This window comes from Streptomyces sp. NPDC045022, assembly GCF_056432605.1.
On the sequence record NZ_JBWKIR010000020.1, the window covers coordinates 57485 to 102495 of the forward strand.

The following is a 45011-nucleotide window of genomic DNA, read 5'->3' on the forward strand; positions in this document are numbered from 1 at the left end:
GAGCTGCACGATCCGCTCGACGCTCTCACCGGCCGCGAGCGCGTCCTTGGTGTGCATGTCGAGGCAGAACGCACAGTGGTTGACCTGCGAGGCGCGGATCTTCACCAGCTCGTACAGCTTCGGGTCCAGTCCCTGTTTGGCGGCGGTGTCCAGGCGGATCATCGCCTTGTAGACCTCGGGTGCGAGCTGTGCCCAGCTCAGCCTCGGGGCCTGCTCGGGTGCGTACTCGACGGTTTCCTGTGCAGTGCTCATGCCCTCGACCCTAGGAGCGAGGCAGCCCAGGAGTATGGTCCATTTCCATGGCGAGATCCTGGGCCACTTTGGGCGTCGACCTGCACCTCGAACCGACCGGCTCGGGCGGGCTGCGCCGGGGGCTGACCGACGCCCTGCGGGACGCCGTCCGCACCGGGCGCCTGGCCCCCGGCACCCGGCTGCCCTCCTCCCGTTCCCTCGCCGCCGACCTCGGCATCGCCCGCAACACCGTCGCCGAGGCGTACGCCGACCTGGTCGCGGAGGGCTGGCTCACCGCCCGGCAGGGCTCGGGCACCCGGGTGGCGGCGGGGGCACCCTCCGTGTCTTCCGGGCAGCGCGGGCGGGCGGCGGTCCCGCCGTCCGCTCCGCGTCCGGCGGTACCCCGCCGCCGGGAACCCGGCCGTCCCGCCCACAGCCTCGTCCCCGGCATTCCCGACCTCGCCGCCTTCCCGCGCACCGAGTGGCTCAAGGCCGCCCGCCGCGCCCTGGCCACCGCGCCCTTCGACGCCCTCGGCTACGGCGACGCGCGCGGCTCCCTCGAACTGCGCACCGCCCTCGCCGGCTACCTCGCCCGCGCCCGGGGCGTCCGCGCCGACCCGGAGACCATGGTGATCACCGCGGGCTTCTCGCACGGCCTGGGCATCCTCGGCAGGGTGCTGCGGGCGCGCGGGGTGCGGACGGTGGCCGTCGAGTCGTACGGCCTCGACGTGTACTGGCGGCTGCTGCGGGACGCCGGCCTCACGACGCCCGCGCTCCCGTACGACGCACTCGGCACCGACACGGGCGAGTTGGGCGGCGCGGGGGCGGTGCTGCTGACCCCGGCCCACCAGTTCCCCATGGGCGTGCCCCTGCACCCGGACCGGCGGGCCGCCGTCGTGGACTGGGCCCGGCGCACCGGCGGGCTGGTCCTGGAGGACGACTACGACGGCGAGTTCCGCTACGACCGCCAGCCCGTCGGCGCGCTCCAGGGCCTCGACCCCGACCGTGTCGTCTACTTCGGCACCGCCAGCAAGTCCCTCGCACCGGGACTGCGGCTGGGCTGGATGGTGCTGCCGCCGTCCCTGGTGGAGGAGGCGGTCGCGGCGAAGGGCCGCATCGACACCGTGGGTGTGATGGAACAGCTCACCCTCGCCGAGTTCCTCACCTCCGGCGCGTACGACCGGCACGTCCGCTCGGCCCGGCTGCGCTACCGGCGCCGCCGCGACGCCCTCGCCGCGGCCGTGGCCGACCACGCCCCCGAGGTACAGGTGACGGGGATCGCGGCCGGCCTGCACGCGGTGCTGCGCCTGCCGCCGGGCACGGAACAGTCGGTGGTCCAGGCCGCCGTCTGGCAGGGCCTGGCGCTGCACGGCCTGTCCTTTCACCGACACCCACAGGCCGACACCGAGCCACTGGACGCGCTGGTCGTGGGTTACGGAACCCCACCGGACAGTGCCTGGACGGGGGCACTGGAAGCGTTGTGCCGGGTGCTGCCGTAGGGGGGCGCCGGGGCCGGCACACCGCCACACGGCACACCCGACTCGACACACCGCCCCCGGCGCACCCGCGCCCGGCCCGCGGCGCATCCATGTCGCCAGGGTGCCCGCGGCGTCGTCAGGGTGCTCGTGTCTCTGTCAGCGGGCGCGTTTCCTCCTGGTCCGCCGGTGCCTCGCCGAACCTCGCCAGCAGCAGCGCCCCGGCCACTGCCACCACGAAGCCCAGCACCGCCAGCCAGGCCAGGCCCCCCCGGGTGCGGTCGCCGAGCCAGACCACGCCGACCGTCGCCGGGCCGATCGTCTCGCCGATCACCATCCCGGCCGTCGCCGTCGTCACGGAGCCGCGCTGCAGGGCCGAGGTGAGCAGCAGGAACGCGGCACCGCCACCGATGAGCAGCGCGTACGTCGCCGGATTGGCCAGCAGGCCGGCCGGCCGCAGCGAGTCGATCAGCCGTACCGCCACCTCCACCACCCCGAACCCGAGCCCCGCGCCGAGCCCCAGGAGCAGGGCACGGGTGCGGCCGGACAGGCGCCCGCCCACCGCGCCGAGCAGCAGCACGCCCACCGCGACCACCACCATCGCGTACTTCAGCCAGTCCGGCCCGCCACGGTCGCCCTCGGCGCCCGAGGCCAGCCCGAGCATCGCCAGACCCGCGCACACCACGCCCACGGCGGCCCACTCCAGCCCGCTCAGCCGTACGCGTAGCAGTCGCGCCGCCAGCACGGCCGTCACCGCGAGGCTCGCCGCCAGCGCCGCGCCCACCGCGTAGATCGGCACCGATCGCAGCGCCGCGATCTGCAGCAGGAAACCCAGCCCGTCCAACGCCAGCCCGGCGATGTACCGCCACTGCCGCAACGCCCGCAGCAACAGCGCCGCGTCCCCGCCGCCACCCCCGTCTGTGCTGGCCGCTCGCGTGGCCACCGCCTGCAACACCGTCGCGGTACCGAAGCAGACCGCCGCGCCGAGGGCGCACACCATTCCGAACAACACACAGTGACTCTAGGCGAACGGGAAAGCGCAGGGCCCCTGTACGGCCGTTCGCACCGGTCTCTAGGCTGATCCAACAGTGAACAGAATCGGTCGGTCCATACCCGGGGGAGACACGAAGACATGACCAGCCCACAGCCACAGCCACAGACGCGCAAGCGGCTCCGCTCCGGCACGGTCGTCCTCGGCGGCATGGGCCTGCTGGCCGCAGCCCTGACCGCCTGCTCCTCCGACCCGGACAAGCGCTGCGTGGACCGCGACAGTTACACCTACGGCAAGGGCTACAAGGTCGTCTCCGACAAGAACTGCAAGTCCACCAAGACCTCGTCGCACGGCAGCTGGTACTACGGCGGCAAGAAGAAGGGCTCCTGGGTGGGCGGCGGTTCCCTCACCAAGCCCGGCAAGGGCTCCGGTGGCTCCTCGGGCGGCAGCGGCGTCCACCGCGGCGGCTTCGGCGGCGGAAAGGGCGGCTCCGGCGGCTGACCGGACACTCTCACATGGAACGCCGTACGATCACCCCCCGCCCCTACTGGCAGCAGACCGTCGAGGAGCAGGGACTCATCTACCCGCTCATCCGGCACCCCGACGGCTCCCTGCGCCCCTACTGGGACGAGAGCGCCTACTACGTCTTCACCCTCGACGAGGTCGAGGCGCTGGAGGAGACCGTCGAGGAACTGCACCGCATGTGCCTCGCCGCGGCCGAGCACATCGTGGCCGAGGACCGCCTCGCCGATCTCGGCATCATCGACCCGCGCCTGGCCGCCGCGGTCACCGAGGCCTGGCACCGCCGTGCCGAACTCCCCTCCGTCTACGGCCGTTTCGACCTCCGCTACGACGGCACCGGCCCCGCCAAGCTGCTGGAGTACAACGCCGACACCCCGACCTCCCTGGTCGAGGCCGCCTCGCCCCAGTGGTTCTGGATGGCGGACCGCTTCCCCGGCGCCGACCAGTGGAACTCGCTGCACGAACGCCTGGTCGACGCCTGGCGCGCGCAGGCCGCCCTGCTGCCTCCCGGCAGCCCGCTGCACTTCGCGCACTCCTCGGCCGACGAACTCGGCGAGGACCTGATGACGGTCGCCTACCTCAAGGAGACCGCCGAGCAGGCCGGCCTCGACACCGACTGGCTCTCCATGGAGGAGATCGGCTGGGACACCCTCTCCGGCCGCTTCGTCGACAACCGGCTCCGCTTCATCCGCGGCATCTTCAAGCTCTACCCCTGGGAGTGGCTCACCACCGACGCCTTCGCCGGCCACGTCCTGGACACCCTCGACAACGGCGGCGGCACCGGCAGCACCCTGTGGATCGAACCCGCCTGGAAGATGCTGCTCAGCAACAAGGCCCTGCTGGCGATCCTCTGGGAGCTGTACCCCGGCCACCCCAACCTCCTGCCCGCCTACCTCGACGGCCCCCGCGAGCTGGCGAAGTCACCCGGCTACGTGGCCAAGCCCCTGCTCGGCCGCGAGGGCGAGGGCGTCACCGTGCACCCCCCCGGCGAGCCCGCGGCGATCCGCGACGAGCCCTGCTGCTACCAGCAGCTCGCCCCGCTGCCCGCCTTCGACGGCAACCACGTCGTCCTCGGCGCCTGGGTCGTCCGTGAGGAGTCGGCCGGCCTCGGCATCCGCGAGTCCGCGGGGCTGATCACCGACGAGTACGCCCGCTTCCTGCCCCACGTGATCCTCTGAGCACCCTCACCCTCTTCAGGCGTTCAGCACCGCCCGCAGCTGCTCCAGCCCCCAGTCCAGGTCCTGCTCACCGATCGTCAGCGGCGGCGAGAGGCGGACGGTGGACCCATGGGTGTCCTTCACCAGCACCCCCCGGTCCATCAGCCGCTGCGACACCTGGCGCCCGGTACCGACCGCCGCGGCGACGTCCACCCCGGCCCACAGCCCGCGCCCCCGCACCGCCGTCACCGCGCCCGTGCCGAGCAGCGTCCCCAGCTGCCGGTGCATCCGATCGCCCAGCTCGGCCGCCCGCGCCTGGTACTCGCCCGTCCGCAGCATCGCGATCACCTCCAGCGCCACCGCGCAGGCCAGCGGGTTACCGCCGAACGTCGACCCGTGCTCACCCGGCCGGAACACCCCGAGCACCTCCGCGCTCGACACCACCGCCGACACGGGCACGATCCCGCCGCCCAGCGCCTTGCCCAGCACATACACGTCCGGCACCACCCCCTCGTGCTCGCACGCGAAGGTCCGCCCGGTCCGGCCGAGGCCCGACTGGATCTCGTCGGCGACGAACAGCACGTTCCGCTCGCGGGTCAGCTCCCGCACGCCCGCCAGATAACCGGCCGGCGGCACGATCACCCCGGACTCGCCCTGGACCGGCTCCAGCAGCACCGCCACGGTGTTCTCCGTCAGCGCCGACCGCATCGCCGTCAGGTCCCCGTACGGCACGATCTGGAACCCCGGCGTGTACGGCCCGAAGTCCGCACGGGCCTCCGCATCGGTCGAGAAGCTGATCACGGTCGTCGTACGCCCGTGGAAGTTGCCGCCCGCGACCACGATCTTCGCCATCTCCGCGGGCACCCCCTTCACCCGGTACCCCCACTTCCGGGCCGTCTTCACCGCGCTCTCCACCGCCTCCGCCCCGGTGTTCGCCGGCAGCACCATCTCCATCCCGCACAGCTCGGCCAGCTCCGTGCAGAACGCCGCGAACCGGTCGTGATGGACGGCCCGGGACGTCAGCGTCACCCGCTCCAGCTGCGCCTTCGCCGCCGCGACCAGCCGCCGGTTGCCGTGCCCGAAGTTCAGCGCCGAATACCCGGCCAGCAGATCCAGATACCGGCGCCCCTCCACATCCGTCATCCACGCCCCCTCGGCCGTGGCCACGACGACCGGCAGCGGATCGTAGGTGGGCGCACCGTGCGCGTCGGCGGCGGCGATCAGATCCTCAGCAGCGGTCACGGCCTCTCCCGGATACGAAGTCACCTCCTTCTTACTCGCGCTCGCATGGTGGACGCGGGACCTGCGCCGACCGGCGCGCCCGGTAGGCTGACGAGCGGGCCGTGACTGGCGCGCTGGGATGGGACGGACCATCGGGGAGCGGCCCGAGCGGGAAAACAGTGCCGTGCGCCTGGGCCGAACGTGAACGCTGCCCGTACACCGTCCGGAGGTCCCCATGCCAGAGCAGCAGCACCTCTCCACCGAGTCCACCGCCTTCCGCGCCGCACTCGACGTCATCCGCGCCGTCGAGCCGCGCGTCGCCGACGCGATCGGTCAGGAGGTCACCGACCAGCGCGAGATGCTCAAGCTGATCGCCTCCGAGAACTACGCCTCCCCGGCCACCCTGCTGGCGATGGGCAACTGGTTCAGCGACAAGTACGCCGAGGGCACCATCGGCCGCCGCTTCTACGCCGGCTGCCGCAACGTCGACACCGTGGAGTCCCTGGCCGCCGAACACGCCCGCGAACTCTTCGGCGCCCGGCACGCCTACGTCCAGCCGCACTCCGGCATCGACGCCAACCTCGTCGCCTTCTGGTCCGTCCTCGCCGCCCGGGTCGAGGCCCCCTTCCTGGAGAAGACCGGCGTCCGCCAGGTCAACGACCTGACCGAGGCCGACTGGTCCGAACTGCGCCAGGCCTTCGGCAACCAGCGCATGCTCGGCATGTCCCTGGACGCCGGTGGCCACCTCACCCACGGCTTCCGCCCGAACATCTCCGGCAAGATGTTCGACCAGCGCTCCTACGGCACCGACCCGGCCACCGGCCTCATCGACTACGAGGCCCTGCGCGCCCAGGCCCGCGAGTTCAAGCCGCTGATCATCGTCGCCGGCTACTCGGCCTACCCCCGTCTGGTGAACTTCCGGATCATGCGCGAGATCGCCGACGAGGTCGGGGCGACCCTCATGGTCGACATGGCCCACTTCGCCGGTCTCGTCGCCGGCAAGGTCCTCACCGGCGACTTCGACCCGGTCCCGCACGCCCAGATCGTCACCACCACCACCCACAAGTCGCTGCGCGGCCCGCGCGGCGGCATGGTCCTGTGCGACGACTCCCTCAAGGACCAGGTCGACCGCGGCTGCCCGATGGTCCTCGGCGGCCCGCTGCCGCACGTCATGGCCGCCAAGGCCGTCGCCCTCGCCGAGGCCCGCCGGCCCGACTTCCAGGACTACGCCCAGCGCATCGTCGACAACTCCCGTGCCCTCGCCGAGGGCCTGATGCGGCGCGGCGCCACCCTGGTGACCGGCGGCACGGACAATCACCTCAACCTGATCGATGTCGCCACCTCCTACGGCCTCACCGGCCGTCAGGCCGAAGCGGCTCTCCTCGAGTCCGGCATCGTCACCAACCGCAACGCCATCCCCGCCGACCCCAACGGCGCCTGGTACACCTCCGGCATCCGCGTCGGCACGCCCGCCCTGACCACCCGTGGCCTCGGCACCGCCGAGATGGACGAGGTCGCCGGTCTCATCGACCGCGTCCTCACCGCCACCGAGCCGGGTACCACCGGCAAGGGCGCCCCCTCCAAGGCCCAGCACATCCTCGACCCCAAGATCGCGGACGAGATCTCCCGCCGGGCCACCGACCTCGTGGCCGGCTTCCCGCTCTACCCGGAGATCGACCTCGGCTGACCCGCTCCGGGGCTCACCGGCCGCTCATCGGCCGAGCAGCTCCCCGCGAGGCTCCTCCCGCGGCGGCCCGGCACTGCGCCGAGCCGCCGCGTGGCGTATCAGCGGTTCCTGCCTCTTCCCGGCCAGTTCCGGATCGGCCCCCGGCACCTGAGAGAATGGTGAGCATGGCCACTGATCGACCCCGCGTGCTCTCCGGTATCCAGCCCACCGCCGGCTCGTTCCACCTCGGCAACTACCTCGGCGCCGTCCGCCAGTGGGTGGCCCTGCAGGAGTCCCACGACGCGTTCTACATGGTCGTCGACCTGCACGCGATCACGATGCCGCAGGACCCGGCCCAGCTGCGTGCCAACACCCGGCTCGCCGCCGCCCAGCTGCTGGCCGCCGGCCTCGACCCGGACCGCTGCACCCTCTTCGTGCAGAGCCACGTCCCCGAGCACGCCCAGCTCGCCTGGGTCATGAACTGCCTCACCGGCTTCGGCGAGGCTTCCCGCATGACCCAGTTCAAGGACAAGTCCGCCAAGCAGGGCGCCGACCGGGCCTCGGTGGGACTGTTCACGTACCCGATCCTGCAGGTCGCCGACATCCTGCTGTACCAGGCCAACGAGGTGCCGGTCGGTGAGGACCAGCGCCAGCACATCGAGCTGACCCGCGACCTCGCCGAGCGGTTCAACGGCCGGTTCGGCCAGACCTTCACCGTCCCGAAGCCGTACATCCTCAAGGAGACGGCGAAGATCTACGACCTGCAGGACCCGTCGATCAAGATGAGCAAGTCGGCGTCCACGCCGAAGGGCCTCATCAACCTCCTCGACGAGCCCAGGACGACGGCGAAGAAGGTCAAGAGCGCGGTCACGGACACCGACACCGTGATCCGCTTCGACGCCGAGAGCAAGCCGGGCGTGAGCAACCTGCTCACGATCTACTCGACGCTCACCGGGGAGGGCATCGCCGACCTGGAGACGAAGTACGAGGGCAAGGGCTACGGCGCGCTCAAGACGGACCTCGCCGAGGTCATGGTCGAGTTCGTGACACCGTTCCGCGAGCGCACCCAGCAGTACCTGGACGACTCCGAGACCCTCGACTCGATCCTGGCCAAGGGCGCGGAGAAGGCCCGTGCGGTCGCCGCGGAGACGCTCGCGCAGGCGTACGACCGGGTGGGCTTCCTGCCCGCGAAGCACTGAGGCGTACGACCGCACACACGTCCGTGGGCGGAGCGCTGCACATCACTTCCGCTGCGCCTGCCCACAGGACAGTCGTGGCCGTACAGTCGATAGCCGGACGAGTGAGAACATCACAGACGCGATGACAGGAGACGACGTGCGGACCGTAACGATCGGCGTGTCGATCGCGGTCCCGGAGCCTCACGGCAGCCTGCTCCAGGAGCGGCGCGCGGGCTTCGGCGACGCCGCGGCTCACGGCATCCCCACGCACGTCACCCTGCTCCCGCCGACCGAGGTGGCGGCGGCCGATCTGCCGGCCGTCGAGGCGCACCTCACCGAGGTCGCCGCCGCCGGCCGGCCGTTCCCGCTGCGGCTGTGCGGCACGGGCACCTTCCGGCCCCTGTCACCGGTGGTCTACGTCCGGGTCGTCCAGGGCGCCGAGGACTGCGCCCGGCTGCAGCAGCGGGTGCGCGACGCCTCCGGGCCGGTGGCGCGCGAGCTGCAGTTCCCGTACCACCCGCACGTCACCGTCGCGCACGGCATCGACGACGCGGCGATGGACCGTGCCTTCGAGGAGCTGGCGGGCTTCGACGCGGAGTGGCCGTGCACCGGGTTCGCGCTCTACGAGCAGGGCGCGGACGGGGTGTGGCGCAAGCTGCGGGAGTACACGTTCGGGGGATACGTGGTCCCGCCGCAGGCGGGCCACACCGATGCCAAGCGCGGGACGATCGCCAGCCGGTAGTCCGCCGGCCGGTCTCGCGGCCGGTCCCGGGTGGCCCTTCCGTGGGCTCCGTCCCGACGTCCCGTCGAACTCCGTCAGAGCGGCAGCCTGCGGAACACCGACCGTGGGGCGTGCCGCAGTGCCGCCATCACCAGGCGCAGGGCGCCCGGTACCCACACCGTCTCCGCGCGGCGGCGCAGGCCCAGTTCGATCGCGGCGGCGACCGCCTCCGGGGTGGTGGCGAGCGGGGGCCGCGGCCGGCCGGCCGTCGTCCTCGTACGGACGAAGCCGGGGCGGACGACCATGACGTGCGCGCCGGTGCCGTGCAGGGCGTCGCCGAGGCCCTGCGCGAAGGCGTCGAGGCCGGCCTTGCTGGAGCCGTAGATGAAGTCGGCGCGGCGGGCGCGTTCGCCGGCGACGGAGGACAGGACCACCAGGGAGCCGTGGCCCTGGGTCTGCAGGGCTCCGGCCGCCACGAGTCCCGCGGACACGGCTCCCGTGTAGTTGGTCTGGGCGACCCGCACGGCGCGCAGCGGGTCGCGTTCGTCGTGGGCCTGGTCGCCGGGGATGCCGAAGGCGAGCAGCACCAGGTCGATGTCGCCCTCGGCGAAGACCTTGCCGAGGACCGTCTCGTGGGACTCGGGGTCGAGGGCGTCGAAGGTGACGGTGCGGGCGTCCGCGCCGAGCGCGCGCAGGTTCTCGGCGGCCTGTTCCAGGGCGGGGCAGGGGCGGCCCGCCAGCCACACCGTGCGGGTGCGGCGGGCGATCAGCCGGCGCGTGGTGGCCAGCGCGATCTCGGACGTGCCGCCGAGAACGAGCAGGGACTGGGGGAGGCCGAAGGCGTCCTTCACGTCAGCTCCTAGGGGGTCTGGAGACGGAGGCGGCGGGCGAGGTCCGAGACGAACACCCCGCGCGGGTCGAGCCGTGCGCGCAGGGCCCGGAAGTCGGCCACGCGCGGATACATGGCGGCGAGCAGGTCGGGGCGCAGCCGGGAGTCCTTGGCGAGGCAGACCCGCCCGCCGGCCGCGGCGACCTCCTCGTCGAGTTCGTCGAGGAACGCGGCGAGTCCGGGCAGCGCGGCCGGGATGTCCAGGGCGAGGGACCAGCCGGGCACGGGGAAGGAGAGCCAGCCGGGGCCGGCGTCCCCGAAGCGCTTGAGGACGGCCGGGAGGGACGGGAAGCGGCGTTCCGCGATGCGCCGCACGATGCGGTGCAGCGCGTCCTCCTGGTCGTGGCCGACGACGAACTGGTACTGCACGAAGCCGGCGCGCCCGTAGAGGCGGTTCCAGTGCGGGACGCCGTCGAGGGGGTGGAAGAAGGCGGACAGACGCTGGATCCTGCCGGTACGCGCGCGAGGCGCCGTGCGGTACCAGAGTTCGTTGACGACTCCGGCGGTGGTCCGGCCGAGCAGGCCGTCCGGGACGAGGGCCGGGGCGGACGGGAGGCGGCGGGGGTGGAAGGACGGCGGGTGCCGCCACGCGCGCGTGCCCTTGCCGAGGGCGTCGAGGGGGACGTGGTCGGCGCGGGTGAGGACGGCGCGGCCGGTCGCCGCGCCCCGGGCCAGCAGGTCGATCCGGGCGACCGAGTAGCGGTAGCGGTGGTCGCCGGCGGTCAGGCGGGCCATCAGGTCGTCGAGGTCGGCGGCCCGTTCGGTGTCGACCGTCAGGTACGCCGTCTCCACCGCGAGCAGCCGGAACGTGGCCGTCAGGATGATGCCGGTCAGGCCCATGCCGCCGGTGGTCGCCTCGAACAGCGGGGTGCCGGGGGTGACCGTACGGACCTCGCCGTCGGCGGTGAGCAGTTCCAGGGACAGCACATGGCGGGAGAAGGACCCGGAGACATGGTGGTTCCTGCCGTGGATGTCGGCGCCGATCGCCCCGCCGACGGTCACCTGGCGGGTGCCGGGGGCGACCGGCACGAACCAGCCGAGCGGGAGCAGGACGTCCATCAGCCGGTGCAGGGAGACGCCGGCGTCGCAGAGCACGAGGCCCTCGCTCGCGTCGACCACGTGGATGCGGTCGAGGCCCGTCATGTCGAGGACGGCGCCGCCGGCGTTCTGCGCCGCGTCCCCGTACGCCCGTCCGAGACCTCGGGGGACGGCGCCGCGTGCCCCGCAGCCGCGGACGGCCGCCGCGGCCTCCTCATAGCTGCGCGGGCGGATCAGACGGGCGGCGGTGGGGGCGGTGCGGCCCCAGCCGGTGACGGGAACGGTGTCTCCAGACATGCCGGTGACCGTATCGTCCCTATAGCGGTCATTAGTTCAAAACATCCCGTCACCTCCTGAAAACGGGTGATTAGTGGGATGTCCCCTGATAATGACGTCATTTCAGCGGTGTGGAGAGGGGCCGTGAGGGCAGGGACGGATCATGGACTGGCTGAAGAGACTGCCCGGCGTCGGGCCGATCGTCACCCGGCTGATGATCACGCACGCGTGGCGGTGCTACGAGCGGCTGGACCGGGTGAAGTGGACCCGGCTGGCCGCCGCCATGACGTTCGTCAGCTTCGTCGCGCTGTTCCCGCTCCTGACCGTGGCCGCCGCGATCACGGCCGCCACGCTGAGCCCCTCCAGCCAGAAGACCGTGGAGCACAAGATCGCCGAACAGTTCCCGGGCCTCTCCGAGCAGTTGGACATCAGCTCACTGGTGGACAACGCCGGCACCGTCGGTGTCATCGCGGGCGCCGTGCTGCTGTTCACGGGCATCGGCTGGGTCGGCCAGGTACGGGACTGCCTGCGCGCGGTGTGGGAACTGCCCGACCGCGAGGAGAACCCGGTCCTCACCAAGGCCAAGGACGCCGGGATCCTCCTCGGCCTCGGCGGCGCCCTGCTGGTCACGCTCGCCACCTCCACGCTCGCCTCGGCGGCCGTCGGCCGGCTGTCCCGGGCGATCGGCCTGGAGGAGCACAGCTGGGGCAGCCTGCTGCTGCGGATCACCGCGTTCGCCGTCGCCGCGCTCGCGGACTTCCTCGTCCTGCTCTACGTCCTGACCCTGCTGCCCGGGGTCGAGCCGCCGCGTCGCCGCCTGATCGTGGCGGCGCTGCTCGGCGCGATCGGCTTCGAACTGCTGAAGCTCCTGCTCAGCGGCTATATCCAGGGGATCGCCGCGAAGAGCGTGTACGGCGCGTTCGGTGTCCCCGTGGCGCTGCTGCTGTGGATCAACTTCACCGCGAAACTCGTGCTGTTCTGCGCCTCCTGGACGGCGACGCGGAGCAAGGAGGCCGAACTCAGTGACGCGCCCGACGGCGCATCAGATCCGGCAGCGGCCACCGGCGGTTGATCAGGAACACCCCGCCCGAGAGCAGCACCAGCAGTCCGCCCGCGATGGCCAGGGCGGTACCTACACCGGAACCGGAGTGGGTGGTGGCGCTCGCCACCGGCTTGGAGCCGGGCCCGCCGGTCCCCGAGGCCGCCTGCCCGGTCACGGCGCTGGGGCTCGGCCGCGCGGTGTTCGCCGCGGCGCTCCTCGGCGGCACCAGCTCGCCCACCGGGCTGACCTTGCCGGCCGCCTGGAAGCCCCAGTCGAACAGCTTCGCGGTCTCCTTGTAGACCTCGTTGTGCTCATGCTTCTCCGGGTTCATCACCGTGACCAGCAGCACCTTGCCGCCCCGCTCGGCGACCCCGGTGAAGGTGGCGCCCGCGTGGGTGGTGTTGCCGTTCTTCACGCCCGCGATGCCCTGGTAGACGGGCACGTCGGTGTCACCGCTCAGCAGCCGGTTGGTGTTCTGGATCTCGGCGGAGCCGAACTTCGCCCGCACCGTCGAGCAGTAGTCGCGGAAGTCCTTCTTCTGCAGCCCGGAACGGGCGAACAGCGTCAGGTCGTACGCCGACGACACCTGACCCGGCGCGTCATAGCCGTCCGGGGAGACCACGTGGGTGTCCAGGGCCTGCAGCTCGTCGGCGTGCGCCTGCATGTCCTCGACGGTCCGCTCGATGCCGCCGTTCATCTGGGACAGCACGTGCACGGCGTCGTTGCCCGAGCGCAGGAAGACCCCGAGCCACAGGTCGTGGACGGTGTAGGTGTGGCCCTCCTTTATCCCGACCACGCTGGAGCCGATGCCCATACCCGCGAGGTCCGACGGCACCACCCTGTGCTGGGTGCCGCTGGGGAACCGGGGCAGCACCGTGTCCGCGAACAGCATCTTCAGGGTGCTCGCCGGGGGCAGCCGCCAGTGCGCGTTGTGCGCGGCGAGCACCTCGCCGGACTCCGCGTCGGAGACGATCCACGAACGGGCGGTGAGGTCCTTGGGCAGCACGGGCACGCCGGGAGCGAGGTCGACCTGGGTGCCGGGCAGGCCCAGCCGGGCGCCGCCCACGGTGGACATCCGGGCCGGTGGCGTGGGCGTGGGACTGGTCGACGGGGTCGGCGCGGCGAGGGCGGCGGGCGCGGTGACGGACAGGGACAGCAGTGTGGCGGAGGTGACCAGCAATGATCGCCGGCCGGTCTTCTTGGGTGCGGGCACGATCGAGAACGTACCTGGAGCGAACCGCGAAGTCCCGCCACCCGCCCCACCCCCGACACGGAACCGGACGGCCGACGGCGATACTGGAGGCATGAAGCTCAGCCGCCCGGTCTCCTGGTTCCTGCTCGCCTTCGGGGTGTGGAGCTGGGTCATCTGGGTCACTTTCGTCAAGAACCTGGTCAAGGACAGCAGCGGGCTCGCCTTCGACGACGGTCACCCGACCGCGTACTTCTGGGTGCACCTGCTGCTGGCGGTCGTCTCCTTCGTATTGGGGACGGTCATCGGGGTCATCGGGTTGCGCGGACTGCGCGCACTGCGCCGGACGTCATAGCGGGGGACAGATCGGGTTGGTCATCGTCTTCGCACTCGTGGCCCTGGCCGTCCTGGCCGTCGTGGCGGCCCTGCACTGGTACGTGTGGCGGCGTCTGGTCCGCGACACCACACGCGGCCCCGGCCCGGCCCGTCGCGCCGGCACGGCGGTGTTCGTCGCCGGCCCGGTCCTGATGGTGGCCGCCCTGGTCGCGGAACGCACCGGCGCACCCTTCCGGCTTCAGCGGACCCTGGCCTGGCCCGGCTTCCTGTGGATGGCCCTCGCCCTGTACCTGCTGCTGGCGGTGGTGGCCGGCGAGGCGGTACGACCACTGCTGCGCCGCGCACTGGACCGCGGGCCCCGCCCGGCCCGGGCCCTCACCGCACCGGCACCCACCACACCCTCGTCCGGACCCACCGCACCCGCACCGGATCCCCCCGCGCCAGCCGCCGTCACACCTCGGGCACCGTCACCGGCACAGGCCCCGGCAACCGCCGCTTCGGCCCCCGAGCTTGAGGCGCCCGAGGCCCCGGCAGCCGCCCCTTCGGCCCCCGAGCCTCAGGCGCCCGAGGCCCCGGCAGCCGAGCCCCCGCCCCCCGGGCCCGGACCCACCCGCCGTCTCTTCGTCTCCCGGGTCGTCGCCGGGGCCGCCGCCACCGCCGCCGCCGCGACCGTCGGCTATGGCACCTACGGCGTCCTGCGCGGCCCGCGGGTGAAGCGGGTCACCGTGCCGCTGGCCAAACTCCCGCGGGCCGCGCACGGTTTCCGGATCGCGGTCGTCAGCGACATCCACCTCGGCCCGGTCCTCGGCCGGGACTTCGCGCAGCGGGTCGTCGACACCGTGAACGCGACCCAGCCGGACCTGATCGCGGTCGTCGGCGACCTGGTGGACGGCAGCGTCAAGGACCTCGGCCCGGCCGCCGCGCCCCTCGCCCGGCTCGACGCGCGGCACGGCGCCTACTTCGTCACCGGCAACCACGAGTACTTCTCCGGCGCCGAGCAGTGGGTCGAGGAGGTGCGCACCCTCGGCCTGCACCCGCTGGAGAACGCCCGCACGGCGCTGCCGTACTTCGACCTGGCCGGGGTGAACGACCTCCAGGGCGAGAGCGAGGGACAGGGCCCGGACTTCGGCAGGGCCCTCGCCGGCCGGGACCCGGCACGCGCGTGCGTGCTGCTCGCCCACCAGCCGGTGCAGATTCACGAGGCCGTCCGGCACGGCGTCGACCTCCAGCTCTCCGGTCACACCCACGGCGGCCAGCTCTGGCCCGGCAACCTCCTCGCGGCCGCCGCCAACCCGACCGTCGCCGGTCTCGACCGCTACGGCGACACACAGCTGTACGTCAGCCGGGGCGCGGGCGCCTGGGGTCCGCCCACGCGCGTGGGGGCGCCGTCGGACGTGACGGTGATCGAACTGGCCGCCACGCGCGCGTGACCGGAACCGCTCCCACGGCTGTGAAGACGCTGTGAAACCCCGGCGTAACCAACGCCTCGGTAAGTTCTTGCCCATCTGGTCAGAAAGCCCTTCCCCCGGGTGAAACACGTGTGATTAGGTGAGCCGCGCCGCTTAGGGGAGTGGCGACATCGTGCTGGCCAGGGGTAGGGCCTCAAGGGGCCTGGGGAGGGCACCACCATGCGATCTGTTCGCATGCGGATTCTCGTGACGCTGCTCGTGCTCGCCGTCGTGGGAATCGGCGGCTGGCAACTGCTGCCGTCGCAGGGGGACGAGAACAAGGCGATCACGGTCGGAACGACGGACGCCGTCACCGCACTCGACCCGGCCGGCGCCTACGACGCCGGCTCCTGGGCGCTGTTCAGCAATGTCTTCCAGTCGCTGCTGACCTTCGAGCCGGGCGGGGTCGAGCCGGTCCCGGACGCGGCGGAGAGCTGCGCGTTCGAGGGCGGCGGCCTGAAGACGTACCGGTGCACGCTGCGCGACGGCATCACCTTCCCGAGCGGGCGGGCGATGACCGCCGAGGACGTGAAGTTCTCCTTCGACCGGGTGAAGAGGATCAACTCCGATGTCGGCCCGGCCTCCCTGTTCGACACGCTCGGCTCGGTGACCGCCGACGGCGCGAGGACGGTCACCTTCCACCTGTCGTCCCCGGACGCCACCTTCCCGTCGAAGGTCGCCACCGGCGCCGGTTCGATCGTGGACAAGGACAAGTACCCGGCCGGCGCCCTGCGCACCGGCTCCGCGGTCGACGGCACCGGCCCGTACACGCTCACGTCGTACACCAAGGACGAGAAGGCCGGCCTTCAGCCGTACAAGAACTACAAGGGCTACCTCAGCGGCACCGGCCGCCCGGTCGAGCTGCGGTACTACACCGACTCCCAGAAGCTCGACGACGCCTGGAAGGCCCGGCAGGTCGACGTCGCCACCCGGACCCTGCCGCCGGACGTGCTCTCCCGGCTGAACCCGAGCGACCCCAGGATGCGGGTCACCGACTCCGACAGCGCCGAGACCCGCAACCTGTACCTCGACACCCGTGCCGCATCCCCGCTGCACGATGTGCGGGTGCGCCGGGCGATGGCCTGGCTGGTCAACCGCGAGGAGCTGGCCGCGAGGGTCTACGAGGGCACGGTCGACCCGCTGTACTCGCTGATCCCGACCGGTATCACCGGCCACACCACGTCGTTCTTCGACGGCTACCCGACGCAGAGCACCAAGAAGGCCCGCGAACTGCTCACCGAGGCCGGGGTGACCCTGCCGGTGCGGTTCACCTTCGGCTACGGCATCGGCCGCGGCGCGGGCGCCGAGGAGGCCGCGGTGCTGAAGAAGCAGCTGGAGGCGGGCGGCCTGTTCAAGGTGGACGTCAAGGGCTACGAGTGGACCGACTTCCAGAAGCGCTGGGCCGCCGGGAAGATGGACGCGTGGGCGGTCGGCTGGGTGGCCGACTACCCCGACCCGGACACCTTCGGCGCCGCGCTCGTCGGCACCGGCTCCACGATGAGCACCGGATACAGCAACAAGCTGGTCGACCACCTCATCCTGGACAGCCGGCAGTTCGCCGACCGCAGCCGGGCCGCGAACGACTTCCGCGACATCCAGGCCGACGTGGCCGAGGACGTGCCGCTGATCCCACTGTGGCAGCGCAAGGAGTACGTGGTCAGCATCGAGGACGTGGGCGGTGGCCAGTACCTCACGGACGGCACGGGCGTGTTCCGGCTGTGGCGGCTGGAGTGGATCTGATCTGTCGGTCTTTCGCTGCCCGGCCGGGATGATCTGCTCCACGTCGAGGGTGACCTTGGCACCCGGAAGTGATCACTGGCCCCGCTCGCGCCCCGGATCCGGCAGTGCCTTCGTCATTCCCGGCAGGAAGTCCGTGAACAGTTCGTGGATCTCCAGGACCAGCGGGCGCAGGACCCGGAACCGGGCCAGGGACACCCCGCGTGCGGTCAGCCGGGCCCCGCGCCGCGCCAGACGGTAGCTGCGCTCACGCCCTTCCGTGCGGTCGAAGACCCAGTAGAGGACCAGGCCCATCTGGGAGAGCCACAGCAACTCCGGCAGGACCTCGCGGAGTTCGGGGGCCACCTTGGACTTCGAGCCGGCCAGGACCTCCCGGTGCACGCTGATGGCCTGCTCGCGCGCGTGCTCGCTCTCCGGGGAGAAGGGGCTGAGCGGGCTGTCGGGGTCGGCGGCGTTCTTGAAGAACTGCACCGCGAACTCGTGGTACGGCCTGGCGATGTCCAGCCACGCGGTCAGCACTCCCGCGAGCCGCGCCTCCAGATCCGTCTCCCGGTCCAGGACCTCCCGGACCGCCTCCTGGTGCTCGGCGGCGATCCGGTCGTAGAAGCCCTGGATCAGGTGTTCCTTGCCCGCGAAGTAGTAGTAGGCGTTGCCCACGGAGACCCCGGCCTCCCTGGCGATGGCCCGCATGGTCGTCTTGTCGTACCCGCTCTCCTGGAACAACCGCATCGCGGTCTCCAGGATCAGCGCACGGGTCTGCTCGGACTTGCTGCTCTGGGGACCGGCCGTCTCGGGGCCGTCGTTCTTCGCGGGCACGGTACAAGAGCCTAACGAGTGGCGCAGGCGCCGTCGGAGCAGGAGGACGGCTGGTAGGTCCAGCCCGTGTCCGGGTGGTACGTCCACCCGTCCGCGCGCCGGTACGACTGCCCTCCCCACCGCCCGCTCCGCCGCCCCTGCCCGTGCGAGTCCCGCCATTTCGCCGCCGCCAGCACGGCACCCCGGGCCAGCCGGGCGCCGGCCGGGGTGGCGAGCCGGTGCGCGAGCGGGCGGTGCTCGCGCAGGGCCCACAGGACGACGATCCAGGCGTGGGCGCCCCGGTAGACCTGCCCGGAGTCGCCGACGACGGTGACCTCGTCGAGGGTGGCGGCGTGGTCGAGACCCGGGAAGCGGTCGCGCGCCTCGGCCGAGCCCGCCGGCACCGGTTCCAGCGGCACCAGCTGCGACTGCCGTGCGAGCCAGCCGCGCAGGTGGGCGCAGAGGGCGCACTCGGCGTCGTACAGGACGGTCAGCCCGCGGACCGGGGCGCTCGTGGCGTCCCGGCCCTCCCTGGTGGTCATGGTCGTCACGGTGGTCACGCGCCGGCCGTCGGGGCGACCCACTCCCGCGGGGTGACCGGGGGCAGCTGCTCCCGCTCCATGACCCCGCGCCGGCGGATCTTGCTGAGCACGTACACGTTGCCCAGGTGCATCACGCCGAGCACCAGCAGGACCACGCCCACCTTGGTCGACAGGGCCTCGAAGATGCCGCGGGTGTCCTCGATCGTCCCGTCGTCGCCCAGGTACAGCGCCACGAAGCCGAGGTTGACCAGGTAGAAGCCCACCACCAGGAGGTGGTTGACGGCGTCCGCGAGCTTCTCGTTGCCGCGCAGGACGTCGGCGAGGAAGATCCGGCCGTTGCGGCTGAGCGTGCGGGCCACCCAGACGGTCAGCGCGATGCTGACGGCCAGGTAGATGACGTAGGCGATGACGGTGCGGTCCATGCCCCACCCCTTCTTGAACGCGTTCAAAACGCTGACAGGGCTGACTGTAGACCCGTTTTTGAACGTGTTCAAGTCAAGGCGATCAGGCCCTCCGCCCCAGTGCCGGGCGCTTGGTGTAGTCCGTGAAGCCGACGATGTTCCCCCAGGGGTCGGCGATCTCCACGGTCCAGCCGGTGGCCACCGGGAACACCTCGTCCAGGGGCTCGACCCCCGCGGCGGCCAGCTCCCGCGCCGCCGCCCGGGCGTCCGGCACCTCCAGCCAGAGGCGCTGCGAGGGCCAGGGCGGCGGCCGGTGCCCCAGCGCCTCCTCGGCGCGTAGCAGGATGCCGGGTGTCTCCCCGCCGACCTTCAGCAGCGCGATCCCGGCCTCGTCGAACCGGAATCCCACGGTGAACCCGGCCCGCTCGTAGAACCCGACGGCCTCGGCGAGGTCGCCGACGGGGAACAGCACGTTGTCGAATCCGAGTAGTTCGTACGACTGGTCGTCTGACATACCGTCAGAATAGAGCGCACCCCCGCGGTATCCCGTGATTGCCGGAGGTGGCGCACCACACCGGGGGCCCCGCCCCCGGACGAGACCGGGAGGGCGGGGCCAGGATCGGCGGTGCAGGGCAGATTGCCGGCAAGGCCGGGCAGGGGCCGGCGGCAGGTGGCTTGGCGGGGGGCCGGGCGCCGGGACGCGGTGGCGGCTTGAGTCGGTCCGTGTGACGGCGAGGGCCCCGCCCCGGTGTGTGACCGGAAGACGGGGCCCGATGAGCCGTAGCCGTACGGCGATCAGTAGCGGCGCGTGATCAGTGCGCGCTTCACTTCCTGGATGGCCTTCGTGACCTCGATACCGCGCGGGCAGGCGTCCGTGCAGTTGAAGGTGGTGCGGCAGCGCCATACGCCGTCGCGGTCGTTGAGGATCTCCAGGCGCTGCTCCCCGGCCTCGTCACGCGAGTCGAAGATGAAGCGGTGGGCGTTCACGATCGCGGCCGGGCCGAAGTACTGGCCGTCGTTCCAGAACACCGGGCAGGAGGAGGTGCAGGCCGCGCAGAGGATGCACTTCGTCGTGTCGTCGAAGCGCTCGCGGTCCTCGGCGGACTGCAGTCGCTCGCGCGTCGGCTCGTTCGTGTCCTTGGTGATCAGGAACGGCATGACGTCCCGGTACGCCTGGAAGAACGGCTCCATGTCCACGATCAGGTCCTTCAGGACCGTGAGGCCCTTTATGGGCTCGACCGTGATCGGCTTCTCGGGGTTGATGTCCTTGATCAGCGTCTTGCAGGCAAGGCGGTTCTTGCCGTTGATCCGCATCGCGTCCGAGCCGCAGATGCCGTGCGCGCACGAGCGGCGGAAGGTGAGGGTGCCGTCGATGTCCCACTTGATCTTGTGGAGGCCGTCGAGGACGCGCTCCTTCGGGTCGATCTCCAGCTGGAAATCTTCCCAGACCGCCTCCGCCGAGACCTCCGGGTTGAACCGGCGGACCCGGAAGGTGACCGTGATGTAGGGGGAGTCGGCGAAGCCGGGCTCGGGCCGGCCGGCCGCGTCCGCCTTGTCCAGAACAGGGGTAGCCATCAGTACTTACGCTCCATCGGCTGGTAGCGGGTCTGGACGACCGGCTTGTAGTCGAGACGGACGGTTTCCGAGCCGTCGGCGCCGACCTCGCGGTACGCCATGGTGTGGCGCATGAAGTTGACGTCGTCGCGGTTCGGGTAGTCCTCGCGGTAGTGACCACCGCGGGACTCCTTGCGGGCCAGCGCCGAGACGGCCATGACCTCGGCCAGGTCGAGCAGGTTGCCCAGCTCGATCGCCTCCAGCAGGTCCGTGTTGAACCGCTTGCCCTTGTCCTGGATCGCCACGTTCTTGTAGCGCTCACGCAGCTCGGCGATCTTCTCGACGGCCGTCTTGATCGTCTGCTCGGTGCGGAACACCATGACGTTGGCGTCCATGGTCTCCTGCAGCTCGCGGCGCAGCGTGGCCACCCGCTCGTTGCCGGTGGAGTTGCGCAGCCGCTCGATCTGCTCGAGGACGAAGGACTCCGGGGCCTCCGGCAGCTCGACGTAGTCGGCCTTCGCCGAGTACTCGGCGGCGGCGATGCCCGCGCGGCGGCCGAAGACGTTGATGTCCAGCAGCGAGTTGGTGCCCAGGCGGTTGGCGCCGTGCACCGACACGCAGGCGACCTCACCGGCCGCGTACAGACCCGGGACGACGGTGGTGTTGTCCGCCAGGACCTCACCCTCGACGTTCGTCGGGATGCCACCCATCGCGTAGTGCGCGGTCGGCTGGATCGGGATCGGGTCCGTGTAGGGCTCGATGCCGAGGTACGTCCGCGCGAACTCGGTGATGTCCGGGAGCTTGGCGTCCAGCTGCTCCGGCGGCAGGTGGGTGAGGTCCAGGTAGACGTGGTCGCCCTCGGGACCGCAGCCGCGGCCCTCGCGGATCTCCGTGTAGATCGACCTCGACACCACGTCGCGCGACGCGAGGTCCTTCATCACCGGCGCGTACTTCTCCATGAAGCGCTCGCCGTCCTTGTTGCGGAGGATGCCGCCCTCACCACGGGCGCCCTCCGTCAGCAGGATGCCCATGCGCCAGATGCCGGTCGGGTGGAACTGGAAGAACTCCATGTCCTCCAGCGGGAGCCCGCGCCGGTAGACCGCCGCCTGACCGTCACCGGTCAGCGTGTGGGCGTTCGACGTCACCTTGAAGAACTTGCCGGTGCCGCCGGAGGCGTAGATCACGGCCTTCGCCTGGAAGATGTGGATCTCACCGGTGGCCAGCTCGTAGGCCACCACACCGGCCGACTTCTTGACGCCGTCGACCTCGGTGATCAGCTGGTCCAGGACGTAGAACTCGTTGAAGAACTCCACGCCCTCCTTGACGCAGTTCTGGTACAGCGTCTGGAGGATCATGTGGCCGGTGCGGTCGGCCGCGTAGCAGGAGCGGCGGACCGGGGCCTCGCCGTGGTTGCGGCTGTGACCGCCGAAGCGGCGCTGGTCGATGGTGCCGTCCGGCGTCCGGTTGAACGGCAGGCCCATCTTCTCCAGGTCGAGGACGGCGTCGATGGCCTCCTTCGCCAGGATCTCGGCGGCGTCCTGGTCGACCAGGTAGTCACCGCCCTTGACCGTGTCGAAGGTGTGCCACTCCCAGTTGTCCTCCTCCACGTTGGCCAGCGCGGCGGCCATGCCGCCCTGCGCGGCGCCCGTGTGGGAGCGGGTGGGGTAGAGCTTGGTCAGGACCGCGGTGCGGCTGCGCTTCGTCGACTCGATGGCCGCGCGCATGCCCGCGCCACCGGCGCCGACGATGACGGTGTCGTACTTGTGGATCTTCATGTTTCTCGCAGCCCCGTGCCTAGCGGATGTTCGGGTCGAAGGTGAAGATCACCAGCGTGCCCAGCAGGATGGTGAACACCGTGGCGGTGTAGAGCAGGCCCTTGAGCCACAGCCGGCTGTTCGGGCGCTCCGCGTAGTCGTTGATGATCGTCCGCAGTCCGTTGGCGCCGTGCAGCATCGCGAGCCACAGCATCAGCAGGTCCCAGACCTGCCAGAACGGGGACGCCCAGCGACCGGCCACGAAGGCGAAGCCGATCTTGGAGACGCCGCCGTCCAGCACCAGCTGGATCAGCAGGTGGCCGAGGACGAGGACGACCAGCACGATGCCGGACAGGCGCATGAACAGCCACGCCGCCAGCTCGAAGTTGCCCCGGGTCGACTTCGGGGACTTCTTGGTGCGCTTGCGGGGGGCCTCGATCAGCGGGGCCGGGTTGTCGACGGAGTAGACGGGGGCGCCCTCGACGGGGCCGACTCCGGACGCGGTGGTTTCAGTCGTGGACATGGGCCTCAGCTCCCGGTCAGAACACGAGCGGCGTGGCCGAGGACGGGGGTGATCGCGAAGGCCATCAGGATGAACCAGACCACCATCACTGCCCAGAACATCTGCTTCTGGTAGCGCGGGCCCTTCGACCAGAAGTCGACGGCGATGACGCGCAGACCGTTGAGCGCGTGGAAGAGGATGGCGGCGACGAGGCCGTACTCCAGCAGCGCGACGATCGGCGTCTTGTACGTGGCTACGACCTTGTCGTAGTCCTCGGGGGAGACACGCACGAGAGCGGTGTCCAGTACATGAACGAACAGGAAGAAGAAGATGAGGACGCCGGTGACTCGGTGAGCCACCCAGGACCACATTCCTTCCCGGCCGCGGTACAGCGTTCCAGCCGGCACGGAAGAACCCTCCGGGTGCGGGGATCAGGGCCGCGCCGGCTTCACTGTCGGTCGGGCCCGGCCGGGTACGGTCCACCGGCCCCCAGCATCGTAGCGAGGCTCCGCGCTGTGCCTTACGGGGGGCCTACCGGTGTGATCAAACTGGCACGCGGTTGGGCTAGCGGGGGCGGCCACCGGGGTGGGTGGTCGCGTCATTTGCCGGGTACGGGAGCATTTGTGCTGGTCGCGCAGTCTCCCACGGTCCTGAGGCAGGTGCCGAGCCTGCCCCGGGCGAGGCGCCGTAACTGCTCCGCCGCTGTCACCCGCTCCTCCTCCGGATCGTTTGTCAATCGTGACCGGATGGCTTCGAGAGTGCGGTCGAGCGCCTCGTCCGGGTGGACATCACCCAGATAGATGACGAACGCATGTCCGAATCGCGCCTCGTAGGCCGCGTGCGCCGCGCTCAGTGCCATGTGGGCCGCCGAGTACGTGTCCGCGGGCAGCTCGGGCAGCGCCTCGCCCGCCAGGGCCTCGGCCAGGTCGCCCGGGGCGAGGTCGTACGCCGCCTCGTCCGCCGCGGCGAGCAGGGCGTCCAGGTCGGGGTACGGGCGGTGGTCCGCGAGCCGGCGGGACCAGCGCAGGCTGTGCAGGCAGTGCAGCAGGAGGATGCGCGCCTCGTCGGCGGGGGCGGTGTTGAAGGCGTCGAGAGGCGTGGGGAGGTACGGGAGTCGGTGGGCGGGCAGCGTGGGTCCTCGCTCACATGTGGTGTGGCAGGGGATGCTGTGAAAGGTGTGTCGTCAGGTTATCGAGAGTGGTCACTGTGTGTCCGTGCGAGGCCTGATTTTCACTCGGACGGAAGAGTTTCGGATCGCCCTGGTGACCGGTGAACACCGGATCGGTCGTACGTTGGCAGGGTGAACCAGCACAGGCGCCGGGGACCGGCGCAGCAGGTGATACGGAAGCGGGCGGTGGTCGCCGCCGCCTTCGTCGGGACGGTCGCGCTCGGCACGGGTGTCGGCGTGTGGGCCGCCACGGACGGATCCGGCGGGAAACAGGAGGGGGGCACGCGGCAGTCCTCCGACCGGGTTTCCGGCGCCGTCTCCGGCGGGCCGGCCACGCCGTCGGCGAGTCCCTCGCCGAGCCGGACCTACCCGCTGTCGCAGGCGCCGCGCACGATACCCGCGGTGCGCTCCCACACCCCGGCGCGCGGTCCCGGCTGGAAGCCGCAGCGGGGCGAGCGGGTGGTGGTGAGCGATGCCCGGCTGGCCGACGAGGGCCGGCTCATAGCCGGGGAGCTGGGACTGGCCTACGCCGGCCGGAAGGACGACGCGCGGGCCGGTGACGTACGGCTCGCGCTCGGCGGCGGGGGCGGGAACCAGGAGTCGTACACGATGACCGTCCACGGCGGGCGGGTCGACATCAGCGGGCCGGGCGAGGCGGGGGTCTTCTACGGCACCCGCACCCTGAAGCAGGAGGTCCACGGCGGCGGTGCGGCCCCGGAGGGGGTCGTCCGGGACGCGCCCGCCAAGCCGGTACGCGGGTTCATGCTGGACATCGCGCGCAAGCCGTACAGCGAGTCCTGGATCGAGGACCGGATACGCGAGCTGGGGGATCTGAAGTTCAACGAACTGGGACTGCACTTCTCCGACGACCAGGCCTTCCGGATCGAGTCCAGCACCCATCCCGAGATCGTCGCCAAGGACCATCTGACCAAGGCGCAGGTCAAGAGGATCGTGGACCTGGCGAACAGCCGGCACGTCACCGTCGTCCCCGAGATCGACTCGCCGGGGCACCTGGGCGCCGTCATCGCCGCCCATCCCGACCTCCAGCTGCGCAACGCGAGCGGGGTCGCCACGAGGGGCGCCGTCGACATCTCCAAGGACGCCTCCGCGAAGATCGTCGACGATCTGCTGACCGAGTACGCCGGGCTCTTCACCGGCGACCGGTGGCACCTCGGCGGTGACGAGTACCAAGCGCTGACCGTGAAGGACCCGCAGGCGTCGTATCCGCAGCTGGCCACCGCCGCGCGGCAGGCCTACGGCTCCGGCGGCACCGTCGCCGACCTCGCCACCGGCTGGCTCAACGACCGCGCGGACACCGTCCGCGCCCACGGCAGGACCGCCGTCCGGGCGTGGAACGACGGCTTCTTCCGCGGCACCTCTGTGCAGCCCGCCAAGGACCTCCAGGCCGCCTACTGGACCGGCAAGGAGATCGGGGCCCGGCAGCCGGCGGAGTACCTGAGCGCGGGCCGCAAGGTGCTCAACTACAACGACGAGTTCCTCTACTACGTGCTCGGGCAGCCGCAGACCTTCGTGTATCCGACGGGACAGCGCATCTACGAGCAGTGGAACCCGCGGGTGCTGCGCGGCACGACCGCCGTGCCGGCGCGCTACGACGGGCAGATCCTCGGCGGGTCGTTCGCGGTGTGGGGCGACTTCCCCAACGCGCAGACCCAGGATCAGGTCGCCGCCGGGATACGGATGCCGCTGCGGGCCACCGTGCAGAAGCTGTGGGACCCGGGCAGGCCCGCGCTCTCCTGGACCGACTTCCGGCAGCTGGCGGACCGGCTGGGCTGACGGACGGTGGGCTGACGGACCGGCTGGGCTGGCGGCCCGGTGGACCGGCCGGGCCGAGGGGTCGCATCGGGACTCCGGCCGGACGATCGGCGGGTGCGTCCCGGTGCCGACCCGGACGCGGCACGAGGGAGCCCCTCGCCGGTCCCGTGCCGAACACCACACTTGGCTGGAAACCCACGGCTGTGACACTCCCGGGCCGTCGCACGCAGTAAGGGGAAGTGCGGGCTCCGTACCGGTCGGCGCCCTGGCGAGGGAGGCTTTCATGAGCCTGGTGGAACTGATCGCACAGGCCGACGAGCGCGGACTGGCCGCCAGTGCGTTGGCTTGTTTGGATCGGTGCCTGCCCCTGCTCGGCGGCGACGACGACGAACTGCTGCGCCCGCTGTGGGCCGGCCTCGCCGACGGCTCCGACTGGAGCGGCGGCCTGACCAAGGCCCGCGACGCGCTCGGCAGCACGCCGCCCGCCGCGGACGAGGCCGCCCGGCTCGCCCGCCGCATGCTGGACGCGGCCCCGGCCGAGCGCACCGTCGACGCGGTACGGCCCTGGGCCGACGCCTGCTCGGTGGCCTCCCTGCGCGTCCACCGGCTGCTCGACCCCGCCGCGGACGGCACCGCACACGACGACGGCCTCGACGCCGGGCGCGCGGGTGAAACCGAGGACCTGCCACCTCTCGTCGCCGCCGAGCTGCGCCGCCAGATCGCCGTCCTGGAACTCCTCGCCGGTCACGGCGCGCACGGTCTGCGCCGGGCCCTGGACGTCGCGGTCGAGGGGCGCCGGGTGCTGCGCGCGGTGGTCTCCCGCCGGGCCCGGGGCGCCGCGGAACCCGGGGCGTGAGGGAGCCCGGCTCCCGCCCCCGTGCGTGCGGAGCCCGGCGTGTCGAACCTCGTGGGTGAGGGAGCCCCGGCGCGTCGAAACGCCCTGGCCCGAGCGGGTCCTGTGGCTGTCGTGCGGTGGACGTGGGGCGGTCCTGCGACGGTTGGCGAAACGCCTCGGATCCCGGTGACGGATGCCTGTCCCGGCTCGCTCTTCCCTATGTGACAGCCCAGTACGTGACAGCACAGCAGGAGACCAGGCCGCACGCCGCGGCGAAACCCGTGCGGTGGGCGGCGGACGCGGTCGCGACCATGCGCGAGGGTGCGCGGGTACGGCTCGACTACTCGGCGCAGAGCCTGTGGCGGGTGGACCGGATGATCGACGAGATACGCCGGGAGGGGCCACCGCACGCGGCGGTGGAAAGCGTGCTGCGCGGCTTCGGCGCCTACGCCGGAGAGGTGATCGTCCGTGAGACCGGCGCCGAGTGGTGGGCGACCGGCGGCGAGCACTGGGTGCGCACCCCCGACGGCCGGCTGTGGGACCCCATCGATGAGGCCCGGCGCTGCTTCGACGGCCACGGCTCGCTGCGCCTGCTGTGCCGGGACGCGACCGCCGCGGGCTGAACGTCCGGCCGGGACCCTCCTGGGGAGGGCCCCGGCCGGAACGCGTCACGGCGCTACGGCGCCAGGGTCGTGCCCAGGGCCGCGTCCGTCGGCGTTCCGAGGGTCGACTTGCTGAACACCACCGTCTGGGCGTACCCGAGCCCGGAGCTGTTGCTCGGCAGGTACATCAGGATGCCGTCGCCGCCGTCCTCCCCGGCCACGCCGAAGGTCAGGTCGGCCCGCCCGTACCCGGACAGGTCGGTCAGCGACACCGACGAGCCGAACGTGTCACCGCTCTCGGTGGCGCCGGGCACCCCCGAGGTGTCCTGGGAGACCGCGACCGCGCCGGAGCCGGTGAGACCCGACGCACCGCCCTTGACGAGCAGCGCCGAACCGGCGTCGGAGCGGTTCACGCCGTCGCGGGTGATGTCCTCGCCGGGCAGGCCGGCCAGGACGTCGGGGAAGCCGTCGGCGTTGTAGTCGCCGGCGGAGACCGAGGCGCCCATGGCGTCGCCGTCCTCGGCGGCACCCGGCACTCCACTGGTGTCCTGGTGGACGGTCTTCATCCCGGTCGTGGTGAAGCCGGTGGAGGTGCCGAGCAGCATGGTCACCTGACCGCCCTTGTACGCGCCGGACTCCGCGCTGTACGGCTGGCCGACGACGAGGTCGTCGTAGCCGTCGGCGTTGAAGTCGGCGGAGGCGACGGAGCGGCCGCCCTTGACGCTGAGCACGCCCGCCTTGGTCAGCCCGTTCGCCGAGCCCGCGAACCGGACCAGGCGCGAGATGCCGCCCGTGTCACGGTAGTTGAGGACGACATCGGCGTAACCGTCCCGGTTGAAGTCGCCGCTCGCGGCGTCCAGGTAGGCGAGGGAGCCGGTGGCCGTGGTCAGGGTGCCCGAGGTGGTGGCGCCGCCGGTCAGCCGTACGTTCCAGTTGCCGCCCCCGCCGGTGCCGGCCGCGAACACGTCCGCCTTGCCGTCGCCGTTGAAGTCGCCGACCGCGACGGTGGAGCCGAGCTTGGCGCCGGTCGCCGTGACACTGCCCGACGTGTTGTACGAGAACCCGGTGTCGAGGGCCGGGCCGTACATGACCGTGACCGAGCCCCGGTCGGCGTGACCGCTGGTGTCGTCCTCGCCGGGAGAGCCGATCGCCAGGTCGGCGTATCCGTCGCCGTTGACGTCGCCCCAGGCGGTCGCGGTACCGAAACCGTCACCGGACTCGGAGGAGCCGGGCACGCCCGTGCTGTTCTGGGTGAGCGTGACCTTCTTGCCGGTGACCGGCCCGTCCACGCCACCCGGCACGACGGTCAGCGAGTTGGCCTTCGGGGTGCCGGCGACCAGGTCGGGCAGGCCGTCCCGGTCGCGGTCCGCGGTGGGCAGGGCGTGCGAGACGCCCGGCGTCCTGGCCAGCGTGGCGATGAGGGACAGCTTCTTGTAGAGGTTGTCGCCGGGGCAGGCGGTGGCGTTGGTGTCCCGGTGGCCGAAGACGCGGGGCAGGGTGATCTGCTGGTCCTTGTCGACCAGGTTGCCGTCCTGGCCCTTGGGACTGCCGGAGGTCAGCGTGACCTTGCCGGCCGGGTCGATGCCGTACATCCCGAACTTCCAGGCCACGATCCGCGCGATCGCGTCCAGGGCGGCCCGCGAGGGCTGCGCGCTCATGTAGTTGCCGATGTAGGAGATGCCGACCGTGTTCGTGTTGAACCCGATGTCGTGGGCGCCCACCACCGGCAGGTCCATCCCGCCGCTGCGGCCCTCGAAGATCTGCCCGCAGCGGTCGACCACGAAGTTGTAGCCGATGTCGAAGTAACCGCGGGAGAAGTGCTCCTGCTGGATGGTCCGCATCCGGGCCGCGGAGTCGGCGCACGACACCGTGTTGTCGCTGTCGACGCCGGTGTGGTGGACGACGGCCGCCTTGATCTCGGTGCCGTAGCTCGGCGTGCCGTCGTAGTCCGTGGAGGCGCCCCACTCGGCCTGCGTGATGATCGGCGGCTTGGCGACCGTGGAGGGGCGAGGTGCCGGGACCGTGCTGGTCGGGGAGGGGGAGGTGGACGCCGAGGCGGACGTCGAGTCCGTTGCGGAGGCGGATGCCGTGGCGGACGTCGGGTCCGTCGCGGAGGCGGATGCCGTGGCGGACGTCGGGTCCGTGGCCGTGGCCGTCGCCGAGTCGGTGGGTGACGGGCTGTCCGACGACGTGTCCGACGGGGACGGCGAGCCGGTCGCCGACGGTGTCGTCGTCTCCGCCGCGAACGCGGCCGGCTGCGTGCTGCCCGCCGGGTCGGTGCCGGGGTCGAGCAGCTTCACGTCCAGTCCGGCCGGCAGCCCCTCGGCCTGGGTGCCGTCCGCCCCGACCACGCGGACCGCGACGCCGTCCGCGTCACCCGTCCACACCGAGGCGGTGCCGCCCCGGGCGTGGGTGCGGGCCCGTGCGCCCTCGGCGCCGTCGGCGGAGAACGGATCGTCCGGCAGCTTCTGCCAGTCGGACCACTCGCCCGTCTCCCGCGAGCGGTAGCGGAGCTCCGGTGTGCCCTTGAGGTCGGCACGCTCGTCGTCCCAGGTGACCAGCGCGGCGGAGAACCGATTCGTCTCCCGCTTGGCCAGCCCTCGGTGCCCACCGCCCTGGTCGGTCAGCTTCAGCGTGTGCACGGACGGCTCGCGGCCCGCGCCCTTGCCGTCGTTGTGCGCACCCGGGTCCGCGACGGCATAGGTGACGGCTCCGGCGCCGCCCAGCACGACGGCTCCGAGTGTCAGCCACGCTCTTCGCTTCAAGCTGAGCGGTTTGTACGCATGGGTCCTGCGAGGACTCAAAATGTCCCACCCCTAGGAATCATCACGGTGACACCACCTGTCACACAGGCAGCACTTGTACAGCGCACGGATCTGCCCGGACGTCACCCGGTGGCGACCGCTGCCGGTGAGGGAAGCTCGGCCTGACAGGTGGCGCGCCCGAACCTGCCGTAGGCGGACGCGGTCTGGACGTGCCGCCCGCGCACGGCGAGCGAGCAGCTGGCCCGGCCGCCCTTCTCGCCGAGCGTGATCGAGACCAGCGGCGGCTTGCCGAGCGGCACGTCCACGGTCTTCTTCCACGGCAGTGCGACGGCCCGGTCGACGGTGGCGGTCCCGGCCTCGCTACGGCCCTGGTAGGCGATGTCGGCGGTGCCGTCGCCGGTCACCTCGTAGGTCACGGCGGCGGTCGGGACATGCGGCCTGCCGGGCTTGTCCTCCGTGTCGAGCACGCCGTACAGCACGAGTCCGCCGCAGGCGGCGACCAGCACCCCGGCGACGGTCAGGGAGCGCCAGTCCCTCGATTCCGAATTGGTCCTTGGCATGAGCGCGGGTTATAGCGCACACCAAAGGCTGCGGGCCAGCGGGCGGAAAAATCGGGCGAATTGCTGCCGGGAATCACCGGCTGCGACCTGGGCTGAGGTAAAGCGCCCCTTTTGCCTTGGCAATTGACAGACCATCACCGAACTGACTAGAAATCCGCCCGCCGCACAGGCCGGGCACAGCGGGAACAGGAGGTTTCCGGCCGGGAATACCCGGCCGGCTGTTCGGCGTGCCCGAAAAAGAAAGGGCACTGGACGTGAGAGTCCGATATAGGAGAATGATCTCCTGCCTTGTCGTGTCGGCGGTGGTGAGCACCGCGCTGCCGCAGCTCGCCTATGCCGCCTCCGATCCCGGTTCCGGATCGGGTGGTGGCCACGACAAGGGCATCGTCGACACCGTCAAGGGATGGTTCGGCGACGACGACCACGAGTTGGCCGAGCCGCCGTCGCACGACGAGCTGGAAGTCGCCGACCGCCAGAAGCTCCCCAGGGGCAAGCGGGCCCCGAGGAGCAGGCGGGTCAAGGAGCTGACGGGCAGGCGCACCTCGACCGCCCGGTTCTGGCAGCTCTCCGACGGCCGCGTGCAGGCCGAACTGTCCGGGGTGCCGACCTCGTACCGCTCGGGCTCCGGCAAGAAGGCGGCCTGGAAGCCGATCGACACGGCCGTCCACGCGACGGACGCGAAGGGCTTCGACTTCGCCAACACGACCAACGACGGCAGCAGCTGGTTCGGCTCGGACGCGGACCGTCTGGTGCGCTTCCGGTCGCCGGACGGCCGTACGGTCACCCTCGGCCTGGATGGCGCGCACGGCGGGCTGAAGCCGGCCGTGAAGGGCTCGACGGTCACCTACAGGGACGCCGTGCACGGCGCCGACCTGGAGTACGGCGTCGGACCCGGCCGGGTGAAGGAGAACATCACCCTCGCCGAACGCCCCCACGGCCCGCTGAGGTTCAGCTTCACCCTGGACACCGACGGCCTGGTGCCGAGGGCCCGCAAGGACGGCTCGGTCGCGCTGTACGGCGCACTGCCGAACACCCCGGTGATGATCATCCCCGCGCCGTTCATGACGGACGCGAAGAAGGCGGACGGATCCGTCTTCGGCAAGACCTACAGCACCGCGGTCACGCAGAAGCTCACGAAGGACGGCACGTCCTGGAAGCTGACGGTCACGCCGGACGCCAAGTGGCTGGCGTCGAAGGACCGCCAGTACCCGGTGGTGATCGACCCGACGATCACGATCGCGCCGTCGCCGTCGGACTCGCAGGACACGATGGTCCTGTCGGACCAGCCGACGACGAACTTCAACACCACCTGGAAGATGTCGGTGGGCCGTACCAACACCGGTACGGCGCGCTCGCTGATCAAGTTCCCGTTGAGCGAGATCCCGTCCGGCACGAAGATCGACTCGGCGCGTCTGGAGATGTACTTCGACCAGGCGCACACCACGGGCAACGCGGACGTGCCCGTCGAGGTGCACCGGGCCACCGGCACCTGGGACGAGGCGACCGCGAACTGGAACAACACCAGCGCGCTGGCCGGTGAGCTGTCCGGCACCAGCTACACGGTGGACGACGGCGACGCGGGCACCACGGCGGCCACCGGCAGCTGGCCCGTGTCCACCTCGTCGCTCGCCCAGTACGCGACCGGCGGCGACTACCGCTTCAACAAGGACACGGTCGCCGGGGACACCTACACCTGGCAGCCGAACATCAAGGACGCGGGCAGCTACAAGGTCGACGTCCACTACGTGGCCGCCGCCGACCGCGCCACCAACGCGCCCTACACGGTGACGTCCAAGACCGGCTCCGCCACCTACACGGTGAACCAGCAGTCCGGCACCAACGGCGTGTGGGCGGCCCTCGCCGGCGGCTCGCAGATCGACTTCGCGGCCGGTACGGCGGGCAAGGTCGTCCTCGGTGACGGCCCGGCCTCCGCGTCCACGGCGGTGATCGCGGACGCGGTCCGCTTCACCAACCCGGCGATGATCTACAAGAACGTCGGCGAGTACAGCCAGTGGCACAAGTTCCCGGTCACCGACACCGTGCAGCAGTGGCTGGACGGCACCTCGGTGAACAACGGGTTCGTCCTCAAGTCCGCGGACGAGTCGGCGTCCGGCCCGCTGGGCGGCCCGCGCTACGAGTCGGGTGACGGTGACTACGGCGGCGAGACCTCGACGATCCCGCGGCTGACGGTGACGTACGGCAAGGTCGGCACGACGCTGAACTCGCCGACGGTCGTCCACTCCACCGGCCCGGAGCTGAGCTGGAAGGCGTACTCCAACACCACCGGTGACCCGAACCTGGACATCGTCGAGTACCAGCTGCACCGCTCCACGCAGCAGGCGTTCACGCCGTCCGCGGCCACCCTCGTCGCCCCGGTCGACAAGTCGGCGACGACGTACACCGACACCACCGCGACGCCGACCCCGGACTCCTCCTCGGCGGAGATCGGCCGGTCGTACTACTACCAGCTCGCGGTGAAGACCAAGGGCGGCCAGCTGCTCGGCTCCCCGACCCGCGTCGTGGGCGTGCCCAAGGCGGGCCGCACGATGCGACTGATCCAGGGCACCGCGGCGAGCGTCACGGACACCACGCTGTCCTCCGCGACGCCGACCACCAACCTGGACACCATCAGCCGGGACGGCGTGGGCCAGAAGTGGCTGAGCGTGGGCAACAACACGCCCACGAACACCACCGAGAAGACCCGCGCGGTCATGAAGTTCCCGACCACCGCGATCCCCGCCACCGCCACGGTGCTGGAGTCGCGGCTGTTCATGTGGGGCGCCGAGACCACCACCAAGACCAACGGCGCTGTCTACGAACTCCACGGCCTGAACAAGGACTTCACCGAGACGCAGGCCACCTGGAACAGCGCCGCGACCGGTACGGCCTGGACGACGGCGGGCGGCGACTACTCGGCCACCGCCTCCGACACGGTCGCGGCGGTCTCGGAGGTCGGCCGGCACTGGTGGGACGCCACCTCCCTCACCCAGGGCTGGACGCGCACCCCGTCCACCAACCACGGCGCCCTGATCAAGCTGAAGGACGAGACCTCCACCGGCCCGCAGGAGCAGACGATGTTCCTGGCCTCGGAGACCGCCGACCAGCAGGTGGGCCCGCTGCTGCGCGTCGTCTACGTCGACTCCACGACGGAGGACACGTACTACGCGCCGCAGACGCCCGCCCGGATGACCCCGAACTCCACCTACACGGTGAACTTCACGGTCACCAACACGACGAACGCGGCGTGGGCGAGCGGTGAGCGGGTGCTGTCGTACACCTGGAAGCTTCCGGACGGCACGGACGTGACGACCGGCGGCAACCAGCTGTCGACCGCGATACCGGCGCTCAGCCCCGGCCAGTCCGCGACCATCCAGGCCCAGGTCAGCACCCCGATCAACAGCGACAGCGGCAACAAGCGCACGGACTACGTGCTGGGCTGGGACGTCAAGAAGGTCTCCGACGGCAGCTGGCTGTCGGCGGGCACCGGCGGCATCCCGACGCTGAAGCAGAACGTCGCGGTCGAGGACCCGAGCTCCGACTCGCTCGGCCTGGAGAAGTTCTACTCGTACACGGGGAAGAACGCGGGCGCCGGCTCGACGGTGATGAACAACCTGGCCTCCGGCAACACCGTGTGGTCGTACAACGCGTTCTCGAACCCCGGCCGGGGCCTGACGACGTTCGCGCGCTTCTCCTACAACTCACTGGACACGAGCGACACCGTCTCGGGGCCGGGTTGGTCGGCGCAGGTGGCGGGCCCGATCCGCCTCGGTGCCCCGCTGGACTTCCACCCCAACCCGAACGCGAACGCGACGGAGATCCGCCTGCCGGACGGTGACGGCACCACGCACGTCTTCACCAAGCAGGCCGACGGAACGTGGAAGGCCCCGGCGGGCGTCCACTACCGGATCACCATGAAGGCGGGCCTCGACTGCACCCCGGACAAGGACCCGGTCCCGGACGCCTGGACCCTCCTGCGCCCGGACGGCACGCGGTTCCTCTTCGGCTGCGACGGCTACCTGACGTCCATCGTCGACAAGAACGGCAACGCGCAGTCGTACACGTACGAAGAGCGCAAGTCGCACAACAAGCCGACGAAGTTCCTGGCGTACATCACCGACCCGGCGAGCCGGCAGTCGCTGACCGTCGACTACTACAAGAAGGGTGACGCTTCCTACGACTACATCGACGCCACCGGCGCCAAGGTCTCCGGCACGAGCCTGACCGACCCGGACATCTACGACCACGTGAAGTCGATCACCGACATCTCGGGCCGCAAGATCTCCTTCTACTACACGGTCGAGGGGCTGCTCGGTCAGTTCACCGACGGTGACGGCTCGTCCCAGCCGAAGGTGTTCAAGTTCACCTACGACGCAGTCCAGGGCAACAAGAACGTCAAGCTGGTCAAGGCCACCGACCCTCGCGGGCATGCCACTCAGCTGGCGTACTACGCGCCGCAGAACGGTGACGACCCGAAGTACCACTGGTGGACGAAGACGATCACCGACCGCCTCGGTGGTGCCACCGGCTTCGGGTACGCGGCGGACACGGCGAACACCAAGTTCACCGACACCACCGTCACCGACGCCGAGTCGCACGCCACGAAGTATGTGACGGACGACTTCGGCCGGGGCGTCCAGACGATCAATGCCAAGTCCCAGGTCATGAAGATGAGCTGGGACGCGGACAACAACGTCGTCTACCTGGAGGAGAACAACGGCGCGAAGACCGCGTACTGCTACGACCAGAAGACGGGCTACCCGCTCTGGCAGCGCGACGCGGAGAACAACAAGGCGGGCGTGCCGGACCAGACGGCCACGTGTGTCGCGGACACCTCCAAGTGGCCGGCGAACGCGGCGAGGTACGAGTACCAGACGCGTGCGGACGGCTACTCGGCGGACCTGTTCCGCAAGACGTCGCCGGAGGGGCGGGCCTGGCAGTTCGGCTACGACGGCTTCGGCAACCTGAAGACGGTCACCGACCCCAAGGGTGTCGCGACGACCACGGCGGGGGATTACACCACGTCGTACGAGTACGACTCCTACGGTGAGCTGACCAAGGCAACCGACGCGGGCGGCCACGCCACGACGTACAGCGGTTTCGGACCGACCGGCTACCCGGCGACGATCACGGACGCGCTGCAGAACTCGTCGTCGTACGTGTACGACGAGCGGGGCCAGGTCACCCAGGTCACCGATGCGCTCGGCAAGAAGACCACGCAGACGTACGACGTCTACGGCCGTCCGCTGGTCGGCACCGTGCCCAAGGACCAGAACGCCGGAGTTCTGATCGCGGCTCCCGCTCCGGTGTACGACGAGAACGACAACGTCACCAAGGCGACGGCGCCCAACGGGGCCGTGTCGACGGCGGTGTACGACAACGCGGACCAGATCACGTCGGCGACCGCGCCGGCCAACAACAACACCGACCCGCGCACGTCCACGTACACCTACGACAAGGTCGGCAACCTCAAGACGTCGACGGAGCCCAAGGGCACACTGACGACGTCGGACACCACCGACTACGTCACCACGAGCAACTACAACGAGATCTATCAGCTCACGTCCGTCTCGGACTCCGCGGGCGACACGATCTCCTACGGCTACGACAACGTCGGCAACGTCAACAAGGTCGTCGATCCTAAGAAGAACAACACCGCCGATACGACCGACTACACGTCCACGTCCCTCTACGACCTGGATCACCGTGTCGTCCAGGTCACGGACGCGGCCGGAAAGTTCACCAAGACGTCCTATGACAAGGACGGACTGGTGGTCTCGACGACGGACAAGGAGAACCGGACCACCACCGTCGCGTACGACGAACGGGGCATGAAGACCGAGGTCAAGGTGCCGCACGACGGCACCACGTACCGCACGACCCGGTTCGAGTACGACCAGGTCGGCAACACGACTCGCGTGATCACCCCGCGTGGCACGGCGACGGCCGACGCGGACGACTTCACGCTGCGCACGACGTACGACGAACTCAACCGCCCCAAGCGGCAGTATCAGCCGTACGACCCGAACGACACCACGTACAACAAGTCGGACGTCTACACGGAGACCACCTACGACGCGGTCGGCCGCGTCGCGAAGACGTCGCTGCCGCCGTCGCAGGGTGAAACGGTCCGCAACGCCACGACCTACACCTATTTCGACAACGGCTGGGCGAAGTCCGCCACCGACCCGTGGGACATCACCACCACGTTCGACTACAACGACGTGGGTCAGCAGGTGAAGCGAACGCTCACGTCGGCGGGCGGTTCGTCGGACCGCACCATGACGTGGTCGTACTTCCCCGACGGCTCACTGAAGTCGAAGTCGGACGACGGAGTCCCGGTCGGCAAGTCGGTCGTCCTCGTGGACAACTCCGACACCCAGAACACCGCCTCGACGGGCACCTGGACGAAGGGAGACATCTCCGGTCAGCAGGGCTACGACCACCTGACGCACGCGGCGGGTACCGGCACCGACACCTTCACGTGGACGCTGAACCTCCCCAAGGACGGCACGTACACCGCGTACGTGAAGTTCCCGAAGGTCACCGGCGCCGCGACGACGGCCAAGTACACGCTGACGCACGGTACGACGACCGAGCCTTCGGTGACGAAGGACCAGACGGCGGGCACCGGCACCTGGGTCAGCCTCGGGTCCTACAGCCTCAGGCAGGGCGAGGACACCAAGCTCAGGCTGGACCAGAACAGCGGTGGCGTCGCGGTCGCCGACGGCGTCAAGCTGGTGCGGGACAACTCCGGCGACACGGACAACGAGAAGAAGTCCTTCGCCTACGCGTACGACGTCAACGGCAACATGACGTCGATCGACGACACCTCGTCCGGTGCGAAGATCGACGCCTACACGATCGCCTACACGGGACTCAACCAGGTCCAGAAGGTGACCGAGGCGCTGGCCGGCCAGGAGAAGAAGGCGACGTCGTTCACCTACGACGCCAACGGCCAGACGGAGACGGTCACGCACCCGGACCAGTTCTCCAAGTACACGTACGACCTGAGGGAACTGGTCAAGACCGTCTCGGTCGGCACATCGGCCACGGACGCGTCCCCGAAGGTCTCGTCGTACACGTACACGGATCGTGGCCAGAAGCTCCGGGAGACCAAGGCCAACGGCAACACCGTCGACTACACGTACTTCCTCGACGGGGTGGTCAAGACCAGCACGGAGAACAAGCCGAACGGCACGCTCGTCGCCTCGCACACCTATGCCTACGACGCCAATGGCAACAAGGCGCAGGACGTCGCGAAGAAGATGAACGCCGACGACCGCACGGCCTACCTGTCGTCGACCACGGACTACACCTACGACCCCGTGGACCGGCTCGACAAGTTGGTGCGGACCGGCACCGGTGCCGATACGGAGACGTACGTCCACGACGACAACGCCAACGTCATCAGTCAGACGGTCAAGAACGTCACCACGACGTACGACTACGACCGCAACCGCCTGCTCCGGGCCACCTCGGGCGGACAGGCATCCAACTACACCTACGACCCGTTCGGCCGGCTGGAGACGGTCACCGCGGGGGGCAAGGTCATCGAACGGAGCGTGTACGACGGCTTCGACCACGTGGTGGAGTCCCAGAAGGCGGACGACACCGGCACGTTGAAGTCGACGACGTACACGTTCGACCCGTTGGACCGCACCACCTCGAAGACGGAGGACGGCAAGACGACCGACTTCGACTACCTCGGCCTCTCCGGCGAGGTCCTCGGAGAGGAGGTCGCGGGCAAGCTCACGAAGTCGTACCAGTACAGCCCCTGGGGCGAGCGTCTGTCGCAGGTCAAGCACAACAGCGACGGCACGACCGAGGACGGCTACTACGGCTACAACAGCCACACCGATGTCGAGACGCTCACGAACAAGGACGGCGACACCAAGGCGACGTACGGCTACACCGCCTACGGATCCGACGAGAAGTCCGAGTTCACCGGCATCGACAAGCCCGACGCCGCCGACCCCACGAAGGAGGCGTACAACCCCTACCGGTTCAACTCCAAGCGCTGGGACGCCCGGTCCGGCACCTACGACATGGGCTTCCGCAACTACAGCCCGAGCCTGAACCAGTTCACCACCCGGGACATGTACAACGGGGCGCTCGCCGACATGAACCTCGGCTCCGACCCGTTCACCGGTAACCGGTATGCCTTCGGGGGCGGCAATCCCACCTCCAGCGTCGAATTGGACGGCCACCTCGACTGCGGTGTCTGCAGCGAGGTCGCCAACGCGGCGGGCGACTGGCTGAAGAGTGCGGCCGGAGCCGTGGAGGAAGGCGCTTCCACGGCGGTGTCGGAGGCCGGTTCGGGACTCACCCGGTTCCTCGGCCGGGCATCGGGCATCGGCACCGCGCTCTACGTGTTCCTCGACACGCTCGGCTTCGACCTGGACGGTTCGTCCACCGCGTCGCGCGAGTCGGCCATCGGCGACGAACCCAACTACGACCTGGGCCGTCTCACCACCCCCGACAAGGATGTGGAATGGCGTCCGTACACGGACTACGCCCTGCGGCAGGACAACTGCAGCAAGGGTCAGAGCGCGATCTACTACCTGCCGCTCGACGAGCAGGGCCGGGCGCAGGGCGGGCGTGCCTGTCTGACGGGCGGTGACTTCAACTACGAGAAGGACGACGGAACCGCGGCGTTCCCCGGAGTGCAGTCGAAGATCTTCGGGACGCGTACGGAATTCCCGATCGACTGGTCGAACGTCCCCAAGGGCTACTACAGCCGGAGCACGGCCGACCGGAAGGGGCTCGACTATGTTCAGAGGGGCCATCTGATCGGAAAGCAGCTGGGTGGCAGCGGTACCGACAAGCGAAATCTGGTGCCTCTCTACAACGAGGCCAACAGTCCGCTGATGTCCAGCTTCGAGGGTGAAGTGGCCAAACGTCTCAAGGCCGGTGACACCATCTACTACCAGGTGGATGCGAATTACTCCGGGAACAATCCGATCCCGGACAGCATTTCCATCATGTGGACAAGTCTGGTCACCGGTCAATCGAAGGCCATACGACTCAACAACACGCCTTAGCCTCCAGCGAGGTCAAGGCCTGACGGTATAGTCAGACAGTGGTGCCGCCCCCGAGTGCTCGTCCAGGCTCGGGGGCGGATCCGGTCTTTCCGGAAGATTCGGAGATGATGCGACATGTCACGGGTTCAGCAGCTCCTTGACGCGGTAGGTCGTCAATCGGAGCAGGTCCAAGTGGACTGGCAGGCGGTGGAGGCGGAGCTCGGCACCGTGCTTCCGGCGGACTTCAAGGAGTTCTGCGAGGCATTCGGGCGAGGCGAGTTCAACGGTTTCCTTTATGTCTACACATCGAAGGGCGGGCCCCATCTCGAAGTCCTGGACAACCTGAAGAAGCTGCGCCGAGCACTCGAAAGCTGGCCCGATGCGGAGTCGGTCTACGAGCCGTACCGGATTTTCCGACCCGGCCAGGGGGGACTGCTGCGCTGGGGAGGCGCGGCAGCGGAAGGGTATGCCTACTACTGGCTGGTGACCGAAGGGGATCCGGAAGACTGGCCGATCGTCGCTCGCACGGACGACACCGAGGAATGGCATCGATATGAGATGAGCGTCTCGGACTTCGTGTACCGGATGGTCACCGATACGGAGTTCAAGCCGTTCAGTTGCGCGCACTATTCGCCGGTCCCGCATTACGAGTCGTACGCGGATCCGGAGCCCGGTTCGCCGGAGTAGAACGGGCCGTTGACGCAGCGTGCGCAGGCCGGCACGATCGGCGACGGGTCTCAAAGGTTGTACGCATCCTGCGACTTTCCTCTGTGGCAATGGACACGCCTCTTACCCGTGATGTTCCGGGCGCCGCTTCCGCTGGGCCAACCGGGGGGGCGGGTTCCGCGTTCTCCCGTGTCAAGCGGAGAGGTGCCCCATGGCTGAAGTACGCGAACGGGTCCCGTGCGCTGCGGAGATGCGGGCCTGCGCCGCCGCGTTCATCTCGCGTGTGACCGCCCGCAACCGGCTGCCGCTGGACTACTCCGAGCGCAGCCTGCGGGTGGTCGACTTCCTCGTCGACGGTTTGCGGAAGGGCGGCGCCGACCGGGAGCGGGCGCGCGACACGCTCCTCGGACTGGGGGCGTACGTGGGCGAGGTGCTCGTGCGCCGCGCCGGGGCGGCGTGGGTGGACTTCGACGACGAGCAGCGCGCCTACTTCGGTCAACTGGTGGGGGTGCGGATGCCGGACGGGCGGGTCTGGAACCCCCTCGGCAAGGTCGTCAACCGCTTCGCGGTCGGCGGTCCCGAGGAGTCCCTCCAGACCTTCTACCTGACGTTGCACGGGAGAGCGCGCAGAGCTGCGGCGTGACGTTCCGGCCTCCTCGCGCGGCCGAGGCGGGTTGTCTGTCCGTGCCGCGCGCCACCATGGACCTGATCATGGGGTGGCTACGGCCCGGTGCGCACCCGCTTATCGCCATCGGCTGACGGTGACGTCGCCGCGTGGGCGACCGCGGGACCGCTGAGCGCTGTGACATTTCTGTGAGTTCCGGCGCTGATGATCGTGGAAGGCGGAGACACGGCCGGAGCGTGTCGCACCGTGACGGACGTGCCACGCAGTGGCCATGAGCTCGGCACGAACGAGGACGGTCTTGGGCCAGGGAGGGGAACGCCGCCGCCCGCAACCGCGGGACGGGGAACTGGGCGCCGCCGTCGCGCGAGCCCAGGACGGCGACGAGACCGCCTTCGCGGTGGCCTACCGGATCGTGCAGCCCGGCCTGCTCGGCTATCTGCGGGGCATCGTCGGCGAGGACGCGGAGGACGTCGCCTCCGACGCCTGGCTGGAGATCGCCCGCGACCTCGGCCGGTTCAAGGGTGACGGCGCCGGCTTCCGCGGCTGGACCGCGACCATCGCCCGCCATCGCGCCCTGGACCACCTGCGCCGCCAGCGGGTACGGCCCCGGGCGGCCGCGCTCGACCAGACCGCACTGGACCTTCCCGGCCGGCACAGCACCCACGACGACGCCCTGGAGTCCCTGTCCACCGAGCGGGCGCTGGAGATGGTGCGCGCGTTGCCACGGGACCAGGCCGAGGCCGTGCTGCTGCGGGTGGTCGTCGGCCTCGACGGCCCGGCCGCGGCCCGCGTCCTCGGCAAGCGCCCGGGGGCGGTCCGTACGGCCGCCCACCGCGGGCTGAAACGGCTGGCCCGGCACCTGGGCGTGCCGGACGCGGCGGACGAGGGTGTGACGGATGCGGACCCCCGGACGCTGGGGGAGTCGACATGAACGGTGACGGCCACGAGCCGTATGGATACGGGAGAACCAACGGTTCCGGACCCCGCACGGGGGACGGGGGACCGCACGTATCCGGTGGGCCGGGCGGACCGTACGAGGACGGGAACGGACATGGGTGAACGGCACAGGGGCGGCGGGCTGCCCGGCCGTCGGCGGGCACACCCAGGCGGCACCGTCTCCACTCCGGAACACACCGACGCTCCGGAACGAGTCGCCGCTCCCGAACACGCCGGCGCCCCTGAGGGCGCCGATCGGGCCCCCGGGTCCGCCAGGTCCTCCGAATCTCCCGGTTCCTCCGCGTTCTCCCGGTTCGAGGCGCGCTTCGGCGCCGCGCTGCGCGCGGACGGCGTCGTACCCGCCCTCGACCCCGAGGCGGAGCGCCGGGCCGTGGCCGCCTTCCGGGCCGCCCGCGAGTCCGGGGCGCACCGCGCGCGGACGCGGCCCCGGGACGACTGGCGCCCCCGCGCGCCCCGTCGCGTCCGGCTCTCACTGAAGGGCACGCTCTCGGTGGCGCTCGCGAGTCTCACGCTGGGCGGTGTCGCCGTCGCCGCGATCGGCTCGGCCGGATCCGGCCCGGCGGACAGCCGGGACGCCCATCGGCCGGCCCGCCCGTCGGTGAGCGCGGCGCAGTCGGCCCGCGAACCGGCCCCCGGCTCCGCCGGTGCCGGTTCGACCGCTCCCGCCACGCGTCCGGAGCATCCGGACACCGCGCAGGACACCCTGGCCCACTGCCGTACCTTCACGCGGGCCGGGGACCGGGGCAACGCCCTGGAGGCGACGGCCTGGCGGCGGCTCATCGCGGCGGCCGGCGGCACGGACAGAGTCGCCGCCTACTGCGCGGCCCAAGTCGCCCAGGCTGCCCAAGAGGCGCGGTCACGGGGGCGCGGTGCCGATGCCCCGCAGGGACGGAAGCCCGACAAGACGGGCAATTCCGGCAGTACTGCTCACAGTGGCGCCAGTGGCAACAGCAATGGCAACGGTGAAGACAAGGGCAAGGGCGGCGGACCGCGTCCCGGGGACGCCAAGGCCGACCGGAAGAGGTGAGCCCGGCCGCCCGGCCGTGCCCGTGAAGGACCGTAAAGGCAACGGCCGGGGCCGCCACCCCCCACAGGAGAGGCCCCGGCCGTCGCGCGGACGGGCCGCGCACGGCCCGTACTTTCTTCAGCGCCTCGAGTGCGTTTTCTGTCACACCCGGCCACGCCGAACCTCACCCTGCGCACATCCGCACCTGGTCACGAGTTAGTTGCATCTTCCACAGACGTGGACGAGGAGCGGTTTCACGCCGTAACGTGCCTTTCGCGCCGACCGAAGACAGGCGTTAAAGGGAGTGCGGTGCTGGGGGACGACGCGGAGCTGACCGCCGCAGTACGTGCAGCACAGAACGGTGATGAGACCGCGTTCCGTACGGTGTACCGCGCGGTGCACCCACGGCTGCTCGGATACGTGCGCACGCTGGTCGGCGATCCTGATGCCGAGGACGTCGCGTCCGAGGCCTGGCTCCAGATCGCCCGGGACCTCGACCGGTTCAGCGGCGATGCCGACCGGTTCCGCGGCTGGGCCGCCCGGATCGCCCGCAACCGCGCCTTGGACCACATACGCATGCGCGGCCGCCGCCCCGCCATAGGCGGCGACGAGACGGAACTGACCGGCCGGGCCGCCGAGTCCGACACGGCCGGCGAGGCCATCGAGGCCCTGACCACCGACAGTGCCCTCTCCCTCATCGCGCGGCTCCCGCAGGACCAGGCCGAGGCGGTCGTCCTGCGTGTGGTGGTCGGGCTGGACGCCAAGACGGCCGCCGAGACGCTCGGCAAACGCGCGGGTGCCGTACGCACCGCCGCGCACCGGGGCCTGAAGCGGCTCGCGGAGCTGCTCGGCGACGATCCGGAATCGGGGGGTGTGCTCGACGCACTGCCGTCCCAGCGAGAACCGCGTGGTCGCGCGGTGACGTCCGCAACTGTGACGCATACGCGTGCGCGGACGCAGAAGGACATGTGATGGCCGACGAGCACTACAAGTGGCTGAATCGTGAAACGGCGGAACGTCTGCTGCGCGGTGAGTCGCTGGAAGCCGTCGACACCTCCGCCCGTGACCAGGCCGAACGCCTCTCCGAGGCGCTCGGCGCGCTGTCCGCGGAGGCGGCCCCCGCCCCTGGTGAACTCCCCGGTGAACAGGCCGCCCTGGCCGCGTTCCGCAAGGCCCGTGAGGCGGCCGAGGCCGAGCGCGACGCCGTCGCCTTCGCCGGCGGCACCCCCGGCCGGCGCTCCGGCGCGTCCGCCCACGGCGCCGACGCGGGCCTGGTCCGCCTCGGCGAACCGGCGCGTAGCGGAATCGCCGCCCGCCCCCGCTGGGCCCGCCCGGCGCGGCTCGTGCTCGCGGCCGCCGTGGCCGCGGGCATGCTCGGCGGGGTCGCCGTCGCCGCCGGGAGCGGGGTGCTGCCCACGCCGTTCGGCGACGAACACCCCGGCCCCGCCGTCTCCGTCACCACCGGGTCTTCCGGACAGCCGCTCGTCTCCGCCTCCCCGCGGGCCACGCCCGGCACCACCCCGGGCACGCCGGGCGGCAGCCCGGGCGCGACCCGTGACGACACCTCCGCCGAGGCCGCCGGACCGGACGACGGCACGGGCACCGGACACGCTCCCGGCTCCACCGCCCCCTCCGCGGCCCCCGGCACCGGCTGGACCGGCGCCGGTGCGGCCTGCCGTGAGATCCGGGACGGCAAGGAGCTGGACGCCGGCCGCAAGCGCGCGCTGGAGAACCTGGCGGGCGGCTCCGGGCGCGTGAACACGTACTGCAAGGGCGTCCTGGCCGCCACAGGCCCCGTCTCCGGCACCGCGAACGGTGGCAAGGGCGACGCGAAGGCCGGCGGGGACGACGGGGGCAAGGACAAGGGCGACGGCAAGGGCGACGGCAAGGAAAAGGACAAGGGCAAGGGCGGTGAGAAGGGGGACGGCCAGGGCGACGACGACAGCCACCCCCGCAAGGGTGGCGGCAAGGGCGGTGACGGCGGCAAGGGCCGGCATCGCGGCGGGGCCGCACCCGCTCCCTCCGCCTTCGCCCCGGCCCGCCCGGGCCACCCCGGCCGGGCTTCGGCGGACCCGTCACCGAAGCCGACGTACACCGCCCTCTGATCCGCCCCGCCTCTCCTCCGCTCCCACCCCTCTGACCTGCGGCTTTGTGGTCCGCGGAAAAATTTCCGGGAGGGGTGTGACGTTTCTGAAGCCCGGGACGCAGTACAGAGTGAGCCGACTGGTCATCGGCCGTCGCACTGAGCCGGGGTTCCCCCCGTACCCACGGCTCGTGCACCTGGCGCGGGGGGGGGCCCGGGCCCCCCCCCCCCCCCCCCCCCCCCCCCCCCCCCCCCCCCGCGGCCGCGCCGCGCCAAGGTGGGCCGC

At 70.8% G+C, this 45011-nt stretch carries 37 protein-coding genes and 1 riboswitch (1 of these 38 cut by a window edge); of the genes, 20 read left to right on the forward strand and 17 right to left on the reverse strand.

The window, feature by feature from the left end:
• Positions 1 to 252 carry the 5' portion of a carboxymuconolactone decarboxylase family protein gene (locus AC07C1_RS29280; protein ID WP_478943787.1) on the reverse strand. The gene continues 249 nt to the left of window position 1, outside the view, so only the first 252 of its 501 coding nucleotides appear in the window; it begins with the start codon at positions 250 to 252; its stop codon lies beyond the left edge, outside the window.
• 47 nt (positions 253 to 299) lie between these two features.
• Here AC07C1_RS29280 and pdxR point away from each other — a divergent pair, with 47 nt between their 5' ends.
• The gene (gene pdxR / locus AC07C1_RS29285; RefSeq protein ID WP_478943789.1) at positions 300 to 1730 is read left to right on the forward strand and encodes a MocR-like pyridoxine biosynthesis transcription factor PdxR; all 1431 of its coding nucleotides are present in this window, start codon (positions 300 to 302) and stop codon (positions 1728 to 1730) included.
• A 115-nt stretch (positions 1731 to 1845) separates the two neighbouring features.
• Here the strand turns inward: pdxR and AC07C1_RS29290 are convergent, their stop codons facing one another.
• The gene (locus tag AC07C1_RS29290) at positions 1846 to 2706 is read right to left on the reverse strand and encodes a hypothetical protein (protein WP_478943929.1); all 861 of its coding nucleotides are present in this window, start codon (positions 2704 to 2706) and stop codon (positions 1846 to 1848) included.
• Between the two features lie 132 nt (positions 2707 to 2838).
• Between AC07C1_RS29290 and AC07C1_RS29295 the strand changes: the two genes are divergently transcribed.
• Together AC07C1_RS29295 and AC07C1_RS29300 are read left to right on the forward strand one after the other, a co-directional pair.
• On the forward strand, positions 2839 to 3198 hold the full coding sequence (locus AC07C1_RS29295; RefSeq protein ID WP_478943791.1) for a hypothetical protein: 360 nt from the start codon (positions 2839 to 2841) through the stop codon (positions 3196 to 3198).
• A gap of 14 nt (positions 3199 to 3212) precedes the next feature.
• The gene (locus tag AC07C1_RS29300) at positions 3213 to 4397 is read left to right on the forward strand and encodes a glutathionylspermidine synthase family protein (RefSeq protein WP_478943793.1); all 1185 of its coding nucleotides are present in this window, start codon (positions 3213 to 3215) and stop codon (positions 4395 to 4397) included.
• Between the two features lie 15 nt (positions 4398 to 4412).
• On the opposite strand, the gene rocD is transcribed toward AC07C1_RS29300, so the two are convergent.
• Positions 4413 to 5618 (reverse strand): ornithine--oxo-acid transaminase, encoded by a 1206-nt coding sequence (gene rocD / locus AC07C1_RS29305; RefSeq protein ID WP_478943795.1) that lies wholly within the window; start codon positions 5616 to 5618, stop codon positions 4413 to 4415.
• A gap of 91 nt (positions 5619 to 5709) precedes the next feature.
• Positions 5710 to 5800, forward strand: a riboswitch (ZMP/ZTP riboswitch).
• 32 nt (positions 5801 to 5832) lie between these two features.
• Here rocD and AC07C1_RS29310 point away from each other — a divergent pair.
• The 3 genes from AC07C1_RS29310 to AC07C1_RS29320 all read left to right on the forward strand — a co-directional run bounded on the left by AC07C1_RS29310 (position 5833) and on the right by AC07C1_RS29320 (position 9183).
• Positions 5833 to 7284, forward strand: a complete 1452-nt coding sequence (locus tag AC07C1_RS29310; RefSeq protein WP_478943797.1) for a glycine hydroxymethyltransferase — start codon at positions 5833 to 5835, stop codon at positions 7282 to 7284.
• A 164-nt stretch (positions 7285 to 7448) separates the two neighbouring features.
• Positions 7449 to 8462 (forward strand): tryptophan--tRNA ligase, encoded by a 1014-nt coding sequence (trpS, locus tag AC07C1_RS29315; protein ID WP_478943799.1) that lies wholly within the window; start codon positions 7449 to 7451, stop codon positions 8460 to 8462.
• A gap of 136 nt (positions 8463 to 8598) precedes the next feature.
• The gene (locus tag AC07C1_RS29320) at positions 8599 to 9183 is read left to right on the forward strand and encodes a 2'-5' RNA ligase family protein (protein ID WP_478943800.1); all 585 of its coding nucleotides are present in this window, start codon (positions 8599 to 8601) and stop codon (positions 9181 to 9183) included.
• 74 nt (positions 9184 to 9257) lie between these two features.
• Here the strand turns inward: AC07C1_RS29320 and AC07C1_RS29325 are convergent, their stop codons facing one another.
• Both AC07C1_RS29325 and AC07C1_RS29330 read right to left on the reverse strand, forming a co-directional pair.
• Positions 9258 to 10013: a decaprenylphospho-beta-D-erythro-pentofuranosid-2-ulose 2-reductase gene (locus AC07C1_RS29325; protein WP_478943802.1), complete on the reverse strand. Its 756-nt coding sequence runs from the start codon at positions 10011 to 10013 to the stop codon at positions 9258 to 9260.
• Positions 10014 to 10021: 8 nt separating this feature from the next.
• Complete coding sequence (locus tag AC07C1_RS29330; protein WP_478943804.1) at positions 10022 to 11386, reverse strand: FAD-binding oxidoreductase; 1365 nt, start codon at positions 11384 to 11386, stop codon at positions 10022 to 10024.
• Between the two features lie 142 nt (positions 11387 to 11528).
• On the opposite strand from AC07C1_RS29330, the gene AC07C1_RS29335 reads away from it, so the two are divergent.
• Positions 11529 to 12437: a YihY/virulence factor BrkB family protein gene (locus AC07C1_RS29335; RefSeq protein WP_478943805.1), complete on the forward strand. Its 909-nt coding sequence runs from the start codon at positions 11529 to 11531 to the stop codon at positions 12435 to 12437.
• On the opposite strand, the gene AC07C1_RS29340 is transcribed toward AC07C1_RS29335, so the two are convergent.
• The gene (locus AC07C1_RS29340) at positions 12385 to 13620 is read right to left on the reverse strand and encodes a D-alanyl-D-alanine carboxypeptidase family protein (RefSeq protein WP_478943807.1); all 1236 of its coding nucleotides are present in this window, start codon (positions 13618 to 13620) and stop codon (positions 12385 to 12387) included. The two genes, AC07C1_RS29335 and AC07C1_RS29340, sit on opposite strands and share 53 nt — an antisense overlap.
• Before the next feature lie 91 nt (positions 13621 to 13711).
• Here AC07C1_RS29340 and AC07C1_RS29345 point away from each other — a divergent pair, with 91 nt between their 5' ends.
• From AC07C1_RS29345 to AC07C1_RS29355, 3 genes are all read left to right on the forward strand, one after another.
• On the forward strand, positions 13712 to 13951 hold the full coding sequence (locus AC07C1_RS29345) for an SCO4848 family membrane protein (protein ID WP_356818531.1): 240 nt from the start codon (positions 13712 to 13714) through the stop codon (positions 13949 to 13951).
• A 16-nt stretch (positions 13952 to 13967) separates the two neighbouring features.
• Positions 13968 to 15362, forward strand: coding sequence for a metallophosphoesterase (locus tag AC07C1_RS29350; RefSeq protein WP_478943810.1), 1395 nt, complete (start codon positions 13968 to 13970; stop codon positions 15360 to 15362).
• Between the two features lie 213 nt (positions 15363 to 15575).
• The gene (locus tag AC07C1_RS29355; protein ID WP_478943812.1) at positions 15576 to 17120 is read left to right on the forward strand and encodes an ABC transporter substrate-binding protein; all 1545 of its coding nucleotides are present in this window, start codon (positions 15576 to 15578) and stop codon (positions 17118 to 17120) included.
• 72 nt (positions 17121 to 17192) lie between these two features.
• Here AC07C1_RS29355 and AC07C1_RS29360 read toward each other — a convergent pair whose 3' ends face one another.
• From AC07C1_RS29360 to AC07C1_RS29400, 9 genes are all read right to left on the reverse strand, one after another.
• Positions 17193 to 17933, reverse strand: a complete 741-nt coding sequence (locus AC07C1_RS29360; protein ID WP_478943814.1) for a TetR/AcrR family transcriptional regulator — start codon at positions 17931 to 17933, stop codon at positions 17193 to 17195.
• 11 nt (positions 17934 to 17944) lie between these two features.
• On the reverse strand, positions 17945 to 18454 hold the full coding sequence (locus AC07C1_RS29365) for a thiol-disulfide oxidoreductase DCC family protein (RefSeq protein WP_478943815.1): 510 nt from the start codon (positions 18452 to 18454) through the stop codon (positions 17945 to 17947).
• 14 nt (positions 18455 to 18468) lie between these two features.
• Positions 18469 to 18876: a hypothetical protein gene (locus AC07C1_RS29370; RefSeq protein WP_478943817.1), complete on the reverse strand. Its 408-nt coding sequence runs from the start codon at positions 18874 to 18876 to the stop codon at positions 18469 to 18471.
• A gap of 82 nt (positions 18877 to 18958) precedes the next feature.
• Positions 18959 to 19369 carry a VOC family protein gene (locus AC07C1_RS29375; RefSeq protein WP_478943819.1) on the reverse strand — a complete coding sequence of 137 codons (411 nt, stop codon included), beginning with the start codon at positions 19367 to 19369 and terminating at the stop codon, positions 18959 to 18961.
• A 281-nt stretch (positions 19370 to 19650) separates the two neighbouring features.
• On the reverse strand, positions 19651 to 20430 hold the full coding sequence (locus AC07C1_RS29380; RefSeq protein WP_478943821.1) for a succinate dehydrogenase iron-sulfur subunit: 780 nt from the start codon (positions 20428 to 20430) through the stop codon (positions 19651 to 19653).
• On the reverse strand, positions 20430 to 22184 hold the full coding sequence (sdhA, locus tag AC07C1_RS29385; RefSeq protein ID WP_478943822.1) for a succinate dehydrogenase flavoprotein subunit: 1755 nt from the start codon (positions 22182 to 22184) through the stop codon (positions 20430 to 20432). Before sdhA ends, AC07C1_RS29380 begins: the two co-directional genes overlap by 1 nt.
• A gap of 19 nt (positions 22185 to 22203) precedes the next feature.
• Positions 22204 to 22686, reverse strand: coding sequence for a succinate dehydrogenase hydrophobic membrane anchor subunit (locus AC07C1_RS29390; protein ID WP_478943824.1), 483 nt, complete (start codon positions 22684 to 22686; stop codon positions 22204 to 22206).
• Positions 22687 to 22691: 5 nt separating this feature from the next.
• On the reverse strand, positions 22692 to 23072 hold the full coding sequence (gene sdhC, locus AC07C1_RS29395; RefSeq protein WP_478943825.1) for a succinate dehydrogenase, cytochrome b556 subunit: 381 nt from the start codon (positions 23070 to 23072) through the stop codon (positions 22692 to 22694).
• Between the two features lie 191 nt (positions 23073 to 23263).
• Entirely contained in the window at positions 23264 to 23794 is a 531-nt protein-coding gene (locus AC07C1_RS29400) for a 2-oxo-4-hydroxy-4-carboxy-5-ureidoimidazoline decarboxylase (protein WP_478943931.1), read from the reverse strand.
• Positions 23795 to 23965: 171 nt separating this feature from the next.
• Between AC07C1_RS29400 and AC07C1_RS29405 the strand changes: the two genes are divergently transcribed.
• From AC07C1_RS29405 to AC07C1_RS29415, 3 genes are all read left to right on the forward strand, one after another.
• Positions 23966 to 25627, forward strand: a complete 1662-nt coding sequence (locus AC07C1_RS29405) for a beta-N-acetylhexosaminidase (protein ID WP_478943827.1) — start codon at positions 23966 to 23968, stop codon at positions 25625 to 25627.
• Between the two features lie 262 nt (positions 25628 to 25889).
• On the forward strand, positions 25890 to 26462 hold the full coding sequence (locus AC07C1_RS29410) for a hypothetical protein (protein WP_478943829.1): 573 nt from the start codon (positions 25890 to 25892) through the stop codon (positions 26460 to 26462).
• 215 nt (positions 26463 to 26677) lie between these two features.
• Entirely contained in the window at positions 26678 to 27064 is a 387-nt protein-coding gene (locus AC07C1_RS29415; protein ID WP_478943831.1) for a hypothetical protein, read from the forward strand.
• 53 nt (positions 27065 to 27117) lie between these two features.
• Here AC07C1_RS29415 and AC07C1_RS29420 read toward each other — a convergent pair whose 3' ends face one another.
• Together AC07C1_RS29420 and AC07C1_RS29425 are read right to left on the reverse strand one after the other, a co-directional pair.
• Positions 27118 to 29808: an FG-GAP-like repeat-containing protein gene (locus tag AC07C1_RS29420; RefSeq protein ID WP_478943832.1), complete on the reverse strand. Its 2691-nt coding sequence runs from the start codon at positions 29806 to 29808 to the stop codon at positions 27118 to 27120.
• A gap of 122 nt (positions 29809 to 29930) precedes the next feature.
• Positions 29931 to 30368, reverse strand: a complete 438-nt coding sequence (locus AC07C1_RS29425; protein ID WP_478943834.1) for a hypothetical protein — start codon at positions 30366 to 30368, stop codon at positions 29931 to 29933.
• Positions 30369 to 30643: 275 nt separating this feature from the next.
• Between AC07C1_RS29425 and AC07C1_RS29430 the strand changes: the two genes are divergently transcribed.
• The 7 genes from AC07C1_RS29430 to AC07C1_RS29460 all read left to right on the forward strand — a co-directional run bounded on the left by AC07C1_RS29430 (position 30644) and on the right by AC07C1_RS29460 (position 44747).
• Positions 30644 to 39409, forward strand: coding sequence for a golvesin C-terminal-like domain-containing protein (locus tag AC07C1_RS29430; protein WP_478943836.1), 8766 nt, complete (start codon positions 30644 to 30646; stop codon positions 39407 to 39409).
• 171 nt (positions 39410 to 39580) lie between these two features.
• Complete coding sequence (locus AC07C1_RS29435; protein ID WP_478943838.1) at positions 39581 to 40075, forward strand: SMI1/KNR4 family protein; 495 nt, start codon at positions 39581 to 39583, stop codon at positions 40073 to 40075.
• A gap of 190 nt (positions 40076 to 40265) precedes the next feature.
• The gene (locus AC07C1_RS29440) at positions 40266 to 40697 is read left to right on the forward strand and encodes a hypothetical protein (protein ID WP_478943840.1); all 432 of its coding nucleotides are present in this window, start codon (positions 40266 to 40268) and stop codon (positions 40695 to 40697) included.
• Positions 40698 to 40977: 280 nt separating this feature from the next.
• Positions 40978 to 41610 (forward strand): RNA polymerase sigma factor, encoded by a 633-nt coding sequence (locus AC07C1_RS29445; protein WP_478943842.1) that lies wholly within the window; start codon positions 40978 to 40980, stop codon positions 41608 to 41610.
• 120 nt (positions 41611 to 41730) lie between these two features.
• Entirely contained in the window at positions 41731 to 42663 is a 933-nt protein-coding gene (locus AC07C1_RS29450) for a hypothetical protein (protein WP_478943844.1), read from the forward strand.
• A 288-nt stretch (positions 42664 to 42951) separates the two neighbouring features.
• Positions 42952 to 43614 carry an RNA polymerase sigma factor gene (locus tag AC07C1_RS29455; protein WP_478943846.1) on the forward strand — a complete coding sequence of 221 codons (663 nt, stop codon included), beginning with the start codon at positions 42952 to 42954 and terminating at the stop codon, positions 43612 to 43614.
• Positions 43614 to 44747, forward strand: coding sequence for a hypothetical protein (locus tag AC07C1_RS29460; RefSeq protein ID WP_478943847.1), 1134 nt, complete (start codon positions 43614 to 43616; stop codon positions 44745 to 44747). The genes AC07C1_RS29455 and AC07C1_RS29460 overlap by 1 nt, the downstream gene beginning before the upstream one ends.
• Positions 44748 to 45011 lie beyond the last annotated feature (264 nt).

What these genes read in the sequence shown, in the direction of transcription:
- AC07C1_RS29375 (WP_478943819.1), bottom strand. Translation starts at nt 19,369, where the DNA reads ATGTCAGACGACCAGTCGTACGAACTACTCGGATTCGACAACGTGCTG.
- AC07C1_RS29335 (WP_478943805.1), top strand. Translation starts at nt 11,529, where the DNA reads ATGGACTGGCTGAAGAGACTGCCCGGCGTCGGGCCGATCGTCACCCGG.
- AC07C1_RS29370 (WP_478943817.1), bottom strand. Translation starts at nt 18,876, where the DNA reads ATGGACCGCACCGTCATCGCCTACGTCATCTACCTGGCCGTCAGCATC.
- AC07C1_RS29460 (WP_478943847.1), top strand. Translation starts at nt 43,614, where the DNA reads ATGGCCGACGAGCACTACAAGTGGCTGAATCGTGAAACGGCGGAACGT.
- AC07C1_RS29330 (WP_478943804.1), bottom strand. Translation starts at nt 11,386, where the DNA reads ATGTCTGGAGACACCGTTCCCGTCACCGGCTGGGGCCGCACCGCCCCC.
- AC07C1_RS29295 (WP_478943791.1), top strand. Translation starts at nt 2,839, where the DNA reads ATGACCAGCCCACAGCCACAGCCACAGACGCGCAAGCGGCTCCGCTCC.
- AC07C1_RS29425 (WP_478943834.1), bottom strand. Translation starts at nt 30,368, where the DNA reads ATGCCAAGGACCAATTCGGAATCGAGGGACTGGCGCTCCCTGACCGTC.
- AC07C1_RS29440 (WP_478943840.1), top strand. Translation starts at nt 40,266, where the DNA reads ATGGCTGAAGTACGCGAACGGGTCCCGTGCGCTGCGGAGATGCGGGCC.
- AC07C1_RS29290 (WP_478943929.1), bottom strand. Translation starts at nt 2,706, where the DNA reads ATGGTGTGCGCCCTCGGCGCGGCGGTCTGCTTCGGTACCGCGACGGTG.
- AC07C1_RS29410 (WP_478943829.1), top strand. Translation starts at nt 25,890, where the DNA reads ATGAGCCTGGTGGAACTGATCGCACAGGCCGACGAGCGCGGACTGGCC.
- sdhA (WP_478943822.1), bottom strand. Translation starts at nt 22,184, where the DNA reads ATGAAGATCCACAAGTACGACACCGTCATCGTCGGCGCCGGTGGCGCG.
- AC07C1_RS29430 (WP_478943836.1), top strand. Translation starts at nt 30,644, where the DNA reads ATGATCTCCTGCCTTGTCGTGTCGGCGGTGGTGAGCACCGCGCTGCCG.
- AC07C1_RS29355 (WP_478943812.1), top strand. Translation starts at nt 15,576, where the DNA reads ATGCGGATTCTCGTGACGCTGCTCGTGCTCGCCGTCGTGGGAATCGGC.
- AC07C1_RS29365 (WP_478943815.1), bottom strand. Translation starts at nt 18,454, where the DNA reads ATGACCACCAGGGAGGGCCGGGACGCCACGAGCGCCCCGGTCCGCGGG.
- trpS (WP_478943799.1), top strand. Translation starts at nt 7,449, where the DNA reads ATGGCCACTGATCGACCCCGCGTGCTCTCCGGTATCCAGCCCACCGCC.
- AC07C1_RS29450 (WP_478943844.1), top strand. Translation starts at nt 41,731, where the DNA reads ATGGGTGAACGGCACAGGGGCGGCGGGCTGCCCGGCCGTCGGCGGGCA.
- AC07C1_RS29390 (WP_478943824.1), bottom strand. Translation starts at nt 22,686, where the DNA reads ATGTCCACGACTGAAACCACCGCGTCCGGAGTCGGCCCCGTCGAGGGC.
- AC07C1_RS29310 (WP_478943797.1), top strand. Translation starts at nt 5,833, where the DNA reads ATGCCAGAGCAGCAGCACCTCTCCACCGAGTCCACCGCCTTCCGCGCC.
- AC07C1_RS29380 (WP_478943821.1), bottom strand. Translation starts at nt 20,430, where the DNA reads ATGGCTACCCCTGTTCTGGACAAGGCGGACGCGGCCGGCCGGCCCGAG.
- AC07C1_RS29345 (WP_356818531.1), top strand. Translation starts at nt 13,712, where the DNA reads ATGAAGCTCAGCCGCCCGGTCTCCTGGTTCCTGCTCGCCTTCGGGGTG.
- AC07C1_RS29300 (WP_478943793.1), top strand. Translation starts at nt 3,213, where the DNA reads ATGGAACGCCGTACGATCACCCCCCGCCCCTACTGGCAGCAGACCGTC.
- pdxR (WP_478943789.1), top strand. Translation starts at nt 300, where the DNA reads ATGGCGAGATCCTGGGCCACTTTGGGCGTCGACCTGCACCTCGAACCG.